The 56,974-nt window shown below is 55.2% G+C and carries 60 protein-coding genes and 1 tRNA gene (2 of these 61 cut by a window edge); 17 read left to right on the forward strand and 44 right to left on the reverse strand.

Annotation, left to right across the window (positions count from 1 at the left end; all coding sequences use genetic code 11):
* Positions 1-53: the beginning of a gamma carbonic anhydrase family protein gene (locus RMS95_RS13890; protein ID WP_310646790.1), read on the reverse strand. It extends 472 nt beyond the left edge of the window; only the first 53 of its 525 coding nucleotides appear in the window; it begins with the start codon at positions 51-53; its stop codon lies beyond the left edge, outside the window.
* 42 nt (positions 54-95) lie between these two features.
* Between RMS95_RS13890 and RMS95_RS13895 the strand changes: the two genes are divergently transcribed.
* Positions 96-896 (forward strand): ferritin-like domain-containing protein, encoded by an 801-nt coding sequence (locus RMS95_RS13895; protein WP_310646791.1) that lies wholly within the window; start codon positions 96-98, stop codon positions 894-896.
* Between the two features lie 42 nt (positions 897-938).
* Here the strand turns inward: RMS95_RS13895 and xerD are convergent, their stop codons facing one another.
* Both xerD and RMS95_RS13905 read right to left on the reverse strand, forming a co-directional pair.
* Positions 939-1,865, reverse strand: a complete 927-nt coding sequence (gene xerD, locus RMS95_RS13900) for a site-specific tyrosine recombinase XerD (RefSeq protein ID WP_310646792.1) — start codon at positions 1,863-1,865, stop codon at positions 939-941.
* Positions 1,866-1,872: 7 nt separating this feature from the next.
* Entirely contained in the window at positions 1,873-2,835 is a 963-nt protein-coding gene (locus tag RMS95_RS13905; protein ID WP_310646793.1) for a tripartite tricarboxylate transporter substrate binding protein BugE, read from the reverse strand.
* A 107-nt stretch (positions 2,836-2,942) separates the two neighbouring features.
* Here RMS95_RS13905 and RMS95_RS13910 point away from each other — a divergent pair, with 107 nt between their 5' ends.
* From RMS95_RS13910 to RMS95_RS13925, 4 genes are all read left to right on the forward strand, one after another.
* Positions 2,943-3,854: an AEC family transporter gene (locus RMS95_RS13910; protein WP_310646794.1), complete on the forward strand. Its 912-nt coding sequence runs from the start codon at positions 2,943-2,945 to the stop codon at positions 3,852-3,854.
* A 93-nt stretch (positions 3,855-3,947) separates the two neighbouring features.
* Positions 3,948-4,205: a type B 50S ribosomal protein L31 gene (locus tag RMS95_RS13915; RefSeq protein ID WP_310646795.1), complete on the forward strand. Its 258-nt coding sequence runs from the start codon at positions 3,948-3,950 to the stop codon at positions 4,203-4,205.
* Between the two features lie 99 nt (positions 4,206-4,304).
* A complete protein-coding gene (locus RMS95_RS13920) occupies positions 4,305-6,029 on the forward strand; it encodes a hypothetical protein (RefSeq protein ID WP_310646796.1) in 1,725 nt (574 codons plus the stop codon).
* 18 nt (positions 6,030-6,047) lie between these two features.
* A complete protein-coding gene (locus RMS95_RS13925) occupies positions 6,048-7,424 on the forward strand; it encodes an MATE family efflux transporter (protein ID WP_310646797.1) in 1,377 nt (458 codons plus the stop codon).
* A 4-nt stretch (positions 7,425-7,428) separates the two neighbouring features.
* Here the strand turns inward: RMS95_RS13925 and phoR are convergent, their stop codons facing one another.
* From phoR to pstS, 7 genes are all read right to left on the reverse strand, one after another.
* Positions 7,429-8,784 (reverse strand): phosphate regulon sensor histidine kinase PhoR, encoded by a 1,356-nt coding sequence (gene phoR, locus RMS95_RS13930; RefSeq protein ID WP_310646798.1) that lies wholly within the window; start codon positions 8,782-8,784, stop codon positions 7,429-7,431.
* Positions 8,785-8,794: 10 nt separating this feature from the next.
* Positions 8,795-9,493, reverse strand: a complete 699-nt coding sequence (gene phoB, locus RMS95_RS13935) for a phosphate regulon transcriptional regulator PhoB (RefSeq protein ID WP_310646799.1) — start codon at positions 9,491-9,493, stop codon at positions 8,795-8,797.
* Between the two features lie 16 nt (positions 9,494-9,509).
* A complete protein-coding gene (gene phoU / locus RMS95_RS13940; RefSeq protein WP_310646800.1) occupies positions 9,510-10,211 on the reverse strand; it encodes a phosphate signaling complex protein PhoU in 702 nt (233 codons plus the stop codon).
* A 14-nt stretch (positions 10,212-10,225) separates the two neighbouring features.
* Complete coding sequence (gene pstB / locus RMS95_RS13945; protein ID WP_310646801.1) at positions 10,226-11,002, reverse strand: phosphate ABC transporter ATP-binding protein PstB; 777 nt, start codon at positions 11,000-11,002, stop codon at positions 10,226-10,228.
* An 18-nt stretch (positions 11,003-11,020) separates the two neighbouring features.
* A complete protein-coding gene (gene pstA, locus RMS95_RS13950) occupies positions 11,021-11,875 on the reverse strand; it encodes a phosphate ABC transporter permease PstA (protein WP_310646802.1) in 855 nt (284 codons plus the stop codon).
* 12 nt (positions 11,876-11,887) lie between these two features.
* The gene (gene pstC / locus RMS95_RS13955; protein ID WP_310646848.1) at positions 11,888-12,880 is read right to left on the reverse strand and encodes a phosphate ABC transporter permease subunit PstC; all 993 of its coding nucleotides are present in this window, start codon (positions 12,878-12,880) and stop codon (positions 11,888-11,890) included.
* A 99-nt stretch (positions 12,881-12,979) separates the two neighbouring features.
* Positions 12,980-14,011 carry a phosphate ABC transporter substrate-binding protein PstS gene (pstS, locus tag RMS95_RS13960; protein ID WP_310646803.1) on the reverse strand — a complete coding sequence of 344 codons (1,032 nt, stop codon included), beginning with the start codon at positions 14,009-14,011 and terminating at the stop codon, positions 12,980-12,982.
* A 127-nt stretch (positions 14,012-14,138) separates the two neighbouring features.
* Here pstS and RMS95_RS13965 point away from each other — a divergent pair, with 127 nt between their 5' ends.
* Genes RMS95_RS13965 through arsC form a run of 5 tightly spaced genes read left to right on the forward strand, consistent with a single transcriptional unit; the run spans position 14,139 to position 17,086 of the window.
* Positions 14,139-14,477: a helix-turn-helix domain-containing protein gene (locus RMS95_RS13965; RefSeq protein ID WP_310646804.1), complete on the forward strand. Its 339-nt coding sequence runs from the start codon at positions 14,139-14,141 to the stop codon at positions 14,475-14,477.
* An 18-nt stretch (positions 14,478-14,495) separates the two neighbouring features.
* On the forward strand, positions 14,496-15,026 hold the full coding sequence (locus RMS95_RS13970) for a DUF6428 family protein (RefSeq protein ID WP_310646805.1): 531 nt from the start codon (positions 14,496-14,498) through the stop codon (positions 15,024-15,026).
* A gap of 51 nt (positions 15,027-15,077) precedes the next feature.
* Positions 15,078-15,590 (forward strand): arsenate reductase ArsC, encoded by a 513-nt coding sequence (locus RMS95_RS13975; protein ID WP_310646806.1) that lies wholly within the window; start codon positions 15,078-15,080, stop codon positions 15,588-15,590.
* The gene (gene arsB, locus RMS95_RS13980; protein ID WP_310646807.1) at positions 15,587-16,606 is read left to right on the forward strand and encodes an ACR3 family arsenite efflux transporter; all 1,020 of its coding nucleotides are present in this window, start codon (positions 15,587-15,589) and stop codon (positions 16,604-16,606) included. Before RMS95_RS13975 ends, arsB begins: the two co-directional genes overlap by 4 nt.
* Positions 16,607-16,648: 42 nt before the next feature.
* Complete coding sequence (gene arsC, locus RMS95_RS13985) at positions 16,649-17,086, forward strand: arsenate reductase (glutaredoxin) (RefSeq protein ID WP_310646808.1); 438 nt, start codon at positions 16,649-16,651, stop codon at positions 17,084-17,086.
* On the opposite strand, the gene RMS95_RS13990 is transcribed toward arsC, so the two are convergent.
* The 5 genes from RMS95_RS13990 to RMS95_RS14010 form a co-directional block, all read right to left on the reverse strand.
* Complete coding sequence (locus RMS95_RS13990) at positions 17,066-17,800, reverse strand: hypothetical protein (RefSeq protein ID WP_310646809.1); 735 nt, start codon at positions 17,798-17,800, stop codon at positions 17,066-17,068. The genes arsC and RMS95_RS13990 overlap by 21 nt on opposite strands.
* 18 nt (positions 17,801-17,818) lie before the next feature.
* Positions 17,819-19,150 (reverse strand): phosphoglucosamine mutase, encoded by a 1,332-nt coding sequence (glmM, locus tag RMS95_RS13995; RefSeq protein ID WP_310646810.1) that lies wholly within the window; start codon positions 19,148-19,150, stop codon positions 17,819-17,821.
* A 75-nt stretch (positions 19,151-19,225) separates the two neighbouring features.
* The gene (gene folP, locus RMS95_RS14000; protein WP_310646811.1) at positions 19,226-20,047 is read right to left on the reverse strand and encodes a dihydropteroate synthase; all 822 of its coding nucleotides are present in this window, start codon (positions 20,045-20,047) and stop codon (positions 19,226-19,228) included.
* 69 nt (positions 20,048-20,116) lie between these two features.
* The gene (ftsH, locus tag RMS95_RS14005) at positions 20,117-22,033 is read right to left on the reverse strand and encodes an ATP-dependent zinc metalloprotease FtsH (RefSeq protein ID WP_310646812.1); all 1,917 of its coding nucleotides are present in this window, start codon (positions 22,031-22,033) and stop codon (positions 20,117-20,119) included.
* 106 nt (positions 22,034-22,139) lie between these two features.
* Positions 22,140-22,814 carry an RlmE family RNA methyltransferase gene (locus tag RMS95_RS14010; protein WP_310646813.1) on the reverse strand — a complete coding sequence of 225 codons (675 nt, stop codon included), beginning with the start codon at positions 22,812-22,814 and terminating at the stop codon, positions 22,140-22,142.
* A gap of 34 nt (positions 22,815-22,848) precedes the next feature.
* On the opposite strand from RMS95_RS14010, the gene RMS95_RS14015 reads away from it, so the two are divergent.
* On the forward strand, positions 22,849-23,325 hold the full coding sequence (locus RMS95_RS14015) for a YhbY family RNA-binding protein (RefSeq protein WP_310646814.1): 477 nt from the start codon (positions 22,849-22,851) through the stop codon (positions 23,323-23,325).
* A 52-nt stretch (positions 23,326-23,377) separates the two neighbouring features.
* Here RMS95_RS14015 and RMS95_RS14020 read toward each other — a convergent pair whose 3' ends face one another.
* The 19 genes from RMS95_RS14020 to rpsB all read right to left on the reverse strand — a co-directional run bounded on the left by RMS95_RS14020 (position 23,378) and on the right by rpsB (position 43,111).
* Positions 23,378-23,791: a DUF4149 domain-containing protein gene (locus RMS95_RS14020; protein WP_310646815.1), complete on the reverse strand. Its 414-nt coding sequence runs from the start codon at positions 23,789-23,791 to the stop codon at positions 23,378-23,380.
* A 10-nt stretch (positions 23,792-23,801) separates the two neighbouring features.
* A complete protein-coding gene (gene greA / locus RMS95_RS14025; protein ID WP_310646816.1) occupies positions 23,802-24,278 on the reverse strand; it encodes a transcription elongation factor GreA in 477 nt (158 codons plus the stop codon).
* Between the two features lie 21 nt (positions 24,279-24,299).
* Positions 24,300-27,578 carry a carbamoyl-phosphate synthase large subunit gene (carB, locus tag RMS95_RS14030; protein WP_310646817.1) on the reverse strand — a complete coding sequence of 1,093 codons (3,279 nt, stop codon included), beginning with the start codon at positions 27,576-27,578 and terminating at the stop codon, positions 24,300-24,302.
* Between the two features lies 1 nt (position 27,579).
* Positions 27,580-28,743: a glutamine-hydrolyzing carbamoyl-phosphate synthase small subunit gene (carA, locus tag RMS95_RS14035; RefSeq protein WP_310646818.1), complete on the reverse strand. Its 1,164-nt coding sequence runs from the start codon at positions 28,741-28,743 to the stop codon at positions 27,580-27,582.
* A 168-nt stretch (positions 28,744-28,911) separates the two neighbouring features.
* Positions 28,912-29,691 (reverse strand): RNA methyltransferase, encoded by a 780-nt coding sequence (locus RMS95_RS14040; RefSeq protein WP_310646819.1) that lies wholly within the window; start codon positions 29,689-29,691, stop codon positions 28,912-28,914.
* The gene (gene rnhB, locus RMS95_RS14045) at positions 29,688-30,305 is read right to left on the reverse strand and encodes a ribonuclease HII (RefSeq protein ID WP_310646820.1); all 618 of its coding nucleotides are present in this window, start codon (positions 30,303-30,305) and stop codon (positions 29,688-29,690) included. Before rnhB ends, RMS95_RS14040 begins: the two co-directional genes overlap by 4 nt.
* Positions 30,277-31,419 carry a lipid-A-disaccharide synthase gene (gene lpxB / locus RMS95_RS14050; RefSeq protein ID WP_310646821.1) on the reverse strand — a complete coding sequence of 381 codons (1,143 nt, stop codon included), beginning with the start codon at positions 31,417-31,419 and terminating at the stop codon, positions 30,277-30,279. The genes rnhB and lpxB overlap by 29 nt, the downstream gene beginning before the upstream one ends.
* Before the next feature lie 5 nt (positions 31,420-31,424).
* Positions 31,425-32,219: an acyl-ACP--UDP-N-acetylglucosamine O-acyltransferase gene (gene lpxA, locus RMS95_RS14055; protein ID WP_310646822.1), complete on the reverse strand. Its 795-nt coding sequence runs from the start codon at positions 32,217-32,219 to the stop codon at positions 31,425-31,427.
* Positions 32,220-32,242: 23 nt separating this feature from the next.
* On the reverse strand, positions 32,243-32,680 hold the full coding sequence (gene fabZ, locus RMS95_RS14060; protein ID WP_100132276.1) for a 3-hydroxyacyl-ACP dehydratase FabZ: 438 nt from the start codon (positions 32,678-32,680) through the stop codon (positions 32,243-32,245).
* A gap of 2 nt (positions 32,681-32,682) precedes the next feature.
* Positions 32,683-33,666 carry a UDP-3-O-(3-hydroxymyristoyl)glucosamine N-acyltransferase gene (gene lpxD, locus RMS95_RS14065; protein ID WP_310646823.1) on the reverse strand — a complete coding sequence of 328 codons (984 nt, stop codon included), beginning with the start codon at positions 33,664-33,666 and terminating at the stop codon, positions 32,683-32,685.
* A gap of 6 nt (positions 33,667-33,672) precedes the next feature.
* Entirely contained in the window at positions 33,673-34,179 is a 507-nt protein-coding gene (locus RMS95_RS14070; protein ID WP_310646824.1) for an OmpH family outer membrane protein, read from the reverse strand.
* Positions 34,179-36,485: an outer membrane protein assembly factor BamA gene (gene bamA, locus RMS95_RS14075; protein ID WP_310646825.1), complete on the reverse strand. Its 2,307-nt coding sequence runs from the start codon at positions 36,483-36,485 to the stop codon at positions 34,179-34,181. Before bamA ends, RMS95_RS14070 begins: the two co-directional genes overlap by 1 nt.
* Before the next feature lie 43 nt (positions 36,486-36,528).
* Positions 36,529-37,914 carry an RIP metalloprotease RseP gene (gene rseP / locus RMS95_RS14080; protein ID WP_310646826.1) on the reverse strand — a complete coding sequence of 462 codons (1,386 nt, stop codon included), beginning with the start codon at positions 37,912-37,914 and terminating at the stop codon, positions 36,529-36,531.
* Positions 37,911-39,104 (reverse strand): 1-deoxy-D-xylulose-5-phosphate reductoisomerase, encoded by a 1,194-nt coding sequence (ispC, locus tag RMS95_RS14085; protein WP_310646827.1) that lies wholly within the window; start codon positions 39,102-39,104, stop codon positions 37,911-37,913. Before ispC ends, rseP begins: the two co-directional genes overlap by 4 nt.
* A gap of 32 nt (positions 39,105-39,136) precedes the next feature.
* A complete protein-coding gene (locus RMS95_RS14090) occupies positions 39,137-39,973 on the reverse strand; it encodes a phosphatidate cytidylyltransferase (RefSeq protein WP_310646828.1) in 837 nt (278 codons plus the stop codon).
* A 6-nt stretch (positions 39,974-39,979) separates the two neighbouring features.
* Positions 39,980-40,540 carry a ribosome recycling factor gene (gene frr / locus RMS95_RS14095; RefSeq protein ID WP_104797621.1) on the reverse strand — a complete coding sequence of 187 codons (561 nt, stop codon included), beginning with the start codon at positions 40,538-40,540 and terminating at the stop codon, positions 39,980-39,982.
* A gap of 54 nt (positions 40,541-40,594) precedes the next feature.
* On the reverse strand, positions 40,595-41,317 hold the full coding sequence (pyrH, locus tag RMS95_RS14100) for a UMP kinase (RefSeq protein WP_310646829.1): 723 nt from the start codon (positions 41,315-41,317) through the stop codon (positions 40,595-40,597).
* Positions 41,318-41,395: 78 nt separating this feature from the next.
* Entirely contained in the window at positions 41,396-42,289 is an 894-nt protein-coding gene (gene tsf / locus RMS95_RS14105; protein ID WP_310646830.1) for a translation elongation factor Ts, read from the reverse strand.
* An 81-nt stretch (positions 42,290-42,370) separates the two neighbouring features.
* The gene (rpsB, locus tag RMS95_RS14110) at positions 42,371-43,111 is read right to left on the reverse strand and encodes a 30S ribosomal protein S2 (protein WP_310646831.1); all 741 of its coding nucleotides are present in this window, start codon (positions 43,109-43,111) and stop codon (positions 42,371-42,373) included.
* A 213-nt stretch (positions 43,112-43,324) separates the two neighbouring features.
* On the opposite strand from rpsB, the gene RMS95_RS14115 reads away from it, so the two are divergent.
* Positions 43,325-44,581, forward strand: coding sequence for a D-amino acid dehydrogenase (locus RMS95_RS14115; protein WP_310646832.1), 1,257 nt, complete (start codon positions 43,325-43,327; stop codon positions 44,579-44,581).
* The gene (locus RMS95_RS14120) at positions 44,578-46,056 is read left to right on the forward strand and encodes an NAD(P)H-hydrate dehydratase (RefSeq protein WP_310646833.1); all 1,479 of its coding nucleotides are present in this window, start codon (positions 44,578-44,580) and stop codon (positions 46,054-46,056) included. The genes RMS95_RS14115 and RMS95_RS14120 overlap by 4 nt, the downstream gene beginning before the upstream one ends.
* 1 nt (position 46,057) lies before the next feature.
* Here RMS95_RS14120 and rnr read toward each other — a convergent pair whose 3' ends face one another.
* Entirely contained in the window at positions 46,058-48,322 is a 2,265-nt protein-coding gene (gene rnr / locus RMS95_RS14125) for a ribonuclease R (protein ID WP_310646849.1), read from the reverse strand.
* 22 nt (positions 48,323-48,344) lie between these two features.
* On the opposite strand from rnr, the gene RMS95_RS14130 reads away from it, so the two are divergent.
* The 4 genes from RMS95_RS14130 (at position 48,345) to RMS95_RS14145 (ending at position 50,177) form a co-directional block, all read left to right on the forward strand.
* Positions 48,345-48,429 (forward strand) — tRNA-Leu (locus tag RMS95_RS14130).
* A 127-nt stretch (positions 48,430-48,556) separates the two neighbouring features.
* On the forward strand, positions 48,557-49,534 hold the full coding sequence (locus tag RMS95_RS14135; protein WP_310646834.1) for a site-specific integrase: 978 nt from the start codon (positions 48,557-48,559) through the stop codon (positions 49,532-49,534).
* A gap of 60 nt (positions 49,535-49,594) precedes the next feature.
* Positions 49,595-49,792, forward strand: coding sequence for a hypothetical protein (locus RMS95_RS14140; protein ID WP_310646835.1), 198 nt, complete (start codon positions 49,595-49,597; stop codon positions 49,790-49,792).
* On the forward strand, positions 49,755-50,177 hold the full coding sequence (locus RMS95_RS14145) for a hypothetical protein (protein WP_310646836.1): 423 nt from the start codon (positions 49,755-49,757) through the stop codon (positions 50,175-50,177). Before RMS95_RS14140 ends, RMS95_RS14145 begins: the two co-directional genes overlap by 38 nt.
* A 111-nt stretch (positions 50,178-50,288) precedes the next feature.
* Here RMS95_RS14145 and RMS95_RS14150 read toward each other — a convergent pair whose 3' ends face one another.
* The 9 genes from RMS95_RS14150 to RMS95_RS14190 all read right to left on the reverse strand — a co-directional run.
* Positions 50,289-51,074 carry a DNA adenine methylase gene (locus RMS95_RS14150; protein WP_310646837.1) on the reverse strand — a complete coding sequence of 262 codons (786 nt, stop codon included), beginning with the start codon at positions 51,072-51,074 and terminating at the stop codon, positions 50,289-50,291.
* Between the two features lie 134 nt (positions 51,075-51,208).
* Positions 51,209-51,691: a hypothetical protein gene (locus tag RMS95_RS14155; protein WP_310646838.1), complete on the reverse strand. Its 483-nt coding sequence runs from the start codon at positions 51,689-51,691 to the stop codon at positions 51,209-51,211.
* Positions 51,688-52,215 (reverse strand): glycoside hydrolase family 19 protein, encoded by a 528-nt coding sequence (locus tag RMS95_RS14160; protein WP_310646839.1) that lies wholly within the window; start codon positions 52,213-52,215, stop codon positions 51,688-51,690. The genes RMS95_RS14155 and RMS95_RS14160 overlap by 4 nt, the downstream gene beginning before the upstream one ends.
* A gap of 4 nt (positions 52,216-52,219) precedes the next feature.
* Entirely contained in the window at positions 52,220-52,540 is a 321-nt protein-coding gene (locus RMS95_RS14165; protein ID WP_310646840.1) for a hypothetical protein, read from the reverse strand.
* Positions 52,537-52,944, reverse strand: coding sequence for a hypothetical protein (locus RMS95_RS14170; protein ID WP_310646841.1), 408 nt, complete (start codon positions 52,942-52,944; stop codon positions 52,537-52,539). The genes RMS95_RS14165 and RMS95_RS14170 overlap by 4 nt, the downstream gene beginning before the upstream one ends.
* 25 nt (positions 52,945-52,969) lie before the next feature.
* Positions 52,970-54,316 (reverse strand): radical SAM/SPASM domain-containing protein, encoded by a 1,347-nt coding sequence (locus tag RMS95_RS14175; RefSeq protein ID WP_310646842.1) that lies wholly within the window; start codon positions 54,314-54,316, stop codon positions 52,970-52,972.
* A complete protein-coding gene (locus tag RMS95_RS14180) occupies positions 54,316-55,038 on the reverse strand; it encodes a hypothetical protein (RefSeq protein ID WP_310646843.1) in 723 nt (240 codons plus the stop codon). Before RMS95_RS14180 ends, RMS95_RS14175 begins: the two co-directional genes overlap by 1 nt.
* A gap of 3 nt (positions 55,039-55,041) precedes the next feature.
* A complete protein-coding gene (locus tag RMS95_RS14185; RefSeq protein WP_310646844.1) occupies positions 55,042-55,884 on the reverse strand; it encodes a hypothetical protein in 843 nt (280 codons plus the stop codon).
* A gap of 14 nt (positions 55,885-55,898) precedes the next feature.
* Positions 55,899-56,974 carry part of the coding region annotated (locus tag RMS95_RS14190; protein ID WP_310646845.1) for a phage tail protein on the reverse strand (this coding region is incomplete at its 5' end). Its footprint extends 1,713 nt past the window's final position, so 1,076 of the 2,789 annotated nt are shown.

Raw genomic sequence — 56,974 nt, forward strand, 5'->3', positions numbered from 1 at the left:
CAAGCAGACTCAGCAATTTGAGGGGTGTGCACATCGAGTTGGTAAACGGCCATGAAAGTCTCCTGTGTGGTTTTGAAATTTTTACAATTGTAGGTATGCAGCATCGTTCCCACGCCCTCACCGCCCTTTGCATTTGCAACCCACACGACAAAGTACAAGCGGTGCAAGCACTGTGGCAACAGCACAGCACATGGACGCTATCTGTTCACACACGGCCCGAGACCCGCGCCACAGACACCTTGCCTGGTCGCCCTGAACGGCCTCGGCTGATTCCTGCACAACAGGTCCCGACCCGAAAACCGTTTACCCCCGAAGGCTTGGCGGCCTTGTTACATGCGGTGTGTCACATTGAATTCAATGCCATCAACTTGGCGCTCGACGCCGTTTGGCGTTTCAACGACATGCCCGAGCCCTATTACATCGACTGGCTAAGGGTCGCGTTTGAAGAATCACAGCACTTTGAATTGCTACACACGCATCTGCAAAGCTTGGGCTACCAATACGGCGACTTCGACGCGCATGACGGTCTGTGGCAAATGTGCGAAAAAACAGCAGACGATGTGCTCGCACGCATGGCGCTGGTGCCGCGCACGCTTGAAGCGCGTGGGCTGGATGCCACGCCCCTCATTCAAGACAAACTGCGCAAAGCAGCCAGCCCTGCCGCCATTCGGGCTGTGGAGATTTTGGACATCATCTTGCGCGACGAAGTGGGCCATGTCGCCATTGGCAACCACTGGTACCACTGGTTGTGCGAGCAACGCGATCTCGACCCCGTGACGCTGTATGGCAACTTGGTTCAGCGCTACGACGCACCCAAGCTCAAACCACCCTTCAACACGTTAGCCCGCAAAAAAGCAGGCTTTACCGACCTCGAACTGGCGTACTTACTGGGTTAAACCCACCACACACACACAAACCATGCTGAAACGGTCCACCGCTCATCCACGTGGGTGGTGTGACGCGTGCAAGGACTTCAGACGCTCACGCGCAATGTGCGTATAAATCGTAGTGGTGGAAATATCGGCATGCCCCAACAGCATTTGCACAGCCCGCAAATCGGCGCCATGGTTGAGCAAATGCGTCGCAAAGGCGTGGCGCAAGGTGTGCGGAGAAATGGACTGCTGAATACCGGCTTTGAGCGCATAGCGCTTGATCAGCTGCCAAAACATAGCGCGGGTCATGGCCTCACCGGCATGGGCCCCGCGCGAAGTGACAAACAAAGCGTCGGTTTGATGACCGGCCAGCAAAGCGGGGCGTCCTTGCGCCAAGTACCGCTGCAACCCGTCCCGCGCCACTTCACCAAACGGCACCAATCGCTCTTTGCTGCCCTTGCCCATGATGCGCAACACACCATCGTTCAAGCTGACATGCAAAGTTTTGAGCCCCACCAACTCGCTCACACGCAGGCCGCTGGCATAGAGCAGTTCCAGCATGGCACGGTCACGCTGGCCCAAAGGGCTGGTCGCATCGGGCGCAGTCAAGAGCCGCTCAACCTGCAACTCGGTCATGGTTTTGGGCGAGCGCATGGGCTGTTTGGCGGTCAAGAGTTTCAGCGTCGGGTCTGCGACCAGCAAACGCTCCCGCAAAGCCCAGCGATAGAACCGCTTGAACACCGTCAAGCGACGGTTGGCACTGGTGGCTTTGGTTTCGGCATGACGCTCAGCAAAGTACTGCTGCAAATCCAACTCTCGGGCAGCCAAGAGCGAGGTATTTTGGGTGTGAAGCCACGCCGACAGCAAATTCAAATCACGACGGTAGGCGGCCAAGGTGTTGGTCGCCAAACCGTTTTCTAGCCAAAGTGCATCGACAAAGGTATCGATGTTGGCATCAGGCGCTTGCGCCTGCGCCGTCTCAACAACTGCCAAAGAGCGCTCAATCCAAAGTCAGCTTTTGCTCAGTCACCACGCGTTTGTAGACCTCAAATTCAGCTTTGATTTGGGCTGCAAATTGCTCCGGCGTGTTGGCCACGATCAAAGAGCCCGTGTCTTCAATGCGTTTGCGCACAGCAGGATCTTCCAATGCTTTGCGCACGCCCGCATTGATTTTGTCGACGATCTCTTTAGGCATGCCCTTGGGGCCGTAAATGCCGTAATAAGCCATGCGGTTCACCGGCTCCAAGCCCACCTCTTTGAACGTGGGCACATTGGGCAACACAGCCAAACGCTGAGGCGCAGCCACCACGATAGGTACCAAACGGTTGTCTTTGATGAAAGGCAAAGCCGAAGGCAAGTTGTCAAAAATCATGGGGACTTGGCCTGCCACGGTGTCATTCAATGCGGGGCCTGCGCCACGGTAAGGAATATGGGTCACAAAGGTGTGGCTCAAGTTTTTGTACAACTCCATTTGCAAATGGCCAATGCCGCCCGTTCCAGACGAAGAGTACGAATATTTACCAGGCGAGCGTTTGACCTCCGCGATAAAGCCTTTGTAGTCCGTGGCGGGGAACGTGGGATGCACGGCAATGATGTTGGGGGTTGCCGCTACGTTGATGATGGGGGTGAAGTCGGTCAACGGGTTGTAAGGAATTTTGGCGTTGATCGCGGGGTTCGCTGCCGTGGTCGACACCGTGGCCATGCCCAAGGAGTAACCATCCGGAATGGCCTTGGCCGTTTCGTTGGCCCCCACCACGCCACCGCCGCCTGCTTTGTTGACCACCACCACGGTTTGGCCCAAGGCCTTGCCCAAAGGCTCTGCGATGACACGCGCCACGATGTCGGTGGTGCCGCCGGGGGCAAAAGGCACTTGCAACTGAATCGTTTTCGTGGGGTAAGCCTGCGCAAATGCAGCGCCTGCGCAGGCGGCGAAAGACAGAGCGACCCAATGACGATGTTGCATATGCGAACTCCTTTTTTGAAAATGAGAAATCTAAAATGACATGTTCAAGTCGCATCCTATACGCAAGAACGACGGGCAAGAATTGAACAGCGGTTATTCTCTGCTGGGTGAATTACCTAGAGTTACTTTTCCCCGATTTTTCGCTCATCCTGTGTGGCTATTTCCTATGCCGCTACACGGCGCTCGATCGCAGCGTGTGGGAGCCCGTCGAGCGCTTGGTTTATTTTTTCCTGTTTCCTGTTCTGCTGTTCCACTCTATCGTGCGTTCGCCTCTAGACATGCAAGCCGCCTCGCATCTGATCATGGCTGGGCTGGTGCTAGGGTTTTGGAACATTGGTATTTCATACGCACTGCCTCATCTGCCATGGATTGGGCGCCATATCTCCGCCCGATTGCACGCGGGCAGTGCACAAGTCGGCTTTCGCTTCAATTCATTCATTGCGCTGGCGTTGGCGGATCGCGTAGCAGGCCCGCAAGGCCTATTGTTGATTGCCGTCTTGATCGGCGTCTGTGTGCCTTTGTTCAATGTGGCAGCCGTTTGGCCCATGGCCAAGCATGCGCAAAAAGGCTTTCTCGGCGAGTTGGTACGCAATCCGTTGATCATTGCGACCTTGTCGGGCTTGATCGCCAATATTCTCGGATTTCAATTGCCCGACTGGGCAATTCCTAGCGTGCAGCGGATTGGCGGGGCTTCATTGGCCTTAGGGCTCATGTCGGCGGGGGCTGGCATGCAATTTGGCAAACTGTCTCAAGCCAAAACACTCAGTGTCGCGCTGCTTGGCGTTCGACACTTTTTAGCACCTGTGGTGGCTTTTGGTTTAGCCAAATGGTTTGAACTCGATCGCGTACAAACCACCGTTTTGATGGCGTTTTCAGCCCTCCCCACCGCATCTACCTGCTATGTGTTGGCCGCACGCATGGGCTACGACGGGGGGTATGTCGCGGGTTTGGTCACACTGTCCACACTTTTGGGCTTAATCAGCCTGCCTTTTGCGTTCAGCCTGCTGGGCTGGTCATGAGAACAGCTTAAGGTTGTGGCACAATAACACGTTTTGCGGAAAGTGCGCCGAAATAGGTCGACGTGGCTACCGCAGCTGCTAAGGAAGAAGACGATGAAAGAAGGCATTCACCCCAACTACCGTGAAATCTGTTTCATGGATATGTCCAACGGGTTCAAGTTTGTGACACGTTCGTGCGCAAACACCAAAGAAATGATCAAGATGGAAGACGGCCGCGAACTGCCGTTGTACAAGCTGGATACCACCAGCGAATCACATCCTTTCTACACAGGTACTCAAAAGTCTGTCGACAACATGGGCGGCCGCGTCGAGCGCTTCCGCAACAAGTACGGCAAGACCGTCGCCAAGTAAGCCAAGCGCTCACTTATCAAAAGGCAGCCCGACTATCGGCGCTGCCTTTTTGCATTTAAAGCCCCTTCTTTTGTTTTTGCGTTCAAGCCATCCAAGCCTGTGACTGACCCCACCCCCGCCATCGTTGCCCAAAGTGCCGTTCGCCGCCTACCGCGTTTGGCGCTATGGCTGTTTTGTGCCGCCTATGTTTTGCCAGGGTTACTTGGTCGTGAACCTTGGAAAGGCAACGAATTCACAGCATTTGCGCAAATGTTGGCCCTCTCTGAAGGCGCAAGCAGCTGGCTCAACCCCACGGTGTGGGGACAAGCGCCCGACTTAGACGCCTTGCTGCCTTATTGGCTGGGCGCTTGGGCCATTCAAATCGCTCCCGGCTGGATGTCTGCCGGCTTGGCCTCGCGCATGCCCTTTGCACTGCTGTTAGGCGTGACGCTGGCGAGCACATGGCACGGCGCCTATTATTTGGGCCTCAGCCCACAGGCGCAGCCCGTGGCTTTTGCTTTTGGAGGCGAAGCCAAGCCCAAAGACTATGCGCGCACCATCGCCGATGGCGCGGTCTTGGCATTGATGGCTTGCCTTGGGCTGTCATTGCTTTCTCACGAAGCCTCTCCCATCTTGGCGCAACTGGCTTTTGTGGGTTGTGCGTTTTATGGCGTGGCGGCCCTGCCCTATCACCCGCGCTACAGCCTGAGTGCTCTGAGCATAGGCTTACTCGGTTTGTGTCTGAGTGGTGCCCCTAGCTTTGCGGTCTTGATGGCGGTGGGCAGCGGTCTGTTGTGCTTGTTAGACCGTCAAAGCACCACGCCTCAAATCGGCCGTCAACATGCGTTGTGGTTATTGCTCATGGGGGTCGTGGTTGCAGCTTTGGCCACCGCACTTGACGTTTGGCATTGGCGCTTGATGCCTCTGCACAACGACTGGGCCGAATGGCGCAGTCTGTTGCGCTTGCTGGCATGGTTCACTTGGCCTGCTTGGCCTTTGGCCCTTTGGACACTTTGGCGGTGGCGCCGTCAATGGACCTCACTGCATTGGAGCCGCCACTTGGTACTGCCCATGTGGTTCGCCGCCCTGACCGTGAGCACCGCCATGCTGACCTTGTCTGCGGACCGCACCTTGCTGCTGGCCCTGCCCGCGCTGGCCACCTTGGCTGCATTTGCCCTGCCCACCCTGCGTCGCAGCATGGCGGCCTTCATCGACTGGTTCACCCTGCTCTTCTTCTCGGGCTGCGCCTTCATCATTTGGGTCGTGTGGATCGCCATGCAAACCGGCTGGCCCGCACAACCGGCTGCGAACGTGGCACGACTCGCACCAGGCTTTGAGCCCAGCTTTGGCTGGATCGCCTTCAGCGTGGCGGTGTTAGCCACAACAGCTTGGGCCTGGTTGGTCGTGTGGCGTGTGGGCAAGCATCGGCATGCACTCTGGAAGAGCTTGGTGTTGCCCGCAGGCGGCGCAGCCCTGTGTTGGCTCTTGCTGCTCACCCTCTGGCTGCCTTTGCTCGATTTCGCGCGTAGCTACGCGCCTTGGGTGCAGCAAATCCGAAGTGTCATGGCCAAAGAAACACCCATGAAGCCCGCTTGCTTGATGAGCTACGGTTTGGACGTGGGCCAAATGACCGCCTTCCACTACCACGGCGGGTTTGACATACAGCCCCTCGATGACGTCGAGACGCCACAACGCGCCGATTGCGAATGGCTGTTGGTCGACAACGACTTACGGCCCGGGCTTGCGCACGTCGTTCGCTTGAACGAGTGGCAGCGCGTGCGCACCATCCGACGTCCATCAGACAACGACGAAGACGTCACGCTGTACCACCGCCGTCAGCCTTGATCTGCAAAGTCACCTGCCGTGAGTACTGAACTCGCCACCATCTTGCGCCACGCCGGTACGGTGTTGGTGGGTCAACTCGCCGTCATGGCGTTTGGCATCACCGACACCTTGGTCGCAGGACATTTTGCCGACACCGCTTTGGCCGCACTGTCCGTGGCCTCGGCCACCTACATCACCATCCACATTTCACTGATGGGTTTGCTGCAGGCATTGCTGCCGGTCTGGGCCGAGCTGCACGGCGCTGGACGTCAGGCCGACGTGGGGCGCTCCTTGCGCCAAGCCTTGTACCTGTGCGCGATCACAATTTTGATTGGCATGGGAGCGCTACTGCTTCCAGGACCCTTGTTACGTTGGACACAGGTACCACTTGAACTGCAAGCACAGGTGCAAGACTACCTCACCATCGTCGCCTTTGGTGTCCCCGCCTCCCTGCTATTTCGCCTTTACAGCACGCTCAACCAAAGCCTCGGCAAGCCCAAATTGGTGACGTGGGTTCAGGTGGGCGCGTTGGCGGTCAAAGTACCGCTGTCCATCTTGTTGGTGCTGGGCATTCCCGGCTGGCTCGCGCCTATGGGTTTGGTTGGCTGCGCATGGGCCACATTGGCTGTCAACTGCCTGATGCTGGCCTTGGCCCTATGGCTGCTTCGCACGCAAGATTTTTACAAACCCTTCCAGATTTGGGCCCCCATGGAAGCGCCCAACGGCGCCGTGTTGCTGCGTTTTCTGCGCTTGGGCCTGCCCAGTGGCTTGGCCATTGGGGTTGAAGTCACCTCATTCACCTTGATGTCGTTGTTCATTGCCCGTCTAGGCGTGGTGGCATCGGCCAGCCACCAAATCGTGGCCAACATGGCAGCGGTGCTCTACATGGTGCCACTGGCGCTGTCGATTGCCAGCAGTGCACGCATCAGCTACTGGCTGGGCGCCGACCAAGTCCCCAAAGCACGTCGGGCGTTGCGAACGGGCTTTAGCTTGGTGTTGTTGATGTGCCTGAGTTTGTCGCTGTTGCTGTGGACACAACGAACGGCTTTGGCGTCCGTTTACACGCAATCACCCGCAGTGGCCACACTAGCCGCCACCTTGCTGGCATGGCTGGTGCTGTATCACTTCGCAGATGCCATTCAAGTGTTTTGTGTCTTTGCACTTCGTTGCTACGGCGTCACTTTGCTACCGCTGGTGACTTACACCGTACTGCTTTGGGGTGTGGGTTTGGCTGGCGGTTATGTCGTCGCCTATGCTTGGCCTGACGACCGAGCAGCTGTGTCATGGCTGACGCCTCAGTCGCCATTGGCATTTTGGCAAACCAGCAGCTTGGCCTTGTGCTTCACAGCGGCCCTGTTGCTGGCCGTTTTATGGCGCGTGGCCTACCGTCAGCGCGACCGAACCTCACGCCATTGACAATTTAACGCGCAGGGCTTAGCCGCCAACGCGTGCCAGGCAAAACCAAGGTGAAGGTAGAACCTTGCCCCAGCACGCTGGTGACCACCAAACTCCCCCCATGGCGTTGCATGACATGTTTCACAATCGCGAGCCCCAAGCCCGTGCCGCCCGACTCCCGCGAGCGACTGCGATCCACACGGTAAAACCGCTCCGTCAAACGAGGTAAATGCTCAGCCGCAATGCCTGCGCCTGAGTCTTTGACCGACAGTTGCAAATGGCCATCGGGTTTCAGGCAGGCATTGACTTGAATCGTGCCGTCTACAGGGGTGTAACGCACGGCATTGCTGACCAAGTTCGACAAGGCACTTTGCAACTCACGCGGCTCGCCCAGCAACACGGCCTCTGACAAACTGGGATCCACCGAGAATTCAATGGTTTGTACGCCCACACCATTGGCCATCGTCGCCGATAGCCCAAGTGCTTCCTGTTCGCAAGCCTTCATCAATTGATCCAAAGGCAATTGCGAATGCACGCTAGGGTTAGGACTGCCCTCCAAGCGCGACAAGGTCAACAAATCTTCCACCAAGGTTTGCATGCGGTGTGCTTGTGTGGACATCAACGCCAAATAACGCTGTTGATCATCGGGCGGCAAACTCAAGGTTTGCAGCGTTTCGACAAAGCCAGACAACACCGTCAAAGGCGTGCGGATTTCGTGCGACACATTCGCCACAAAATCACGACGCATCGCTTCGGCTTGCTCTAGCAAAGTCACATCGCGTGTGATCAGCATTTGCTTACCTTCGCCATAACGGTGACGCTGCAAAGACAAGCGCACAGGACGATCCATGCGGTGACCACGCCCTTCAATCACCACCGATTCATCTGGATCGCTGTCGGCCATGTAGGCCGTGAAGATGGGATCTCGCATCAAGTTACCAATGCGTTGCATTTGGTCACGTTCGACATCAATGCCCAATTGCTGGGCAGCGGTTTGGTTGCACCACTCAATTTGACTTTGGGCATCCAGCAATACCACCCCGTTAGGCGATGCTTGGATGGCGGATAAAAAATCTTTCAAGCGTTGATCGCTGGAAGCGATCACACGCTCTTGCTGACGCAATAAGCTGCGCGCACGATCCACAACATCGCCCCACAAGCCCACAAGTTGTGGCGCTTGATGAAGGTCCCCCGAACGCAGCCATGCAACGACCCGCAAGCCACGCGACGTGTCAATCACCCACCAGAGCACGCCACCCAACAACGCCCCAATGAGCAACCATATTCCGACGGTTTTTCCGCCTTGGTAAAAGCCCCAAAATGCGCCTGAAGCAGCGCCCACCAAGAGCACCACCAACCAACTGAATGTTCGCCAAAGCACGAGCAGCGCCTTAACCTTTAGGGGTGTGAGGTGCCGTCAATCGGTACCCCACGCCGCGCACAGTTTCAACCAACACCCCAGCCTCACCCAAGGCTTCACGCAAGCGTTTGACGTGCACGTCAACCGTGCGTTCTTCGATGAACACGTGGTCGCCCCAAACGCGGTCAAGAAGTTGACTACGGCTGTGAACGCGCTCGGCGTGATGCATCAAATAGTTGAGCAACTTGAATTCGGTGGGCCCCAGTTTGATCGCTTGGTCATTGAAGCTGACGCGGTGCGTGGCACCATCCAATTGCAAACCACCCACACGCACCACATCGCTGGCTTGTTCAGGTGCGCGGCGACGCAAAACCGCGCGGATGCGGGCCAAAAGCTCTTGCGTCGAAAAAGGTTTGGTGATGTAGTCATCGGCGCCTGCATCCAAGCCTGCAATCTTGTCGGGCTCATCACCGCGGGCGGTGAGCATCAAAATTGGGATGGTCTTGGTGCGCGCATCGGCACGCCAACGGCGAGCGAGTTGAATGCCCGATTGCCCCGGCAGCATCCAATCCAACAAAATGACATCAGGCAACACCTCATCTAAGTGCGCCTGTGCCGCCTCGCCGTCACCGGCCAACACGGCGAGCATGCCGTGGTGACGCAAATTAACCCCAATCAACTCGGCAATCGCCGGCTCATCTTCGACCACTAAAACGCGTGCAATCTTCATTTACAAAATTTCTCAATTAACCCATGGACGATTCAACATCGGCCAATGGGGTATGGCGCACATCTTCACCTTTGACGATGTAGATGACAAACTCAGCAATGTTTTTCGCGTGATCGCCAATGCGTTCAATCGCCTTAGCGATGAACAACAAATCCAAGCTCGCCGAAATGGTGCGTGGGTCTTCCATCATGTAGGTGATGAGCTTGCGCACAAAGCCATCGAACTCTTGGTCGATGTCGTTGTCTTCGCGCAAGATGCTCACAGCCATAGGAATGTCCAAACGCGCGAACGAGTCCAGCGCTTTGCGCAACAAGCCAGACGCCATCTCGGCTGACACACGCAAATCAGACGAGGGCAGCGAACGGGGCGCGTTGCTTTCCACAATGGACTTGACCATGCGCGCAATCTTGGCGGCCTCATCGCCCACACGCTCTAAGTTGGCCGTGGTTTTAGACATCGCCATCAACAAACGCAAGTCGCGCGCTGTGGGCTGGCGGCGGCCGATGATGGACGCGATCTCGCGGTCAATTTCGACTTCCGCGCTGTTCACTTTGTTTTCAGTCACCAGCACATCGTCTGCGACCTCAAGGCTGAACTGAGACAAAGCGTAGACGGCTTGGCGAATTTGCGACTCCACCAAACCACCCAATGCCATCACATGGGAAGAAATATTGTTGAGGTCAGCATCAAACTGTGAGGACAAATGTTTATCAGACATGGTTCGCTTTCGTTTTAGCCAAAACGGCCGGTGATGTAGTCTTCAGTCGCGGTCTTGTTGGGTTTGAAGAAGATTTGTTCGGTCTCACCAAACTCCACCAATTCGCCCAAATACATATAAGCTGTGTAGTCGCTGCAACGCGCAGCTTGTTGCATGTTGTGCGTCACGATGGCGATGGTGTAGTCGGCCTTCAACTCATGCACCAACTCTTCCACCTTGCCTGTCGAAATCGGATCAAGCGCAGAAGTCGGTTCATCCAACAACAACACCGATGGTTTCACCGCCACGCTGCGCGCGATGCACAAACGCTGCTGTTGACCGCCTGACAGCGAGAGTCCGTTTTGACCCAGCTTGTCTTTGACTTCGCTCCACAGAGCCGCCTTCGTCAGCGCCCATTCCACACGCTCATCCATCTCACTCTTGCTGAGGGTTTCGTACAAACGCACACCAAAGGCGATGTTGTCGTAAATCGTCATCGGGAACGGTGTAGGCTTTTGAAACACCATGCCGATGCGGGCGCGCAAGAGGTTCAAGTCTTGCTTGGGATCCAAAATGTTTTGACCATAGAAATTGATCTCACCTTCCGCGCGCTGACCTGGATACAGGCTGTACATGCGGTTCAACGTACGCAGCAAGGTCGACTTGCCACAGCCCGATGGGCCAATGAATGCTGTGACTTTGCGCTCTGCAATGTTCATGGTGACATTGCGTAAACCTTGAAATTTGCCGTAGAAAAAATTGAGGTCACGCACTTCAAGTGCGTTTTTGATAGCGGGTTTGGTATCCGTCATTTTGTAATCCAAATGAAATTAGGCGTTTGCTTTTTCGCGGAAGAACACGCGGGCCAAGATGTTGAGTGCCAACACCGTCAAAGTGATCAAGAGTGCACCCGCCCAAGCCAAACGCACCCAGTTCTCGTAGGGACTCATCGCAAACTGAAAAATCACAACTGGCAAATTGGCCATGGGAGCGCCCATGTTGGTGCTGAAGAATTGGTTATTCAAGGCGGTGAACAGCAAGGGGGCGGTCTCGCCACTGATGCGGGCAACGGCCAGCAACAACCCCGTCATCACACCGCTTTTTGCTGCACGCAAAGTGATGAACGTGGAGACTTTCCAGCGCGGTGCACCCAGCGCAAAAGCTGCTTCACGCAAACTGCCAGGCACCAAGCGCAGCATGTTTTCTGTGGTCCGCATGATCACAGGCACCGCGATCAGTGACAAAGCCAAGCTACCCGCAAAGCCCGAAAAGTTACCCACGGTGGCGACCGCGATGGAATAGACAAACAGTCCCAACACAATGGACGGCGCAGACAACATGATGTCTGTGACGAAGCGGGTCAGCTCGGCTGTTTTGCTTTGGTCACCAAACTCCGTGAGGTAAACGCCAGCCAAGATGCCCACGGGCGTGGCAACCAACACGGTCAAACCCACAATCATCAAGCTACCCACAATGGCATTACGCAAACCACCGCCTTCGGTACCAGGCGCTGGGGTGTCGCTGGTGAACAAATGGCCATCCAAGGCTGACAAGCCATTGGAGAACAAGACATACAAAATCCAAAGTAAGGCGGCGAGACCGACCAACATCGCGGTCATGGAAAACACCAAGCCGAGCATGCTGACCATGCGCCGCTTCATATAAAGCTGTTTATTCATGTCCATGGGAAACCTTTTTTAATTACCTTTGGCTTTTTCAGCGCGCATGATCATGACTTTGGCCATGGCCAGCACCACAAACGTGATGACAAACAACAAGAAGCCCAGCGCGAACAAGGTGGAGAAATGCAGTGCTTCGGCTTCGCCAAACTCATTGGCCAAGACAGAGGCAATGGAGGTGCCAGGAGAAAACAATGAGGTGGGCATGCGGTTGGCATTACCAATCACAAAGGTCACGGCCATGGTCTCGCCCAAAGCGCGGCCCAGCCCGAGCATGATGCCGCCAATGACGCCCTTTTGGGTATACGGCAACACCACTTTGCGCACCACTTCCCACGTTGTGCAACCCAAGCCGTAGGCTGATTCACGCAAGATGGGTGGCGTGATTTGAAACACGTCGCGCATCACAGCAGCAACAAACGGCAGCACCATGAAGGCCAACACAATGCCGGCCGCCAAGATACCCATGCCGTTGGTCGCGCCCCCAAACAAAAAGCCCACCAAAGGCATGCCGCCCAAGACTTTTTGCAAAGGCAGCTGCACGTAATCTGCAAACAACGGTGCGAACACAAACAGACCGAACATGCCGTAAATGATGGAAGGTACGGCCGCCAGCAACTCAATCGCGGTGCCCAAAGGACGACGCAACCAAACAGGACAGGTTTCTGTCAAAAAGACGGCCACGCCAAAGGCCAAGGGAACGGCCAACAGCAAGGCAATGCTTGCACTGGCGAGCGTGCCCACAATGGCAATGGCAGCGCCAAAATCTTGGTTGATGATGTCCCACTCGACATGCCACAGAAAGTTAAACCCAAAGGTCTGGAACGTGGGCCAAGCATTCACAAACAATGACACGATGATGCCCAGCAGTGCCACCAACACCAGCAACGAGAACGCCTGCGTGACGCGGTGAAAGAAAAAATCTTGTAAGCGCTGTTTTTTCGCAATCGCCACCATGTCCTGATTGACCAGTGGATTGGGCGACGCTTGCGACGCATGGTTGGAATGCATGACAGACTCTAGGCTCATGGCAACTTTCTGCTTTTCTTAAAAATCGAAATCCGTCGACGCTGCGCCCAGCGATCGACGGAAATCGCGGAGAACCCAAATTTACTTTTGGATTTGTGTCCAGACCTTGGCACGAATTTGTGTTGTCAATACGTCTGGTAATGGCACGTAATCCAAATCTTGGGCCATTTTTTTACCGTTTAAAAAGGCCCAATCAAAAAACTTGATGGCTTCAGCAGCGGCCGCTTTGTCAGCGGGTTGCTTGTACATCAAGATGAACGAGGCTGTGCTGATGGGCCAGCTGGTAGCGCCTTTGGCGTTGACCATGGACACACCCATACCAGGCACGCTGAACCAATCAGCACCTGCGGCGGCGGCGGCAAACGTCAAGTCATCGGGGCTGACGTATTTGCCATCGGCGTTTTGCAACTGCAAAAAGGTCATGTTGTTCTTTTTAACGTACGCATATTCCACGTAACCCAAGGCACCTTTGACGCGGTTCACGTTAGCAGCGACGCCTTCGTTGCCCTTACCGCCAACCGATGTAGGAGCGGGCCACTTGACCGCTGCGCCCTTGCCCACTTTTTCGGCCCAATCTTTGCTAACCACGTTCAAGTAATCCGTGAAGTTAAAGGTCGTGCCTGAACCATCGGCGCGATGCACCACGGTGATGGTTTGATCGGGCAGCTTCTTACCGGGATTCAACGCGGCGATTTTGGGGTCGTTCCAGTTGGCAATCTTGCCCAAGAACATATCTGCCAATACGGGGCCGCTCAAACGCAACTCCCCGGGCTTAAAGCCTTCCAAATTGGCGACAGGCACAGTGCCGCCAATGATGGCGGGGAATTGCACCAAACCTTCTTTGTCCAAGTCTTCACCGGACATAGGCGCGTCGGTTGCACCGAAAGTCACGGTCTTGGCTTTGATTTGGCGAATACCACCCGACGAGCCGATGGATTGGTAATTCAAACCATTGCCTGTTGCCGCCTTGTAGCCTTCAGCCCACTTGGCGTACATAGGAAATGGGAAGGTCGCCCCCGCACCCGTGATGTCTGCCGCGAAGGCGGAGCCCATCGCCAATGTCGCCATAGCAGCTGCAGCCACAGATTTGATGAAAGTTCGTTTGGAGCTCATATGATTCCTTGCGTTGGTTAAAACTAACGTTACTTTAGCGATTGATTGTGACGAAATCGTGACAAATGTGTGATTTAAAACAGGTAGCTTGAGCCGTTTATTTCAATAATTCAAGTATTATTGAAGTATGGACAAACAACTCTCTGAAACTCAAGCTGTCGAAGCACTCGGTGCGTTGGCTCAAGTGCAACGCTTGCGCGCGTTTCGCGCCTTGGTGATGGCAGGCACAGAAGGCCTCACGCCCAGCGCCTTGGCAATGCAACTTGACATAGCGCCTAGCGGTTTGTCATTTCACCTGAAAGCCCTGAACCATGCAGGTCTTGTCAGCGTGGAGTCCAGTGGTCGCAACCTGATTTATCGCGCAGCATTCACGCGCATGAACGAACTGCTCACCTACCTCACCCAAGACTGCTGCCAAGGTCAATCTTGTGCGGTGGTGCCTGAGACGGCCAAAGCCTGTTGTTAATTTTTGAAAGGAAACGCCATGAACGTCGAACAATTTTTGAGTTTGCTTGAAGCGCACCCGCATCAAAGCCTGCGCATTGTGTTGCCCAACGGAGAGGCGGTAGCGCCTCACTTTCACATCACTGAAGTAGGCCATGTGATCAAAAACTTCATGGACTGCGGCGGTACACGGCGCTCGACCGAGAGCTGTCTGCTGCAAACTTGGGTATTTGTAGACCTGCAACACCGCCTTGAAACAATCAAGCTAGCCCATGTTTTGCGCATCGCAGGCGATGTCTTGCCGTCCTTAGATTTACCCGTAGAAATCGAACACGAAGCGGGCGTGCTGTCGCAATACCCCGTGATCTCTGGCAGCAGCGATGGCCAAACCTTGACGCTGACCACCGGTCTCAAGCACACCGCATGTTTGGCCATGGACCTGTGCTGTGCGCCTGCAACAGACGCTGCAAATGCGATTGCATCAACGATCGCAGCGTCTGCAACACCCCCATCTGAAAAACCAAACATCAAAGCGGGTGCATGTTGCTCGCCCAAAAGTGGCTGCTGTTGAAGCTGCCAGACGTTTAAACCAACGCCCCTTCCACCCCATCCAACTCGCAACATGAACTCCTTAAACGTTCTCTTTTTGTGCACGCACAACTCCGCACGCAGCATCTTGGCTGAAGCCTTGCTCAATCACATGGGCCACGGCGCCAGTGGCACACATTTCCAAGCCTTTTCAGCGGGCAGCAGTCCGCGTGAAAACCAGCAACCCAACCCACTGGGCTTAGAGGTGCTGCAGTCGGCTGGCATTGCCACCGAGGGTTTGCGCAGCAAAAGTTGGGATGAGTTTGCCAAACCAGACGCCCCGCACATGGACTTGGTCATCACTGTTTGCGACAACGCCGCAGGCGAGGTCTGCCCATACTGGCCTGGTCAACCTGCCACAGCGCATTGGGGCTATGCCGATCCGTCAACGGTGGCAGGTACGGATGCGGATCGCTTAGAAGCGTTCAAGCAGACCCTGCACATGATTCGCCGTCGACTTCAAATATTGGTGGACCTGCCAGCAGACAAATTGCAAAAAACCATGCTCCAACACACAGCGCATCAACTCAGCGAGGACAACGTATGAATTTTTTTGAACGCTACCTCACCGCTTGGGTGGCTTTGTGCATCGTCGTGGGCATCGCATTGGGACAATGGATGCCTGAGGTATTTCAAGCCATTGGCCAATGGGAGGTGGCCCAAGTCAACTTACCCGTGGGCGTGCTGATTTGGGTCATGATCATTCCGATGTTGGTCAAAGTCGACTTCAAGGCATTGCATGAAGTACGCCAGCACATCAAGGGCATTGGCGTGACGTTGTTTGTCAACTGGCTGGTCAAACCCTTTTCAATGGCGGTGCTGGGTTGGTTTTTCATTCGCTATCTTTTTGCACCTTGGTTACCCGCAGATCAACTTGACAGCTATATCGCAGGCCTGATCTTGCTGGCAGCAGCGCCTTGCACCGCCATGGTGTTTGTGTGGAGCCGACTCACCAACGGTCATCCCCTGTTCACCCTCTCGCAAGTCGCGTTGAATGACGCCATCATGGTGGTCGCCTTTGCGCCACTGGTTGCATTTTTGCTGGGCTTGTCTGCAATCACCGTACCTTGGGACACCTTGCTGACCTCAGTGGGCCTCTACATCATCATCCCCGTGGTCTTGGCACAACTCTGGCGCAAAGCTTTATTGGCCCGTGGCGAAGCACAGTTTGAAAAGACCATGGCCATGATTGGGCCCTGGTCCATTACCGCCTTGTTGGCGACCTTGGTGTTGCTGTTTGCCTTTCAAGGTCAAGCCATCTTGAAGCAACCATTGGTCATTGCCTTGCTGGCCGTGCCCATCTTGATCCAAGTGTTGTTCAACTCTGGTTTGGCTTATTTGCTGAATCGTGGATTGGGTGAGTCACACAACGTCGCAGGCCCTTCAGCCTTGATCGGGGCCTCCAATTTCTTTGAATTGGCTGTGGCTGCGGCCATCAGCTTGTTTGGCTTTGAATCAGGGGCGGCCTTAGCGACTGTGGCCGGTGTGTTAATTGAAGTCCCTGTGATGCTGCTGGTGGTGCAAGTGGTCAACCGCAGCAAACAGTGGTACGAACGCGCGTGAGTCACACCCACATCTATTTATTTTTTTCTTTAAAAAGAACCCATGTCATCTATCACGATTTATCACCACCCCAAGTGCGGCACATCTCGCAACACGCTCGCATTGATCCGGAACAGCGGTGAAGAACCCAAGGTCATTCTCTACCTTGAAACGCCCCCCACGCGAGAAGAATTGAAAGCGCTGATCGCAGCGATGGGACTGCCTGTGCGCGACATGATGCGCCGCAAAGAAGCGCTCTATGGCGAGCTGGATTTGGACAACGCCAGCTTGAGCGATGAGGCACTGATTGACCAAATGCTGGCACACCCCATTTTGATCAACCGTCCCATCGTGGTGACCCCGTTGGGGACACGCTTGTGTCGTCCATCAGAAGCGGTGCTCGACATCTTGCCCCAAGCCCAACGCGCGGCCTTCAACAAAGAAGACGGCGAAGCCGTGGTCGACGCACAAGGCCAGCGCTTAAAACCGAGTGCCGACTGACACGCGCCACATGGTTTGTGGCGTGAAGTTGATGATGGGGTCGTAAGCCACGCGGGTGAAGAACTGCGGCCAGTCGTAAGTCACACTCAGGCCTGTGCGGCGTGTGAACTGATCGTTGACCAAGCCACTCTTGAACAGCACATCCAACGTCAAACGCTGCCCGTTGGACAATCCTGTTCGGTAAAGCGCATGCACATGTTGTTGATCTGGGTTTTCACGGTTGTCGCGAACCACCTGAAATGACAACGACTGAATCGAGGACCAACGGTAGCCCGCCGAAGCCATCCAAGCGTCATTGGGGTCGAAGTTGAGGTTGGTATAAGGACGCAGATTCGTGCGGCCTAAACCGACACCAGCAAACCAAGTCTCACCCGTTTCAAGCGACAGACTGCCGCCCCAAAAACCACTGGACGCGGCTTGCACAGAAGGCATCACGCGCCACGCAGCAGCTTGATAGGTGGTGTCCCAGCCAACGCGCGGTTGCGACACGTCTTGCTCAGGAGAGCGATACCAAGCCACCCATAGATCACCCTTGTCTGTGGCTCGCCGAAGATTCACATCCAAGCCATGGCTGGGCGAGCCCACACCCGTCAAGGCATACACGCCCGTGGTGAGTTTGTAACTGACCACGTCGTCTTGTGCTTGGGCAAAGAGAGGACTCAGGCTCAAACCAAAGGCAGCCAACGCCAAACGTATGCGGCCAGAACGCACCATAGAAAGGGGTGTACGTGCTTATGCGGACAAGGTGTCCGCAATACGACGTGCACAGGCATTGGCTTGCGCCTCGTCACGCGCCTCGACCATCACACGCACCAAGGGTTCGGTGCCACTCGCACGAATCAGCACACGCCCTGTATCGCCCAACTCAGCCTCGGCTTTTTGGGTTTCATCTTGCAAACGGGTGTTCGCCTTCCAGTCTTGCCCAGGGCGTAAACGCACGTTGATCAAGGTCTGGGGGAACAACGTGACATCCTTCAGCAAGTCGGCCATGGTGCGGCCGCTGCGCACGCAGGTTTGCAAAATTTGCAAGGCGCTGATCAAACCGTCGCCGGTGGTGTGTTTGTCCAAGGCCAACAGATGACCAGAACCCTCGCCCCCCAAAATCCAACCGTGTTTGGCCAACTCTTCCAACACATAGCGGTCACCAACCTTGGCACGTACGAATTGAACACCACGCTTTTTCAACGCAACTTCAACCGCCATGTTGGTCATGAGCGTACCCACCACACCTGGTACGACCTCGTCTTTGGCCAGACGGTCATCGGCCATCAAATACAGCAATTCATCGCCATTGAACAAACGGCCTTGCGCATCGACCATTTGCAAACGGTCGGCATCGCCATCCAACGCCACGCCAAAGTCCGCGTGGTTGGCCTTGACAGAGCGCACCAAGGCGTCTGGATGCGTAGCTCCCACCTCGTGGTTGATGTTGACACCATCGGGGTTACAACCAATCGCAATCACCTCGGCACCTAACTCGTGAAAGACTTTGGGTGCGATGTGATACGCCGCGCCATGCGCAGCATCCACCACGATCTTCAAGCCTTTGAGCGTCAGGTCGTTGGAAAACGTGCTTTTGCAAAACTCAATGTAGCGACCCGCAGCGTCATCCAAACGACGGGTTTTGCCCAAGTTCGCCGAATCGACCCAAACTGGCGGTTCTTCAAGTGCCGCCTCAACAGCCAGCTCCCAAGCGTCATCTAACTTCGTGCCTTTGGCACTGAAAAACTTGATGCCGTTGTCTGCAAATGGGTTGTGACTGGCGCTGATGACCACACCCAAACTTGCCCGCTGTGCACGCGTGAGGTAAGCCACCCCTGGCGTTGGCAAAGGGCCAAGCAACACCACGTTCACGCCCGCCGAGTTAAAGCCCGACTCCAGCGCGGACTCCAGCATGTAACCCGAAATGCGCGTGTCTTTGCCGATCAAGACCGTCGGATGCTCTTCGGTGCGTTTGAGCACGCGACCGACCGCATGCGCCAACCGCAACACAAAATCGGGGGTAATAGGGGGTTGCCCCACCGTTCCACGAATGCCGTCGGTGCCAAAGTATTTACGTGTCATGTCTGTTTATTCTTCGTGAATTGATGAAATATTGTCGCAAACAAATGCGCTTGTTAGCTCATGCTGCACCGTGAATTAGCCAACACACAGTCGAGCCGCTTGCCACACGTTCAACGCTTGAACCGTTTGCGCCACATCATGCACCCGAACGATACGTGCACCTCGCTCGACCGCCAGCAAAGCAGCTGCCACACTGGGCACCAAACGCTCCCCCATTTCGCAGCCCGTCACCGCACCCAGCGACGATTTTCGAGACCAGCCGACCAACAATGGGTATCCCAGCGCCATCAGCTCCGCCTGAGCCGACAACAGCTCAAAGTTTTGAGCCACCGTTTTACCGAACCCAACCCCTGGATCCAGCGCGATGCGCGTGGCTACCACGCCTTGTGACTGCAGATTGCGGGCACAGTCACTTAAAAATTGAGAGACAGCGCCAATCACCGAGCCGTTCATGGGCAAGGTTTGCATGGTCTGAGGCTCGCCATGCATGTGCATCACGCAGACACCACAACTGGGGTGCGCCGCAACAATAGCGGCAGCCCCAGGCTGACGCAAGGCCCAAATGTCGTTGACGATGTCTGCCCCCGCATCCAATACGGCCTGCATCACCTGAGGTTTGTAGGTATCGACGGACACAGGCACATTCAAGCTAACCGCTTCACGCACCACGGGCAAGACGCGAGCCAGCTCGTCTTCCAGCGAGACAGGTTGAGCACCGGGTCGCGTGGACTCACCACCAATGTCCAACATGTGGGCGCCATCTTTGAGCAACTGCTCGCAGTGCGCCAACGGTGCATAACGCCCACCATCGGAAAAAGAATCAGGCGTGACGTTGACGATGCCCATGACTTGGGGCTGGGTCAGGTCAATGCGAAAACGTGAAGTTTGCCAAAACATAGAAAAGTCCATGAAAAACGGGGCTTTCGCCCCGTCATTGTGTGTGTCCGTGTTCGCCTAATTAGCAGCTCAAGCAGCCGAAGGAGACGGTTCTGTCTGCACAGCGGGTGTGCCGCCGCTGCCATCACCCGAAGGTGGCTTGCTGCGGGGTGCCCAATCTTTGGGTGGACGTGGCTCGCGGCCCGCCATGATGTCGTCCAACTGCTCAGTGTCAATGGTTTCCCACTCCAACAAAGCTTTGGCCATGGCGTGCATCTTGTCGGCATTTTCTTCGATCAAGCGACGCGCCAAGGTGTACTGCGTGTCAATGATGCTGCGTACTTCCATGTCCACCTTTTGCATGGTGGCTTCCGACATATTGGTGGTTTTGGTCACAGAGCGTCCCAAAAACACTTCGCCTTCGTTTTCAGCATAGACCATGGGGCCTAAAGCTTGGGTCATACCGTAGCGCATCACCATGTCACGGGCGATGGAGGTCGCACGTTCGAAGTCATTGCTAGCACCGGTGGTCATTTGGTTCATGAACACTTCTTCGGCAATACGACCACCAAACAACATGCTGATTTGGTTCAACATGAATTCTTTGTCGTAGCTGTAGCGGTCTTGTGCAGGCAAGCTCATGGTCACGCCTAAGGCACGGCCACGCGGGATGATCGTCACTTTGTGGACGGGGTCGCACTTGGGCAACAGCTTGCCAATCAAAGCGTGACCCGACTCGTGATAAGCCGTATTGCGACGTTCCTCTTCGGGCATGACCATGCTCTTGCGCTCAGGGCCCATCAAGATTTTGTCTTTGGCTTTTTCGAAGTCGACCATCTCCACCACGCGCGCATTGCGGCGTGCGGCCATCAAAGCAGCTTCGTTGCACAAGTTGGCCAAATCAGCACCGCTCATGCCGGGTGTGCCACGGGCGATGATGCTGGCATTCACGTCTTGGCCAATTGGCACTTTGCGCATGTGCACGTTCAAGATTTGTTCGCGACCGCGGATGTCTGGCAAAGTCACGTAGACCTGACGGTCAAAGCGGCCGGGGCGCAACAAAGCGGCATCCAAAATGTCAGGGCGGTTGGTCGCAGCGACCACAATCACGCCGAGGTTGGTCTCAAAACCATCCATCTCAACCAGCATTTGGTTCAGTGTTTGTTCGCGTTCGTCGTTACCACCGCCCAAGCCTGCACCACGTTGACGACCCACTGCATCGATTTCATCAATGAAGATGATGCAAGGTGCATTTTTCTTGGCGTTTTCAAACATGTCGCGAACACGGGCTGCGCCCACACCCACAAACATTTCGACGAAGTCAGAACCTGAAATACTAAAGAACGGCACTTTGGCTTCGCCAGCGATGCCCTTGGCCAACAAGGTTTTACCTGTGCCGGGAGGGCCGACCAACAACAAACCACGTGGAATACGGCCACCCAGTTTTTGGAATTTTTGAGGGTCTTTCAAGAAATCAACCACTTCTTTGACTTCTTCTTTGGCCTCATCGCAACCCGCCACATCGGCAAATGTCACGGTGTTGTTGTTCTCGTCGAGCATGCGCGCTTTGCTTTTGCCAAAGCTAAACGCCCCACCTTTACCGCCGCCTTGCATTTGACGCATGAAGTACACCCACACACCAATCAAGAGCAGCATGGGGCCCCAGCTGACCAATAAGGTCATCAAGAGTGAGCCTTCTTCGCGGGGCTTGACGTCAAACTTCACGCCGTTGGCGATCAAATCACCGACCAAGCCGCGATCTAAGTAGGTGGCAGTGGTGCGCAGTTTGCGCTCGTCGTTGGTCACGGCCACGATTTCTGTGCCGCCCGCACCCTCTTGGATGGTGGCAGTTTTGATGCGCTTGGCACGAACTTCTTCTAAGAAGTCCGAGTAGCCCACATAGCCATTGCCTGCGCCAGGACGTGTTTCAAATTGCTTGAACACGGTGAACAGCACCAAGGCGATCACCAACCAAACTGCGACTTTTGAGAACCATTGATTGTTCAATGTGGGCTCCGAAATAAAAAGAGATACAAGACGTATCAGTTGGGCTAGATTTTAGGCTTTTCAAGCGCTGATAAATATTTACCTGCACGATTCAGCCCTGCAAGGCTCAAGGATTAGCAAGATTGCGGTGCTTGAGGCCCATACCAATCAAAAAGGTTTCACTCGACTTGTCACGGCTTGACTTGGGCTTGAACGGTTTGACCACTTTGAACGTGTCTTTGAAAAGCTGGGTCAATTGGCTGTAACCACTGCCATGAAAAAGCTTCACCACCAAGGCGCCGTCATCTTTGAGATGTTTTTGAGCAAATTCAACCGCCAACTCCACCAGATGGGCAATGCGCATGGCATCTGATGATTCAATGCCAGACAAATTGGGCGCCATGTCTGAGACCACCACGTCAACAATGCGACCCTTTAACGCGGCCTCAAGCTGCGCCAAGACCTCAGTCTCTCGGAAATCGCCCTGTAAAAAGGTGACATCTTCAATGGGCTCCATGTGCAGGATGTCCAAACCTATGATGGTGCCGTTGAGCGTGCCAGAGGCAGCCCCGTCAGGGGACATGCGGCGACGCAAGTACTGACTCCAAGCACCAGGGGCGCATCCCAAATCGACCACCACGTTGCCGGGCTTGATCAGACTCAGTTGCTCGTCAATTTCTTTGAGCTTGTATGCAGCACGGGCACGAAAACCCTCCTTCTGCGCCAATTTGACATAAGGGTCGTTCACATGGTCGTTTAACCACGACTTGTTGACCTTTTTGCTTTTAGTTTTAGCTTTCAATTCATACCCTTAAGCGAGCGGGGATAATACCCCCATGTCTGCAATACAACTCACACCTGCTCAACGCAAAATTCACCGTGCCGAAGCGCACCATCTCGACCCCGTCGTGATGATCGGCAACGATGGTTTAACGCCCGCTGTTATCAAAGAAGCCGAGATGGCACTCAATGCCCACGGCCTCATCAAAATTCGCGTGCTCGGCGATGACCGCCCTGCCCGCGAAGCCATGTTCCTCGCTTTGGCAGACCAACTGAATGCTGCGCCAATTCAACACATCGGCAAGCTTTTTGTCTTGTGGCGCCCCAAATCAGACAAAGTTCGCGACGACGCCGACGAAGACCGCATGGCAGGCCCGCGCGACGTGAAAGTACTGAAGTACAGCAAACGCGGCGGACAACGCCCCGAAGTCAAAACACTTCGCGTTCTGGGCAACCAACGCTTAACCTCTGGTGGCCAAGTGAAGCGTGCGAAACCTAAGAAAATATCTGTCAAAAAACGCACCTTGGGTTAACCCACTTTCGCGATCTTGACCTGCGGGGGCATCCACACGGATGCCCTCTTTTTTATGTGCCGATGATTTGTGCTTTAGACACGCTCAACTGCCACAAAACCTTTGCCGCACACGCGCATTGCGCCAAATAAAACGCAGAGCCCAAGTTATGCCACAGCATCAGATTTTCTCGCGCGACGATGTGTGGCGCCACGGCTAACTCAAGCAGCAAGGCCAACAAAATGCCACCCACAACCCAAACTGAAGGCGTGTAAGGTTCGTCTCTCGCGTCACGTCTGGCCGCTAAAAGCAACACCAGACCACACGCCACAGACAGCCAACTTTGCGCGGTGAAGAGCTTGGCGGCCATGCGTCCCGCGATGGCGGGTGTTTCCAAATGCACAAAAAGGAGCGGCACCACAAGGAAGCCGATCACCATCAAACTGCCCCACCACAGCGCTGCGAAAAAGACTTGCAAGCGCGCCACGGGTTACCGATCAGATATACGAAACCGTGACGATCTCGTAGTGCTTGACACCACCTGGCGCCTGCACTTCAGCCACATCACCCTCTTCTTTGCCAATCAAAGCTCGCGCGATAGGACTGCTGATGTTGACCAAGCCGAGTTTCAAATCGGCCTCGTCTTCACCCACGATTTGATATGTCACCTTGTCACCGGAATCTTCATCTTCCAGCGACACGGTCGCACCAAACACCACACGTCCGCCCGCATCCAGTTCGGAGGGATCAATGATCTGAGCCACCGACAGCTTGCCTTCGATTTCTTGAATGCGGCCTTCGATGAAGCCTTGGCGGTCTTTGGCTGCATCGTATTCAGCGTTCTCGCTCAAGTCACCTTGCGCACGCGCCTCGGCGATGGCATTGATCACCGCGGGACGCTCAACCGTTTTGAGTTTGTGCAACTCGTCTTTGAGCTTCTCTGAACCGCGTTTGGTAATAGGAATAGTGGCCATGGTCTTTTCTAATCTGGCAGATTAAGCCGTCAATTGAGCGTGCATTTCCTGCACAGAAATGACATCCAACTGATCCATGTACTTCATCCCCTCAACGGCCGCTTCTGCGCCGGCTATTGTTGTGAAGGTTGTCACACGGTTGAGCAATGCCGAGGTACGAATGTGACGTGAATCGGCAATCGCATTGCGACGCTCTTCCACCGTGTTGATGACCAACACCACTTCGTTGTTTTTGATCATGTCCACAATGTGTGGGCGACCTTCGGTGACCTTGTTGACCGTCGCGCAAGCCACACCGGCCGCATTGATCGCGCTGGCTGTGCCTTTGGTCGCAATCAAAGCAAACCCTTGCGCCACCAACTGGCGAGCCACTTCAATAGCACGCGGCTTGTCGTTGTTCTTCACGGAGATAAAGACCTTGCCTGATGGTGTGCCGTCAGCCTTGGTCGCACGCGGCAGCTTGGTACCGGCGCCCATTTGGCTCTTCACAAAAGCTTCGCCAAACGTCTTGCCCACACCCATGACTTCGCCGGTGGACTTCATCTCGGGGCCGAGGATGGTATCCACACCGGGGAATTTCACAAACGGGAACACCGCTTCTTTCACGCTGAAATAAGGGGGCGTGACTTCTTTGGTGATGCCTTGCGATGCCAAGGTCTGGCCCGCCATGCAGCGCGCCGCCACCTTGGCCAACTGGATGCCAGTGGCTTTAGAAACATAAGGCACGGTGCGTGAAGCGCGGGGGTTCACTTCCAACACATAGATGACGTCTTTGCCATCGATGTTCTGGATGGCGAACTGCACGTTCATCAAACCCACCACGTTCAAAGCACCCGCCATCGCAGCCGATTGGCGCTTGAGTTCAGTCACAGTGTCAGCCGACAGCGAGTAAGGCGGCAAAGAGCAAGCCGAGTCACCGCTGTGCACACCCGCTTGTTCGATGTGTTCCATCACGCCACCGATGAAGGTTTTGCCTTCGGGGTCACGCAAGCAGTCCACATCGCACTCGATGGCGTCGTTCAGGAAACGGTCCAGCAGCACGGGCGAGTCGTGCGACACCTTGACCGCTTCGCGCATGTAGCGCTCCAAGTCACGTTGTTCGTGCACGATTTCCATGGCGCGGCCACCCAGCACATAACTGGGGCGCACGACCAAGGGGTAACCCAAAGCTGCGGCTTTTTCCAAAGCTTCTGGCTCGGTGCGAGCGGTGGCGTTGGGGGGTTGGCGCAGACCGAGGTCTTGCAGCAGTTTCTGGAAACGCTCGCGGTCTTCGGCTGCGTCGATCATGTCAGGGCTGGTGCCAATGATGGGCACGCCAGCCGCTTCCAAATCGAGTGCCAACTTCAAAGGCGTTTGACCACCGTATTGAACGATGACGCCCGTTGGCTTTTCCTTGTCAACGATTTCGAGCACGTCTTCCAAAGTGACCGGCTCAAAATACAAACGGTCCGAGGTGTCGTAGTCGGTCGACACGGTCTCGGGGTTGCAGTTGACCATGATGGTTTCATAGCCGTCTTCGCGCATGGCGAGGGCGGCGTGAACGCAGCAGTAGTCGAACTCAATACCTTGGCCAATGCGGTTGGGGCCGCCACCCAAGACCATGATTTTCTTGTTGGTGGTGGGTTCGGCTTCGCATTCAGCGGCGCCCACACCGAAGGTATCGCCATGTCCTTCATAGCACGAGTACATGTAAGCGGTGTCGGTCGAGAACTCAGCCGCACAGGTGTCCACGCGTTTGTAAACAGGACGAATGTTCAAAGCATGGCGGCGCGCGCGCACCACATGCTCAGTCGTCTTGAGCAACTTGGCCAGGCGGCGATCCGAGAAGCCTTTCTTCTTGAGCGCACGCAGCTCGTCGGCGGTGATCGCCCCCAGCGTTGTGGTTTCGAGTTCCAACTCGATCTTGACGATTTCTTCGATCTGCACCAGGAACCAAGGATCGATCTTGGTCAAGGCAAACACCTCGTCCACGCTCAGGCCCATGGCGAAGGCATCGCCCACATACCAGATGCGCTCAGGACCGGGCTCACCAAGTTCTTTTTCGAGCACTTCGCGGTCCTGGGTTTTCTCGTTCATGCCGTCCACGCCGACTTCCAGACCGCGCAGGGCTTTCTGGAACGACTCCTGGAAGGTGCGGCCCATGGCCATCACCTCGCCCACCGACTTCATCTGGGTGGTCAGGCGGCTGTCGGCTGTCGGGAATTTTTCGAACGCAAAACGTGGGATCTTGGTGACCACGTAGTCGATCGAAGGCTCGAACGATGCGGGAGTGGCACCGCCCGTGATTTCGTTGCGCAACTCATCGAGTGTGTAGCCCACAGCCAACTTGGCCGCGACTTTGGCGATCGGGAACCCCGTGGCTTTGGAGGCCAATGCCGACGAACGCGACACACGTGGGTTCATCTCGATGACGACCATGCGGCCGTCTTTGGGGTTGATGGAGAACTGAACGTTCGAGCCGCCCGTGTCCACACCGATCTCGCGCAGCACCGCCAAGGAGGCATTGCGCAAGATCTGGTATTCCTTGTCGGTCAAGGTTTGTGCGGGTGCCACGGTGATCGAGTCGCCGGTGTGCACGCCCATGGGGTCTAGGTTTTCGATCGAGCAGATGATGATGCAGTTGTCCGCTTTGTCGCGCACCACTTCCATCTCGTACTCTTTCCAGCCGAGCAAAGACTCTTCAATCAACAGCTCGGTTGTAGGCGAAGCCTCCAGACCGCGTTTGCAAATGACTTCAAACTCTTCGGGGTTGTAGGCGATGCCACCACCCGTGCCACCCAGCGTGAAGCTGGGGCGGATGACTGTGGGGAAGCCCAATGTCTTTTGCACATCCCACGCCTCTTCCATGCTGTGGGCAATGCCAGAGCGCGCAGAACCCAGACCAATTTTGGTCATGGCGTCTTTGAACTTCAGGCGGTCTTCAGCTTTGTCGATGGCCTCGGGTGTCGCGCCAATCAGCTCGACCTTGTACTTTTCGAGCACACCGTTGTGCCACAGATCCAAGGCGCAGTTCAGCGCCGTCTGGCCGCCCATGGTGGGCAAAATGGCATCGGGACGCTCTTTGGCAATGATCTTCTCGACGGTTTGCCAGGTGATGGGCTCAATGTAGGTCACGTCGGCCGTGGCCGGGTCGGTCATGATCGTGGCAGGGTTGCTGTTGATCAGAATGACCTTGTAACCCTCTTCACGCAAAGCTTTGCAAGCCTGCACGCCAGAGTAATCGAACTCGCAAGCCTGACCAATGATGATCGGGCCTGCGCCAATGATGAGAATGCTTTTTAAGTCGGTGCGCTTTGGCATGTTATTTCGCCTCCATCAGGTGGATGAAGCGGTCAAAGAGGTAAGCAATATCGTGGGGGCCTGGAGAAGCTTCAGGGTGACCTTGGAAGCAAAACGCAGGCTTGTCTGTGCGGGCCAAGCCCTGCAAGGTGCCGTCAAACAGCGACACATGGGTGGCGCGCAAATTGGCAGGCAAGGTCTTTTCGTCAACTGCAAAACCGTGGTTTTGGCTGGTGATGGACACACGGCCTGTGTCGAGTTCTTTCACCGGATGGTTGGCACCGTGGTGACCAAACTTCATCTTGAACGTCTTCGCACCACTGGCCAAGGCCATAATTTGGTGCCCCAAGCAGATGCCAAATGTGGGAATGCCTGTTTCGATCAACTCTGCGGCTGCGGCAATCGCGTAATCACAAGGCTGCGGGTCCCCTGGGCCGTTGGACAAGAAAATGCCGTCGGGGTTGTGTTTGAGCACATCGGCAGCCGATGTTTTGGCAGGCACCACCGTCACTTGGCAGCCGCGCTCAGCCAACATACGCAAGATGTTTTTCTTGACGCCAAAGTCGTAGGCGACCACGTGAAATTTAGGTGCGGCCAACGTGCCGTAGCCTTGCCCCAACACCCACTCTGTTTCGGTCCAGTCGTAAGACTCAGACACCGTCACTTTTTGAGCCAAATCGAGGCCCGACATCGAAGGCGCAGCTTGTGCAGCGGCCACCGCTTGATCAATCATCGCTTGGGTCACTTGCTCACCTTGAGCCAAGCCCAAGATGGCGCCGTTTTGAGCGCCTTTGGTGCGCAGCAAGCGCGTGAGTTGACGGGTGTCAATGTTGGCAATCGACACCGTGCCGGCATCGACCAAATAGGCCGACAAGGTTTGGTGTGAGCGGAAGTTGCTTGCAACCAAAGGCAAGTCTTTGATGATCAAGCCAGCAGCATGGACTTTGTCAGCTTCGATGTCTTCCACGTTGACGCCGTAGTTACCGATGTGCGGGTACGTCAAAGTGACGATCTGCTGGCAGTAGCTGGGGTCAGTGAGGATTTCCTGATAGCCGGTGAGTGAGGTGTTGAACACCACTTCGCCGACGGTGGAGCCAGAGGCTCCAATCGAGTTGCCGATAAAGACCGTGCCGTCTGCGAGCGCCAGAATGGCGGGCGGGAAGGTTCCCTGAAGAGACAAAAGCACTGGGTTCTCCGGAATAGTTCGGGTACGCCTCAGCGCTCACAAGAGAATGGCTTCTCTTTGGCTGCTTTGTTCGAGGAATTTGCCTAGTTTTGGCTGGGGCGTACAGGTTGATGCGGGAAAGCCTCTTATTATATCCGAGGCACTGGTTTTCCCCAGTGTTTGCCCGACTTAATCCACCAAATGACAGGTTGCACTGGCGTGCAAGCAAATGGCAGCAGCGGCGGCCACATTGAGCGACTCCTCCCCGCCGGGCTGCGCAATTCGCACCGCCAACTCAGCGCGCTGCGCCAACTCAGGCGATACGCCCTGCCCTTCATGCCCCATCAGCCATGCACAAGGCATGGGCAATTGGGCTTGCGCCAACAAGGTGTGCAAAAAGGGCCCTTGGTGCGAGCTGGTTGCCACCCACGGAATATCCAAAGCCTGCAACGCGTCTGGCGATAAGCCTTCGACCAAGTGCAACCCAAAATGCGCCCCCATCCCTGCGCGTAACACTTTGGGCGACCACAACGCGGCCGTCCCCTTGATCGCCAAAATTTGGGTAAACCCAAACGCTGAGGCACTGCGCAAAATGGAACCCACATTGCCCGCGTCTTGCACACGGTCCAACACCACGGTCGCGACTTTAGGCTGCACCACTTGCGTGCTGGGCGTGGTCAAAATAAAGCCCATGCGCGCGGGTGACTCGAGGCTGCTGATTTCTGCAAACAAGGCATCTGGCAAGACGGTGTTGCGCTCGGCCGCCCGCGTCCACTCTAAAGGCGCGGTCGCCCATTGAGACTCGGCAAACACCGCATGGTCGGGTTTAACGCCACGCGTCAACGCTGCGCGACACAGATGATCACCCTCTAGCCACACACGTCCGAGCTTGCGGTAGGCCGAGCTGTCTTGCGACAAACGGCGCAACTCTTTCACCAAGGGGTTGTCGCGTGAGGTAATCAAATTCATGTCAAAACTTTGGTGACGGGCGAAAACGTGGTCCGATGCCAAGGTGTCGCACCGTGGGTTTGCAGCGCTAATAAATGTGCCGCCGTGCCATAGCCTTTGTGACTGTCAAAGCCGTAAAGCGGGTACTCGGCGTGTAGCTGCATGCACCAGCGGTCACGGTGCACTTTGGCCAAAATAGAAGCCGCAGAAATGGCAGGCACTTTGCTGTCGCCTTTGACAATTGCCTCCGCCAAAACATCCAACACGGGCAGACGATTGCCATCCACCAACACTTTGTGCGGCTTCAAACGCAACCCCTCCACCGCGCGGCGCATGGCCAGCATCGTGGCCTGCAAAATATTCAAGGTGTCGATTTCTTCCACGGTAGCTTCGGCGATGCAACAGCACAAAGCCTTGGCACGAATTTCGTCGTACAAACGCTCACGCTTCAATGGGGTCAGTTTTTTGGAGTCTGCCAAGCCGTAAATCGGATTTTGATCATCCAGAATGACCGCGGCGGCCACCACAGGGCCTGCCAAAGGACCACGCCCAGCCTCATCGACGCCAGCCACTAAGCCAGGGGCGTCCCAAATCAACGGCGCCTGTTCAGCGCGCAAGAACTTTTTCGATCGCATGTGCCGCCAGTGCGGGGGTGTCGCAACGCAGGCTGTCATGGAGCACTGCAAAGCGTTGTTGAACATGGGCCATGGCGGCGGGGTGATCGAGCCACTGCAACACCTCTTGCGCCATGGCATCGGGAGTGGCCGCGTCTTGTAGCAATTCAGGCACAACGAAATCTTGACTCAAGATATTGGGCAACCCCACCCAAGGCTGCAACTTCTTACGCTGCATGATTTGCCAACTGAGCCAGTTCATGTTGTACGCAATCACCATGGGACGCTTGAAAAGCGCCGCCTCCAGCGTGGCGGTGCCACTGGCGATCAACGTCACGTCACACGCGGCCAACGCAGCGTGAGACTGGCTGTTAAGCAGCATGAGATGCGGCACAGGTCCCACCTCTTTCAAAATGGCATCGATACGCGCGCGCAACGCGGGCATGGCGGGCAACACAAAGTGCAAGCCCGGCTGACGTTGGGCCATGCGTTGCGCAGCTTGCAAAAAGCGACGCACCAAATACTCAATTTCAGAACTGCGGCTGCCTGGCAATAAGGCCACCACTGTTGCATCTTGAGGAAGCCCTAGTGCGGTTCGAGCCGCCGCACGATCAACTTGATCGGGAATGGTTTGAGCCAAGGGATGGCCAACATACGTTGCAGCAATGCCGTGCTGGGCCAATAAGGCTTCTTCGAACGGAAAAATGCACAACACATGATCAACGCTTTGACGGATTTTTTCCACCCGATCTGCGCGCCACGCCCAGATCGAGGGGCACACAAAGTGCACGGCAGGAATGCCTGCGCCCTTGAGGTCACGTTCTAAGTCGAGATTGAAGTCTGGGGCATCCACACCGATGAACGCACTCGGTGGATTGGCCAACAAACGGTCACGTAACTGGCGACGAATGCCCACGATTTCACGGTAATGTCGCAGGACTTCGACATAGCCGCGCACCGCTAACTTCTCGTAAGGCCACCAAGCTTCAAAACCGTGGGCCTCCATGCGGGGACCACCGATGCCCGCGCTTCGCATGTCAGGCCATTTTTGGCGCATGCCCCCCAGCAGCAAACCCGCCAGCAAATCACCCGAAGCCTCGCCTGCGACCAGCGAGAAAGACAAAGCCCCAGCCATGCGTTTTAGCGAATGATGCCGCGCTGCGGCGATGTGTGATCTAAGAAATCCAGCATCATGGCCACATCGGCTGCGGCTTCTGGTTTCTCTTGGGCCAACACAGCAATGCGCTCTTTGGCTTTGTCGAGCGTCAAATCATCGCGGTACAAGGCTTTGTGCATGGCTTTCACCGCGCTGATGCGCTCGGCAGAAAAGCCACGGCGGCGCAAACCTTCAAAATTCATCGAGCGTGGCTCAGCAGGCTGACCTTGACACATGACAAAAGGCGGCACGTCCGCAAACAGCAGCGAATGCATGGCCGAAAAACTGTGTGCGCCGATGCGCACAAATTGGTGCACCACGGTAAAGCCGCCCAAAATCACCCAGTCGCCCACATGCACATGGCCCGCCAACTGCGCGCTGTTGGCGAAGATGGTGTGGTTGCCCACCACGCAGTCGTGCGCCAAGTGCACGTAAGCCATGATCCAGTTGTCGTTGCCAACTTTCGTCACGCCCGCATCACCGGGCGAACCGATGTTGAAGGTGCAAAACTCACGGATGGTGTTGCGGTCGCCAATGATCAACTCACAAGGCTCGCCCGCGTACTTTTTGTCTTGCGGAATAGCGCCCAACGAGTTGAACTGAAAAATGCGGTTGTCTTGACCAATCGTGGTGTGACCTTCAATCACACAGTGCGGGCCAACCGTTGTGCCTGCGCCAATACGCACATGCGGGCCAATGATGGTGTACGGCCCCACCTGCACCGAGCTGTCGAGTTCGGCTTTTGGGTCAACCAATGCGGTCGCGTGGATGTTGCTCATCGTTGATGTATGGGCTAATCGGATTAGGCAATCGCACGCATTGTGCACATCAGCTCAGCTTCGGTGGCAATGACATCACCCACTTTGGCGCGTGCTTTGAATTTGAAGATGCCGGCTTTCATGCGATCCAATTCGACTTCCAAAGTCAACTGATCGCCTGGCTCGACGGGGCGCTTGAACCGTGCACCATCAATGCCAGCGAAGTAATACACAGTTTTGTCATCGGGTGCGGCACCCAAGGTGTCAAACGCCAGCAAAGCAGCGGCTTGTGCCAAGGCTTCCAAAATCAACACACCGGGCATGACGGGGTGGTGTGGGAAATGGCCACTGAAAAATGGCTCGTTCATGGTCACATTTTTGAGCGCCTTGATGCTTTTGCCTTTTTCCAATTCCAACACACGGTCGACCAACAGAAATGGGTAACGGTGAGGCAATTGCTTCAAGATTTGATGGATGTCCATGCTCATTTTTTCTGACTTTCTAAAGCTGATTCAAGAGATTTGATGCGGTCGCGCAAACGGTGCAACTGACGCAAGGTCGCGGCATTTTTCTCCCATGACGCATTGTCGTCGATGGGAAACACACCACTGTATTGGCCGGGTTGACGAATAGAACGCATGACCACCGAGGCTGCAGAAATGTGCACCCCGTCGGCCAATTGCAAGTGGCCGAGCACGACGGCCCCACCACCCACGGTGCAATTGGCACCAATGCGCGCGCTGCCAGCCACACCAGCACACCCAGCCATCGCGGTGTTGGCGCCCACATGCACGTTGTGACCGATTTGCACCAAGTTATCGAGTTTGACGCCGTTTTCCAACACCGTGTCGTCCAAGGCACCACGATCGATGCAGGTGTTGGCGCCAATTTCTACATCGTCACCAATGCGAACGGCACCCAGTTGTTCAATTTTTTCCCAGCGGCCTTCAAACATAGCGAAACCAAAACCATCGGCACCAATCACCACACCAGCATGGATGATGCAGCGTTGCCCAATACGGCAATCTTCGCCCACAGTGATGCCCGATTTCAACCACGTATCAGCACCAATGCTGGCTCCCCGCTCCACCACGCACAAAGGACCAATGCGTGCCGTTGCATGCACAGTAGCACTGGGGTGAATAACGGCACTGGGGTGCACCAAAGGCGCATCGTCTTTGGGCAAATGCTGACGCCAAAGTTGCGTCAAGCGTGCGAAGTAGTGGTACGGGTTGTCGGCCACGATGCAAGCACCGCGCGCTAACGCCACCGACTCCATCACGGGAGACACCACAACGCAACCCGCCGCAGAGGTGACGAGTTGTGCTTGGTATTGGGGGTTGCTGAGAAAACTGAAAGCGTTGGGTTGCGCCGTGTCTAACGGGCTGAGCTTTTCAATCAGGTGTTCGGGGTTGCCATGTAAGCGCCCCCCGAGACGTTCAACAATTTGGCCGAGACTCAGTGCCACGGCGACTTATTTAGCAGCGTTGATGACCTTGAGCACTTTGTCGGTGATGTCGTGCTTGGGGTTGATGTAAACGGCCTCTTGCAAAACGAGGTCGAATTTCTCAGTTTCAGCCACTTGCTTGATGACGCGATTGGCACGCTCAAGCACTTGTTGGAACTCTTCGTTCTTGCGTGCATTCAACTCTTCTTGGAACTCGCGACGCTTACGCTGCAGCTCGCGGTCTTGTTCGCCCAATTGTTTTTGGCGAGACAAGCGTTGTGACTCAGACAACGTAGGTGCTTCACGTTCGAATTTTTCAGCAGACGACTTCAGGTTGTTACCGAACTCGATGAGGTCTTTGTCGCGCTTGGAGAACTCTTGCTCCAGCTTGGCTTGTGCTTGCTTGGCCGTATTGGCCTCTTTGAAGATTCTGTCCGTATTGATAAACCCAATGCGAATTTCTTCAGCTTGAACGCTGAATGCGGCCAAGCCCAAGGCGAAGGTCAAAGAAAGGTGGCGAAAAAACGTGTTCATCAGAAAGATGTCCCGATCTGGAATTGCAATCTTTGGATTCTATCGCCTGTAAAGGAACGTGCGGGACGTGCCCAGGCAAAACGCAAAGGCCCCATCGGTGAGACCCAACTCAGGCCAACGCCATAAGAGCTACGCAACTCGCTTAACTGAATTTTGTCGTATTCGCCAAAGACGTTGCCCATGTCATAGAAACCGTACAAACGCAAGCTGCGGTCATTGCCCGCGCCTGGAAATGGCAGCAAAAACTCGCTATTGAGCGTGACCTTTTTCGCACCACCGCTGACGATACCGGACGGGTCACGATGCCCCAAGGTGCCTTGCTCAAAACCACGCACCGAACCCAAACCGCCCGAGTAGTAGTTTTTAAACACGGGGAAGGGTTGACCTTGCAGGCCTTTGCCTAAGCCGAAATCGGCATTGAAAGCGAAGGTGTATTGCTTGCTCAGCGGGAAATATTGCTGGTATTGCGCCCCAAACTTGGCGTAACGGGTATCACCGGCCAAGCCTGTTTCGCTGTTCAGACGGATGAACTTGCCGCTCGTTGGATTCAAATAGCTGTCGCGACTGTCCCGCGCCCAGCCCACCGTCAAAGGCACGGTATGCGTGGTGTAACCAAACTGGTAGGCATATTTCAAATAGGAGTCAGGCAAGTTGGTGCCCGGCACAATTTGCGTTTGCTCTAACGAGGCCCCCACAAAAACACGGTCTAACTCGCTGAATGGCACACCAAAGCGAATGCCTGTGCCAGACGTGACCAGTCGGTAGTCACCGCCCTGCTCCACGTAAGGCCGGCTCGAGCGGTGGTAGTACTCAAAGGTGCGCGACACGCCATCTTCCGTGAAATACGGGTCGGTCGTGTTGATCACGTAATACTGGTTGAACTTGCTCGTGCTGACTTGGAGCCCCAAGTTCTGGCCGCTACCGAACACGTTGTCTTGCTGAATACCAAACGAGAACGTGACTTTTTCGGCACTGGAGAAACCCGCACCCAAGGTCAACATGCCGGTTGGTTTTTCAACCACGTTCACATTCAAATCCACCTGATCTTGAGAAGCCGCCACCTCTTGGGTGTCCACTTCGACGTCTTTGAAATAACCCAAGCGGTTGATACGGTCACGCGATAAACGAATGCGCTCGCCGTCGTACCACGAGGACTCCATTTGACGGAACTCGCGGCGCACGATCTGGTCGCGTGTGCGGTTATTGCCCACGATGTTGATGCGGCGCACGTAAGCGCGACGCGACGGGTCGGCCACCAACACCAACTTCACGCGGTTGGTGCTGCGGTCGATTTCGGGACGCACCTCGGTACGTGCAAACGCGAAGCCAAAATTGCCGAAATACTCGTTGAAGGCTCTGGTGGTTTTCGCCACGTCGTCAGCGTTGTAAGGCTTGCCGGGCTTGATCTCAATCAAAGACTTGAACTCGTCGTCTTTGCCCAAGTAGTAGCCATCCAAAGCCACTTCAGAGACCACAAAGCGGTCACCCTCGGTCACGTTGATGGTGATGGAAATGTCTTGCTTGTTGGGCGAAATAGCCACTTGCGTGGAGTCCACACGGAACTCTAAGTAGCCACGCGACAAGTACCAAGCACGCAAGGTCTCAAGGTCTGCATTGAGCTTGGTGCGTGAGTAACGGTCTGACTTGGTGTACCAACTCAGCCAGTTGCCCGTACCTTGGTCAAACTGATCCAACAATTTGGATTCACCAAAGGCCTGGGCACCGACGATGCGCATTTCTTTGATTTTGGCCAAATCACCCTCGACCACAGTGAACGACAGGTTCACACGGTTGCGGTCCACCGGCGTGATGGTGGTGATGATTTCAGCGCCATACAAACTACGGTTCACATACTGGCGCTTGAGTTCTTGCTCGGCACGGTCAGCCAAGGCTTTGTCAAACGGACGGCCCTCAGCCAGTCCGATATCACGCAACGCTTTGCGCAACACGTCTTTGTCAAACTCTTTGGTGCCAATGAATTCAACAGCCGCAATGTTGGGACGCTCTTCAACGATCAGCACCAATTCATCGCCATTGACTTCAATGCGCACGTCTTTGAACAAGCCCAAAGCAAACAAACTGCGAATGGCTGCTGCGCCCTTTTCATCGGTGTAATCGTCACCAACACGGAACGGAATGGACGCAAAGACGGTACCTGGTTCAATGCGCTGCAAGCCTTCGACACGGATGTCACGGACCTTGAAAGGATCAACCGCCCACGCGTTGAAGGCCAATGCAGACCCCAATACAAGTGCTGCAGCACATGACAAAGGGGAGCGACGGAATCGAGGAAGTGGATGGGTCATGAACTGAAAACTCAAGGGCCTTGGCGTTGTTGTGTAGGGGGACTTAACTCAGCCAGCCTAAGCGAACTACGTCGTTAAAAAGAGAAAAAACCATCAGTGCCATGAGCACTGCCATGCCTGCACTTTGCAGGATTTCCAGCCATCGTGGCGAGGGGGGATGCCCCGTGAAAGCCTCATAAAGATAATACAACAGGTGCCCACCATCCAAGACTGGCAACGGCAAGAGATTGAACACACCTAGGCTCACACTGAGCAAGGCCAAATAGGCCAAGTAAGGCCCTAAACCCACGCTGGCTGAACGGCCCGCATAGTCGGCCATGCTCAATGGACCGCTGAGGTTATCCAAAGATGCCCGGCCCGTGATCAAACGCCCCATCATGTCGAGCGTCAGGCGCGAGACTTCCCACGTTCGCTGCGCAGCACGAACCAAACCATCAAGCAAACCATATTGAACCCAAATTTTTTGTGGTGCTTCGCCAACTTGAGCGCCAATGCGCCCAATAAATTCAGCGCCGTCGGCCACGCGATCAGGCGTCACTGCGATGTGTAACACACCCTGCCCCGCACGTTGGACCTCCCACAGTTGCTCAGCAATCGGGTTTTGTGCGCGACCGCTGGCACGGACCGTGGCGCGCAACGCTGCGGCGTCGTCGATCACGCGGGCATCGATGCGCACAACCTCGTCGCCACGCTGCAAACCGGCTTGCCTCGCCGCGCTGTTGGGTTGCAAGTCGCCTAAAACTGCACGACTCCACGCCCCGACCAAACCCAAATCTTGCAAAGCTGTGGTGGCGCTGTTCGCCCCTTCGTCAACGGCTTTCGCCGTCACGGACACCAAGTGCGAAGTGTGGCGGCCTATGGGCTGCACTTCCAGCACAAAGTCAGACATCGCGAGATCTTGCTGCATCAGCCACCAACGCAATTGCTCCATGGAAACCACATCTTGCATAGACGCGCCATCCACGCCAACGCGTGACACCAAATCACCACTTTTCAAACCTGCCAAATCTGCAGGCGAACCCGCGATGGGGGTGGCCAACAGCGCACGGGTTTCGTATTGCCCAAGCCAAAAAGTCGCGGCATACAAAACCAGTGCCAACAACAAATTCGCAAGAGGGCCCGCCGACACAATGGCCGTACGCGCCCACAAAGGTTGACGATCCAGCGCCATCGCAGCGTCTGCAGGTGTCAATGCTTCTTCGGAAGCATCCAACATCTTGACGTAGCCACCCAAGGGAATGAGGCTGATGACGAATTCGGTGTCTTGACCTGGGTAAGAACGGCGGGATTTCCAACGCAGCAAAGGCTTGCCAAACCCAATCGAGAAGGTCAGCACTTTCACACCACAAGCCACCGCCACCCGATAGTGGCCCCACTCATGCACGGTGATGAGTAAGCCCAAACCCAGCAAAAAAGCCAGCACCGTCATGGCAAAGCCAAGCGATGTATTTCGTCTTGTGCCACGGCACGAGCTTGTGCGTCTAAATCGAGTAAGTCATCAAGGTGATGAGGGGTCGCGAAGGTCATGCGCGACAGGCAGTTCAAATTCAAGTGATGAATTTGATCAAAGCGAATTTGACGATCGAGAAACGCAGCCACAGCAATTTCGTTCGCAGCATTCAACACCGCCGTGGTGCCACGCGGCCCACGCAGCGCATGCCAAGCCAAATGGATGCCCGCAAAACGCTCGGGATGACCATGGTCGTCCAAGGCCTCAAAGGTCATGGCGGACAAGGCGTGAAAGTCCAGCGCGTCTGCGCCAGAAACCATGCGCTCGGGCCAGCTCAAACCATAGGCAATCGGCACACGCATATCGGGTGTACCAAGCTGCGCCACCACGGAGTTGTCGCGGTACTGCACCATGGAGTGAATGATGCTTTGGGGGTGAATCACAACCTCCAAGCGCTCGGGTGGTAAGCCAAACAAATAGCGCGCCTCGATCACCTCCAAGGCCTTGTTCATCATGGTCGCAGAGTCGACCGAGATTTTGCGACCCATGACCCAATTGGGATGGGCGCACGCTTGCTCGGGCGTGACGTCTTTCAGGCTCGCCAACTCACGGGTACGAAACGGCCCCCCCGAAGCAGTGAGGATGATTTTGGCCACGCGCGTATCCCATGTGGCCGGATCTTCAGGCAGCGATTGAAAGATAGCGGAGTGTTCGCTGTCGATAGGCAACAGCGTCGCGCCACCGTTTTTCACCGCGTCCAAAAAGACCTCGGCCCCCACCACCAACGCCTCTTTGTTGGCCAACAACAAGCGCTTACCGCTGCGAGCCGCATCCAAGCAAGGCGATAAACCCGCAGCCCCGACGATGGCGGCCATGACGGCATCCACTTCGGCATGCGCAGAGACCTCATCCAGCGCAGCCGCACCACTGAGTACCTGCACATTCAAGCCCTCAGCACGCACTCGGTCTTGCAGTTGTTTGGCGGCATCGGGCTGCACCATCACCGCGAAGCGAGGTTTGAATTGCGCACACTGACGCAACATCAAATCCACTTGGGTTGCCCCTGTGAGGGCAAAAACTTCAAATCGATCGGGATGACGTGCGATCACGTCCAAGGTGTTGGTGCCAATCGAACCGGTCGATCCAAGCACCGTGATGCGTTGCGGCATAGCGCCTCCGTGGTGTGAGGTCAAATGTGCGGTCAAACCGATTGCACCAGCATGAGCGCAAGTGGCAGCGTGGGCAACAAGGCATCGACGCGGTCTAGAACGCCACCGTGACCGGGCAACAACTGGCTGCTGTCTTTGAAGCCTGCACTGCGCTTGACCAAAGACTCCACCAAATCGCCCACCACGCTCATGGCCACCAAAAACAGCGTTGCCAACACCATGAAAGGCCAGCCTCGGCCATGCAATCGTGTGAACAGGCTCGGGCTGTCGAGCGCCCATTGGGTATCGGCCCAAACCCAAAAGAAGGCCATGGCTAAGACGCCAACCATGCCGCCCCACACGCCTTCCCAGCTTTTACCTGGGCTGATGGCCACCGCCAATTTGCGACGACCAAAGGCACGTCCTGAAAAATAAGCAGCAATGTCTGCCATCCAGACCAAAAGCAGCAAAGAGAGTAAAAAATTAACCCCCATCACTTTGGCTTGGTACATCGCGAGCCACGTCAGACACAGGGCAAAAATACCTGCAACCCAACGCACGATACGAGAAATGTTGGGCCAATGGGTGACGCCGCCTCGCAAAAGCCAAGCGCCCACCAATACCCAAGCAGCACCTGCTATCGGCCACATCAACCCAGGAGGCTGATAAGCCCAACGAGCAGACCATGCCAACAAGCACAAGGTGACACAAACAGCACCCATGCGCAATGCGCCGCGCATGGCCAGCCCATTCAAACGGCCCCACTCCCAAGCACCTGCTGCGATCAAAATTAAGGTCAAGCTAGCCAAAGGCTCAGCCGTTGATGCAAACAGGGCTGGCAACAAAAGCGCCAGCAACACAAGGGCGGTGATGACGCGTTGTTTCAACATGAGGTCTTAGACCGCCATGATTTCGTGCTCTTTGCTGGCGATGAGCTTGTCAATCTCAGCAATGTGACTGTCAGTGGTTTTTTGAATGTCTGCTTCTGCGCGCTTTTGGTCGTCTTCAGAAGCGAGTTTGTCTTTCACCAATTTCTTCACAGACTCGTTGGCGTCACGGCGCAAGTTACGCACGGCAATCTTGGCGTTTTCACCTTCGGTGCGAACCACTTTGGTGAGTTCTTTGCGACGCTCTTCCGACATCGGAGGCATGGGCACGCGAATCAACTCGCCCATAGATGAGGGGTTCAAACCCAAATCGCTGTCGCGAATGGCCTTTTCAATCTTGGCGCCCATCGGCTTTTCCCAAGGCTGCACGCTCAAAGTACGGGCGTCCAACAAGGACACGTTGGCCACTTGGCTGATTGGCACCATGGAGCCGTAATAGTCAACTTGCACGTTGTCGAGCAAGGCTGGGCTGGGTCGGCCTGTGCGGATTTTGGTCAAACTGTGGCTGAAAGCCGCAATCGATTGACCCATTTTGGTTTCGGTTGTTTTCTTGATGTCAGCGATAGTCATGTTGTGCTCCGGAGGCAACGCATTGAAAAGGTCAAAACGTACAGTGAATCAGAATCAGGCGTACACCAAAGTGCCTTCGTCTTCGCCCATCACCACGCGTTTGAGGGCGCCATTTTTGAAAATCGAGAACACTTTGATGGGCAATTTTTGATCGCGACACAGCGCAAATGCGGTCGCGTCCATGATGCCGAGATTTTGGCCAATCGCGTCGTCGAAACTGATTTTTTCGTAACGGGTCGCGTTGGGGTCTTTTTTAGGATCGGCAGAGTAAACACCGTCAACTTTGGTGGCTTTGAGCACCATCTCTGCACCGATCTCCGCGCCACGCAAGGCCGCGGCCGTGTCGGTGGTGAAGAAGGGATTGCCGGTGCCAGCTGCAAAAATCACAACTTTGCCCTCTTCGAGGTACTGCAAAGCTTTGGGGCGAACGTAAGGCTCAACCACTTGGTCAATGGCGATGGCAGACATCACGCGAGCCGTCAAACCCGCTTTGTTCATGGTGTCAGCCAACGCCAACGAATTCATCACCGTAGCCAACATGCCCATGTAATCGGCTGTGGCACGGTCCATACCGACCGCACCGCCCGCGACACCGCGGAAAATGTTGCCACCACCGATCACGATGGCCACTTCCACACCCAAATTGATCACCTCAGCCACTTCGCCGACGATGCGAACAATGGTGGCGCGGTTGATACCAAATGCATCGTCGCCCATCAAGGCCTCCCCTGACAGCTTGAGCAAAATACGCTTGTGGGCTGGCTGGGGTGTGGTCATGAAAAGCTCCTGGATGTATGGGGTGGAATTGATGTAGGGAATAAATAACAGAAGGGGAGCCTGCGCCCCCCTGTCTGATTAGGCTGACTGCTTGGCAGCAGCAACTTGCGCGGCCACTTCGGCAGCGAAGTCGTCGACTTTCTTCTCAATGCCCTCACCCACCACGTACAAGGTGAATGAAGAAACATTGGTGTTGGCCGCTTTGAGCATCTGCTCAACAGTTTGCTTGTCGTTCTTGACGAATGTTTGATTGAACAAAGACACCTCTTTGAGGTACTTTTGCACAGAACCTTCGACCATCTTCGTGACGATGTCAGCAGGCTTGCCAGACTCAGCAGCTTTCGCAGCAGCGACTGAGCGCTCTTTTTCGATCAACTCAGCAGGCACATCAGCGCTGGTCAACGAAACAGGCTTCATGGCAGCGACGTGCATTGCCACGTCTTTGGCGGCCACTTCGTCGCCTTCGAACTCAACAATCACGCCAATGCGTGTGCCGTGCAAGTACGCAGCCAATTTCTTAGCACCGTCGAAACGCTTGAAGCGACGGAAGCTCATGTTCTCGCCGATCTTGCCGATCAAACCTTTGCGTGCGTCTTCCAGCGTGGGGCCAAAACCTTCTTGGCTGTAAGGCAGAGCACCCATTTCTTCCACGGAAGCGGGGTTGTGCTTGACGATCAACTCAACGGCAGCTTGTGCCAAAGCCAAGAAGCTGTCGTTCTTGGTCACAAAGTCAGTTTCGCAGTTCACTTCCAACAAGGCACCAGTGTTGCCGCTGATGTAGCTGGCAACAACGCCTTCGGCCGTCACGCGGCTCGATGCTTTGCCAGCCTTGCTGCCGAGCTTGACGCGCAACAACTCTTCTGCTTTGGCCATGTCGCCTTCGGCTTCAGTCAAAGCTTTTTTGCACTCCATCATGGGAGCGTCAGTTTTAGCGCGCAATTCAGCGACCATGCTTGCGGTAATAGCAGCCATTTAAATTCTCCGTATCAGTTCAAAAATTTCAGGTGTGAAAAAGGGGCTACACAAGCCCCTTTTCGACGTTGGGCCTAGCGATTAAGCAGCGACTTCAACGAACTCGTCAGCGCCTTCGGCAACAGCCTTGACCACGTCGTTCACAGCGTTGGCACGGCCTTCGATGATCGCATCGGCAATACCGCGTGCGTACAAAGTCACAGCCTTAGAAGAGTCATCGTTACCTGGGATGATGTAGTCGATGCCTTCAGGTGAGTGGTTAGAGTCCACCACGCCGATCAATGGAATGCCCAATTTCTTGGCTTCAGCGATGGCAATCTTGTGGTAGCCAACGTCGATCACGAAGATCGCATCAGGCAACACAGCCATATCTTGAATGCCGCCGATGTCTTTTTCAAGTTTTTCCATTTCGCGCTTGAACATCAACTGTTCTTTCTTAGACAACGCATCCAAACCAGCTTCTTGCTGGATCTTCATGTCTTTGAGGCGCTTGATCGAGGTCTTGACGGTTTTGAAGTTGGTCAACATGCCGCCCAACCAACGTTGGTCAACGAAAGGCACGCCAGCGCGCTGCGCTTCGGCGGAGACGATTTCGCGGGATTGACGCTTTGTACCGACCATCAACACAGTGCCACGGTTCGCAGACAACTGCTTCACGAACTTGATGGCATCTTGGAACATCGGCAACGATTTTTCCAAGTTGATGATGTGAATTTTGTTGCGGTGGCCAAAAATGAACGGGGCCATTTTGGGGTTCCAGAAGCGAGTTTGGTGACCAAAGTGGACACCGGCTTCCAGCATTTCGCGCATTGTGACTGACATAGATTTACTCCAAAGGTTGGGTCTAAAATCCAGCCCTTCATCGCCGCAGGTCAAGAGTTTGAGACATGCGGCAACACCTTGAATGGGCTGGTTTGCGAGTGATGTTTACTCCGAACAAACCCTGAGAGGTGTTATCCGGAAAAACCCAAAGATTCTAGCACAGCCAAACATGAACAACACCCCACGACAGCCGCACACCAGCTATACAAACTCATGAAAATTGCAGTGATCGGTGCGGGCGTGATCGGTGTGACCACCGCCTACGAACTCGCACATCAAAACCACGAAGTTAGTATTTTTGAGTCCAATGGCTCAGCCGCCGAACTGTGCAGCTTTGCCAATGCGGGGGTGGTGTCACCCAGTTACACAACGCCTTGGGCCAAACCAGGCATGGCTTTGCACGTGTTGACGCATCTGTGGCAACGCCACGGCCCTGCTCGCATCGGCCATCTCGGATGGCGAGAATTACGTTGGTTGTGGCAGTGGCAACAAGCCTGCGATGGCGCAACCTTTGCACGCAATCGCGGCAACATGCTCCGCCTTGCCAGCTACAGCCAGCAGCGCTTACAAGAGCTCACGCATCGCTTGAACTTGGATTACGAACGCGCACAAGGTTTTTTGGTACTGCTGCGCGGCGAACGGGAACGCAAAATGGCGCAAGCCTCTTTGCAAGTTATGCGCGACGCTGGATTGAGCGTGAAAACACTCACACCCGAGCAAGCACGCGCCGTAGAGCCCGCCCTGAATCCAGAAACACCATTTTTGGAAGCGCTTCATTTTGCCGACGACGAGGTCAGCAACTCGCGCCAATTCACGCTGATGCTCAAACAAGAAGCCGAAGCCTTGGGTGTCAAGTTGCATTTGAATGCGCACGTTCAACCTCTCCTACGCTCGCAACCCACCACGATCCGACTCGCACCTGACGATGCGGGACGTCGTTTTGATGCCGTGGTGATGTGTGCAGGACTTGCCAGCGCATCCTTGCTCGCGCCGCTCGGATTGCGTATTCCACTGGCTGCCGTACACGGCTATTCGGTGAGTGCGGCAGTCCGCGAGCCCCTTGACGCCCCTCGCAGTGGCGTGATGGACGAACGCTACAAAGTAGCGATTTCCCGTTTGGGCCAGCGTGTGCGCGTGTCGGGCGGCGCCGAAATTGGCGGATACGCCAACAAATACCACGCAGGCAGTATCAAAACCTTGTACAAAGTGCTGGACGATTGGTTTCCAGGTGCCGCACGCACGCAGGACAACGTCCAAATTTGGAAAGGTGCGCGCCCCATGCTGCCCGATGGGCCGCCCATCGTCGGCGCCAGTGGTGTACCGAGCATCTGGCTGAATTTAGGTCACGGATCCAGCGGTTGGGCTCTTGCTTGTGGAAGCGCGCGCGTGTTAGCCGATAGCATCGACCAACGAAAACCAGAGATTGACTTAGCAGGACTGGGAATCGAACGCCTAGGACGAACCCGATGAACCACCCCAACCTTGTGCAGCGCATTGGCCACGAACAAGCACACGCCTTGTTCAGCACGCTTCAAACGCGGGCCCTCGAGCGCCAAGCACAAGGTGAATTACCGAGCCACACACTCATGCAAAGGGCGGGTTTGGCTACCGCGCAATTGGCACTGGCCTTAACGCCACATGCACAAAATATATGGATCGCCTGTGGCCCTGGTAACAACGGCGGAGATGGACTTGAAGCGGCCATTCATCTCAAACGATGGGGAAAACGCCCTGTCGTGACGTGGCTAGGCACGCCCGAATTGACGCCCGCAGATGCCCGACAAGCCTGGCAACGCGCTACAGACGCAGGTGTCACGTTTGCGGCGACGCCTCCCACGCAATTTGATCTGGCCATCGACGCCCTCCTCGGAATCGGCTGCCAGCGTATGCCCGAAGGACACATCGCACAATGGCTGGCGTTGATGCACGCGAGCGAATCTCCTATTTTGTGCGTTGATCTGCCTTCCGGTTTGATGAGCGACACCGGCCAATGGCTCAAACCCAATGGGCCAGCCATTCGCAATGCCCAACGGCACACCTTGAGCCTGCTCACGCTCAAGCCAGGACTGTTCACCGCCGATGGCCGCGATGCAGCAGGCGACGTGTGGTTCGCCAACTTAGGCATTGAAAACACCGCCCAACCCACAGCATGGCTTCAAGCTGGCACCGCAACAACAAGCCCGCGCCCACACAGCAGCCACAAAGGCAGTTTTGGCGATGTGATGGTGATCGGCGGAGCCCAAGGGATGACGGGAGCCGCCATCTTGGCAGGCCTAGCCGCACTGCATGGCGGCGCAGGTCGCGTGTTGGTCGGTTTTTTGGATGACGCAGACCACACTGCAGTGGCCGCACAACACCCCGCCTTGATGGTCCGCAAGGTCGTAGACCTCGACTGCAAGCGCGCCACCCTCGTGTGTGGATGCGGAGGGGGCGATGCCGTGCGCAGTGTCTTACCCCGCGTGCTGTCCACAGCGGCACACTTGGTCTTAGACGCAGATGCATTGAACACCATCGCGCAAGATACATCGCTTCAACAGCTGTTAAAAAATCGAGCCGCCAAAGGCCTGCCCACCGTGCTGACACCTCACCCACTAGAAGCGGCAAGAATGCTGGGCTGCTCAGCCGCACACGTACAAGCAGATCGACTGCAAGCCGCCGAAACACTGGCCCAACAAACCCAAGCCGTGGTGGTGCTCAAAGGCTCTGGCACCATCGTGGCGCAGACGGGCCACACATCGGTGATCAACCCCACAGGCAATGCGCGTTTGGCCACGGCTGGCACGGGCGACGTGCTGGCCGGTTTGATCGGCGCAAAGTTAGCGCACAGCCATGACGCGTTCTTAGCCAGTTGCGAAGCCGTATGCACACACGGTTCAGTGGCGGATAAATGGAGCACGCAAAGCCCAACGTTTGACGCGGCGTGGTTAGCCGCGTCAGTACGCTGAGTTACTTTTTAGGACGACGCGCTTGGGCACCCGCGCTTTTTTTAGCACCCGGTTTTGACTCGCCCTTGCGCGCTTTGCCACTGACCTTGGTAAAGGCTTTTTTCACAGCCGACTTGAAGTTCTGAATCGGCGAAGCAGCGCCTTCAAAACCACCACCGCTGCGCGAAGCACCGCGATCTTTAGGCGTCCGCGTGAGCGCGACGTCGTCACCTTCACGTACCAAGCGGAAGTCAATCTTTCGACCATCCAAATCGACGCGACTGACCTGCACACGAACGCGTGAACCAATGGCATAGCGAATGCCCGAACGCTCACCGCGCAGCTCTTGGCGCGCCTCGTCAAAACGGAAATATTCGCCACCCAGCTCGGTGATGTGCACCAAGCCCTCGACGTACATGGCGTCTAGCGTGACAAACAATCCAAAACTGGTCGCCGTCGTCACAACGCCACCGTATTCCTCGCCCAAATGCTCACGCATGTATTTGCACTTCAACCAAGCCTCGACGTCGCGACTGGCCTCGTCAGCACGTCGCTCGTTCGCACTGCAATGCAAGCCCGCCGCCTCCCAAGCTTGCTGGTCCACCGTGGCCTTGGGTTTTTGCTCTAACTTTTGCGAAGGCTCACGCACACGCGAAGCCAAACGACGGGCCAACTTGGCATGCGCTTCACCCGGTGTGGGCAAAGCTGGCAATTGGTAACGACGTTGCAACAAGATCGCTTTGATGACGCGATGCACCAACAAGTCAGGGTAGCGACGAATCGGACTGGTGAAGTGCGTGTAGGCCTCAAACGCCAAGCCAAAATGCCCATTGTTCATGGGCGTGTAAATGGCTTGCTGCATAGAGCGCAGCAACATGGCATGGATTTGTTGCGCATCGGGCCGCTCTTTGGTGGCATCGGCAATCGCTTGGAACTCACTCGGTTTGGGGTCATTGCCCACCGACATGTTCACACCAGACGCCTTCAGAAAGCCTCGCAAAATTTCGATTTTTTCGGGCGTAGGGCCTTCATGCACCCGGAACAAGCCTGGGTGTTTACTTTGCAAAATAAAGTCTGCGCTACAAACGTTGGCCGCCAGCATGGCTTCTTCGATCAACTTGTGCGCATCGTTACGCGTGCGAGGAATGATTTTCTCGATTCGCCCACTGTCGTCGCAAACGATTTGTGTTTCCGTGGTTTCAAAGTCGACCGCACCGCGTGCATGACGTGCTTTAAGCAACGCGCCATACACGTCGTGCAAATTCAACAAGTCTGGAATTCGCTCTTTGCGTTTCGCAGCTTCAGGACCACGCGTGTTCGACAAAATCGCGGCAACTTCGTTGTAAGTGAAACGCGCATGACTGTGCATGACAGCAGGATAAAACTGGTAGGCCTGCACATCCCCCGTCGAGGTAATCATCATGTCGCACACCATGCACAAGCGTTCGACATCGGGGTTGAGCGAGCACAAGCCGTTAGACAGCTTCTCGGGCAGCATGGGGATCACGCGACGCGGAAAGTACACACTGGTCGCGCGGTCATAGGCATCAATGTCAATGGCACTGCCGGTCTCTACGTAGTGGCTCACGTCAGCGATTGCCACCAGCAAGCGCCAGCCTTTGGTTTTACCTACTTTGGCAGGTTCGCAATAAACGGCATCATCAAAATCGCGAGCATCTTCGCCATCGATGGTGACCAACGCAATGTCCGTCAAATCAACGCGCGCCTTTTTGTCTTGCGCACGCACCTTATCTGGCAAGCCCCGCGCCAAGGCCAAACAGCCTTCGGAGAATTCATGCGGCACACCGTATTTGCGAACGGCAATTTCGATCTCCATGCCGGGGTCATCCACCTCACCCAAGACCTCTTTGATACGTCCAACAGGCTGCCCATACAAACTGGGGGGTTCAGTCAACTCGACCACAACCACTTGCCCCGAAATGGCTTTGCCTGTGGCGCCTTTATGGATCAAGACGTCTTGGCCGTAGCGCTTGTCTTCCGGCGCGACCAACCAAACACCACTCTCTTGCAGCAATCGGCCAATGATGGGTTGCTTGGAACGCTCCAATATTTCAACCACACGCCCTTCGGGTCGACCTTTGCGATCGAAACGAACCACGCGCGCCTTGACGCGATCACGGTGCAACACGGCACGCATTTCATTCGGGGGGAGGTAAATGTCTGGTGCGCCGTCATCGCGCTGCACAAAACCATGACCATCTCGGTGACCCGATACGGTTCCTTCAAACTCTTCCAGTAAAGAACTGGCGACTGCGGAATTTTTGATACAATACTCTCTTTCCTGAGATGCCCAGGTGGCGGAATTGGTAGACGCACTAGTTTCAGGTACTAGCGAGTAACATCGTGGGGGTTCGAGTCCCTTCCTGGGCACCAAAACACTTACGGGATTTAACAAACACTGTTAAATCCCGTTCAAAATGTACCACCGTTAACAGGAATTAACGGTATTTTGTGGAAAATGTGGACACCTACTCCCCATTCATTCCCCACAAAACTCCCCATGGCAAGTATCACCAAAAACTCTGGCGGCTACAGAGCGCAAGTCTACGTGCGCGGCACTAGAGACAGTAAGGTATTTCCAACCCGTCGAGAAGCCGCTCAATGGGCAGCTGAACGCGAAATTGAACTCCGAGCAAAGGCGGATACACCCGAGTCAATTTACACGCTTGGCGATGCTATGCGCAAGTTTGGGGAGGAAGTTGCGCCTACCCATAAAGGTGAAGTATGGGAACTCACCCGCCTCAAAGCCTTTGAGCGCACCCTGCCTGTCAATTCAAAAATTGGCCAAGTCACCACCAAAGACCTGACCGAGTGGCGCGATAAGCGCTTGACCAATGTGTCACCTGCCACAGTCCTGCGTGAATTCAAGCTGCTTAGCTCTATCTTTGAGCATGCAAGACGCGACTGGTGCTGGATAACGACCAATCCCGTCAAAGACGTGCGCAAACCAGCGGCCCCCGACCACCGAGACAGAGTGATTACAGGCCCCGAAATTCGCAAAGTGCTTAGAGCCACCAAGTGGACGCGTGGGCCATCCAAAAGCATCACCCACTCGCTGGCCAACTGCTTCTTGTTGGCATTGATCACGGGCATGCGCTCTGGCGAAATTACCGCCCTCACTTGGCCGCAGGTCAAAGAAAAGCACATCGTGCTCTCTACCAGCAAGACCGGCAAGGGGCGCGATGTCCCCCTGTCCAAAACGGCACGTCGCATCATCGACCTTCAGCGCGGGTTTGATGAGTCGTTGGTATTTGGCCTCACATCGTCCACCCGCGATGCGCTTTTTCGCAGGGCCAAAGCCACAGCCAAGGTGGACGGATTTACTTTTCACGATGCCCGACATACGGCGGCAACACGACTGGCCAAGAGCCGCGTTTTTGATGTGTTGACGTTGTGCAAGGTGTTTGGCTGGTCAGACCCCAAGATGGCCATGGTGTACTTCAACCCCACAGCTAAGGATTTGGCTGATTTACTTTAAAAAGACCGAATCGACTGTGTTAACCACCCAAACGGTGTTTTTTGATATAGGATTCCACCTATGAGTGAACTCCTTGCAGCCATCCCTCGCCTGTTTTCAATGAACAGGATGCATGACTATGCACATTTTGTCGAACGCGCTCGGGCAAACGAGCTGGCGACAAGAGCAACCGAATCAACTCAGCGTCAAATGATGGACGCATACCTGAGCGTAATCAATCGTGCGGAAAAAACAAACCATACCAACGCAGCAAAATAAACCTGCTGCCGCGGCTCTTCGATCGCACCAACAAACTGTTGTTCATCATCAGCAAACAGTTCAGACGATTTTCGATCCAGAGGTCTTGCTGAAGTACAAGGCCATGGTGCCAGATGCCCCAGAGCGCGTACTGGCCGTGTTTGAACAAAATTCAGCAACTGAACGACAAATGATTGAGTTAGCTTTGAAAGCTCATCGCGCCGACAACTTGCGTAGAGACTGGATGGCTTTTCTCATCATCATCGTTGGAATGGGTACTTCCGGTCTATTTGCTTATCTAGATAAGCCTTGGTTATCAGGCACCGCACTGGCTGCGATCATTGGATATGCTGTGATCGGCTTCCTTCAAAAGTCCAAGCAACCCGCGCAAAATCAGCAGCAATAACGAAAGGCATCAAAATGAAACACATACAACGTGAAGGCTGGGACGATTAATTCCCATTCAGCCAACAACCGCAAAAGCCCACCACCCCGAAGGATGGTGGGCTTTTGCAATTTAGAACAAGCCAGCAGGCTCCGCATCCACGTCCCAGCTGCTGATGATCAACTCCATGCGCTCAACACCCTGCCCACCACCCACGGTGTACTTGATGGGCACTTCAAGGATGTGGAAGCCATCGAAGCACTGACGAATGTCTGGGTGGTCGTTGATGCTCAAAATGGCCTTGCCTTTGATTTCGCGCATCATCTTGGCCATGGTCTCATACTCAGCCCATGGGAACGGCACACCGTAGCCCTCCGTCTCCCAATAGGGGGGATCAAGGTAGAAGAAGCTGTGTGGACGGTCGTACCGCTTGATGCAGTCTTTCCAATCCAGCCGCTCGATGTATGCGCTCGACAAGCGCAAGTGCGCCGCACTCAGCGACTCCTCGATGCGCAGCAAATTCACTGCCGGTGCCGTGGTGGCCGTGCCCCACGATTGCCCATCCACACGTCCACCGAACGCTTGATGCTGCAGGTAATAGAAACGGGCCGCGCGCTGAATGTCGGTCAGCGTTTCGCTGGGCGTACTCTGCGTCCACTTGAATATCTCACGGCTGCTGAGCGCCCATTTGAACTGGCGCACAAACTCTTCGAGGTGGTTTTGCACGACACGGTAAAGATTGACCACGTCGCCATTGATGTCGTTGATTACCTCCACCTCCGCAGGATTGCGTAAAAAGTAGAGCGCTGCGCCTCCTGCGAAAACCTCGACATAGCAGCTGTGCTGCGGGAAGCGAGGGATGATGTGGTCTGCTAGGCGGCGTTTGCCGCCGATCCACGGGATGATGGGTGATGCCATTGTGAGCACTTTCTTTGTTGTTAAACTTCACCCGCCCTCGAGGGTGGCGGGGTCTTGGCTGACTCACAGGCCCGTTCTGTGGATTGGCGGCTGGGTGTGGTGTTCGCGCACCCCATCCAGTCGCCTCGTCTTTTTTAGGGCGGCGCAATGCCCCCTATGCGCTGATACATCAGCGAATCTGCGGCGTGACCGTCTGCATCGAGGGCGATGCGTTCAGCGTCTTCTGTAAGTTGGTCAATGGCTTGGCCAACTGCTTCGAGTAACTTTCCGTAGGCTGCGCGGTCGACGGTGCAGGCATCTGCACTGGACGTGGGCAAATCGCGAGCGCGCTGGACGAAGGCGTCGCGCACCCGATCACGCTCAGCGTGAGTAGCAACAGCATCAGCTTGATTGCGGTTTGTTGTTTCTGTGTGTTCATCGACGGCTCCTAAAAGTGTTTCTGTTTGCCGCGCTTCGGTTGCGCGGGCCTCACGTTGCAAAGCAGCTTCAGCCGCGTGGTACTCAAGATCGCGCTGTGCATAACCATCGGTGTAGCCAGAGTGATGAGCGGCCCACGCACTCAGCGCTAAGAAAATAAGAGCACCCAATGTGGTGATGATTCGGCCTTGCAGCGTCATGCGAATACTCCTTTGGCAGCATCCAGTAGGGCCATGCGCTCTTTGTAGCCATTCAGCCCACCGTTGATTCGCCGGGTGATGTGTTCAAAGTCGCCCGCATCGGCCAGCTCATTCAGTCCGTGCTCTTTCCAATACCATGCGGCGCTGCGTGCGGCCAGCGCAGGGGCTGACAACAGACTTGGGTTTTGTAACAAGTCGAGCAAAAACGCTTGCCCCACGTGGTCATAGTTGATGCGGCCCGTGATCTGAATCAAGCCACGACCTCGGTACTTCAACCCGTCGCCTGGCTGCGTATTGCCTAAGTCCTTGCGTCCTTCGTAGCCACGCTGCGCGGGCGTTGGCCCCCACAGCTCGGTGGTGTAAACCAGCCCGCCACTTTCGTGGCCAATTTGCGCCAAGAACATACTGGTGCGAGCAGGCGTGTTGATCTCGAACTCGGCCATGGCCGCCACGATGTGTGGCATCCATGCGGCGGCGCGAGCGAGACTTGCGCCTGTGGCGCGTGATAAATCATTGGGGGTCATCGGGTCATCCTTCTTTCACGCGGGTGCGCACAATCAATACTGCAAAACCCAACAAAACTGAAGTTTCAGCAAGCGTGGGGTGGTCAAGTCGAAGCAGCGGCGTATTAGCGCTTTGCACGCCACACAGCAGCAGAACAGGCGTGGCTATTGCTCCGCCAGCACCTAATGCAAAAAGCAACCAAGCAAGGGCTTTGAGCCACTCGGTCACCCGCTCGCGAGCACCCATCCCACGCACGCAAGGGTTAGTGCGCTCTAACTTGTTCAGTGCTTCAGCCAGCACGACAAAACCAGCGACAAAATGCAGAGCCTGAAGGAGTGAATTCATTTCGCACCCCCATCTACAACGGCAGGCGCTTCGCCGAGTCTAGAGATGAGGATTTGCAACACACGCTGTGCACCGCCCCCGACACCAAACGCTGCGCTCAGCAAAAGCGAATCGGGCAAGTTGGCCATCAACAATGCCAACGGGGTGAGATAACCAGCGGTGAGGCTGCTTGCGATCGCTACAAACATTCGCTCAAGCGTCGTGGCGACAAGATGCTGCCAGGTGTCGCCCTCGCTGGGCACGCTATTGAGCAAGATAATGGCAACAAGGCCACCGAAAAATCCAGCGACCAACACATCGGCACGAAGGCCGAGTGGGACGCCGAATGCTGTGAGCATTGGCACGGATAGACCAGCGGCGGCATAGGTAACCACCGCAGCTGTTGTTGAAGTTGGCTCGGCCATGTTCTATTTCCTCTGTTTTAATAATTCAAGCCACTGCGATCGGGATGATCTTGTGCGCCACCTTGGCAGATGGCACGCCATCCACCATGCCGAAAATATCTTTGCGATCGCTGCGGAAATCTCCCTCGATGTAGACAGGCATCGCACCTGTCATGAATTCGATGGCTGCTGCAAAAAATGGAATGTTGTCTGAGTACGCGGCATCACAACCAGCATCCCAAAGGGCCCCTTCAAGAAACATGCAGGAGCCTTTGCAAAGCTGTAGCACAGGGCAGCTTGGACAATCACCGCGCTCACTCCAATGAGTCGATGTTTTTAGCTTGACTGCTTGCAGATTTGAAATATGGCCAATGTTGTGAGGCTGGTCATTTGGTGCAATCGCAGCTGCACTGACGTTTTGACAAGTGATGACGTTGCCATGCAAGTCAACGGCCAAGTTGTCGGGACGGTCCATGCCGCACTTTTGCCCCAGCGCAGAGGCAGGTCGTGCAGATTTAATTGAGCGCACAAAATCTTGAATCTTGCTGTGTGCGATTGAAAACTTAGATGCCATGCCAAGGCGCAATTCTTTGAATGCGAGGGACCGAAAACCAATGTGGTCGCGGGGAGTTTTGAACGTAGAAGCCATGCCACCATCGTCATACGGGTCGATGAAAGACCCCTCACCCACCACCACACCGTCGCCAAAGCGTTCTTGCAGCCAAGCCTGAATATGTGCACGGCTGCGATTGTCCGCATGCAACATGGCGTTGATACTCATGCGACCCTGTGGCTGAAGCCGATGCCACAGATCCATGATGGCCGCGCGCTTCTCTGGGTCGTCTAGCGGGTCTGCACCGCGTGCGTGGTAGCCAGGTCCATCGTGAGACAAACCCACGCTAAAACCAAGTCGATCTAACCAGTCGTTTTTCTCAACATCAAGCAAGCTGCCATTGGTGATGATGTTGAATCGAACCTGTGGGTACCGCTCGCGTAAGCACTCCGCCAGAGGTTTGAGAGTTTTCCAATAAACCAACGGCTCTCCTCCCCAAAACTCAATACGCTCGGGCGGCTCGATCAAAGCATCGGTCAAAGCATCCAAAAAGGAAGCGACATCACCCGGGTTGGTCTGGTCGGCACGCGGAACAAACCTTTGCGAACAGTAGCTGCATTCATAGTTGCACAGCAAGCCGAGACTGATCTTCAATGTTTTAACCGTGCCTTTACGACCCGACTGCGTTGAAGAAACCACTGTCGCGCCCTTAAATACCGCAGCCTCAACAGGAATAACAGCAGCGCCATCTGCCCATGTCAGTGCAGACGTCTGATTGTCATAGTGCAGGATTGCAGAAGTGCCATCGTCACGCAGCACATGGATATTGAACCTAGACATTACGCACCGCCTGACTTAGTTTTGTAGTACTGCTCTTGCAACGAGCGAATGTGAGCTTTGCGATCAGCAATGCCTTTAATGGCTTTGTCTGGGCCCTTGAATTGGAGTGACGAAGATTGCTCAAGCATGGCCTTGAACTGAGGCAACCAATCAGGACGTTCGTCCTCTGGCTGTTTTTCAGCCAATGAGATCACCAGCATAGAAAGCAGGTCTATTTGCTTTTCTTGCTCAGCCAACATACTCATGGGATTCACTCGCGCGATCAAATCGTTCTTTGCTATGACGGAGCGCATAAAAGGACCGTCTACAAAACCGGGAATGATCTCACCCAAGATTGAAGTACTGGACCCAAACTTATCATGAACATTGAATGGCAAATCAGTGTGCATAGGCTGCGACACAACCACAAAAAGCTCATCAGTTTCGCCACGAGCAACAGTCAAAATCGGACCCTCTTGGCAGCCTCGGTGCGACCGCATAAATGCATCACCGTCTCGGCTGTTCGCAAAATCGTCCGCCTCTAAGAATCCACCCTTTGTAAAGCTCCAATAAAAGTACTTGTATTCCCACGGTTGGATGTCATCAACAGACAAACGCAAAGCTGCGCCATCACCAGCATTGATCCTTTCAACAATCAGACTCGCATCATCTTTATGAATGATGATCAATGGAGCTTGATACCCATCTGCTTTTTCAATGAATTTTGAACGTAAGATGATCATGATTTATCCTCCGCAGGTGCAATCACAATTGCAATTGCAGTTAGAAGAGTTGCTCTCATAAATCCAGAATTGCGAGCCATTTGTGCGCGTGCACAGGCGTTTCATTCCTGGAGTATTTCCACCTTGGTCGTAGTGCGATTGACCGCCAGCAAACGTACGTAGCGCATCGTTATTAGCTGCAAATTTGTCATGCAACCACCCGTAGTTTTTGGTCCAAACTTGGCCCAAGTTGTTCTCGTACAAAGCCCAACTACCAGCGGTATCCAAGAAACCCATCAAGTCTTCGTTGTGATGCAAGTAACGCGTACGACCAGTAGAGGTGTCATTCAAATTAAGGTAGTTCGCCGCACTTGAAATCGTCAACGCAGGAACCGTCAAAGTTCCTGTCATCGTGTCGCCGGTTTTGGCAACGCGACCCGACTGGTCAACGCTTACAGCCACATTGCCCGATGCGTCAGGCCCAGCGCCATTGACTGAGCGCAAATAACTCGCCGCTGCAAAATCGCCCAGCTTGGCGGCACTGCCTGCGATGTCGATGGGCCAATTGCCCGTAGCGCCCGTGCCATCGGTTTTTGGCTTTTGTGCAAGTGACGTGGCAACGTCTGAGGCGTTGGCTTTTAAGCTACTGTCGAACAGCACATCTTCGCCACCCGCTGAGTTACGTTGAACCAGCTTCGCATCCGTGGTGCCAACTCGGACCCAGCGGCGCATGCCTGCGACCAAGTTGCCCATGCCTGCATAGTCGCCACTCCACAATCGTGCGACGTGGCCACGCACGGTTTGCCAAACTTCAGTTGAGTAGTTACTCGCACCGTCTGGTTTGTTTAAGTCATTTAAGTCTGCCATTGATCCTCCAAAAATTAGTAGCCGCCAATTTGCAACGAGCCTGCCCCACTGACACGGTTGTTGGCTGCGTCCCACGCCATGACGTACACCTTGGCGGGCGTGGTGGGTGCGGCGCTGTCATCGATGTAAACGTTCCACTTCGCGATGGGCGATGTGCCACCCAGTGTTGTAGGTGTTGGCGAAAACACCGCCGTGACCACATCGGAAAAGTTTTTGGTGGTGGTGTACGCCGTGCCATTGGCATCACTGCTAACCAGCGTGAGTGCGGCGAATTCGCTTTTTTCTTCGCTACTGACCACCACATGCACGCGTTGCAACCTCACCAAGTCATCACCCCCAACGGCGGTGACGCTGTAAGTCACGCGCACGTAGCGCACTTGAGAGACTTGCACCTCAGTCGCCCCCACAGGCCCAGCTGTCCATGTGCTGGCGTCTGCACTCCACTCGATCAACACGCTCGGCAGGACCGAGCCCACCAAGGTGACGCTTTGTACCGTCACGCCCACCTTGACGCTGGCCATCAATTTGCCAATGTCGTGTAGCTCTACATAGCTGCCCGTCAACGCAGAAGGCTCAAAAGCCAAGGGGTAGCTGGCGGCCACTTGTGCGTCGCTGCTGGTCCACCCACGTGAAGAAAAGTGGCTGTCCCATGTTTCGCCAGCGAACGCGGGCAAGTAGAGTGCACCGTCATCGACATAGGCATTGTTTTTGGTGCCTGTCCAGTTTTCATCCCACTCGGTCGACAGCACAAAGTTGACGGGCAAGGTGACGTTCACATCCAACGGTGCGGGGGTGCTGAGGTTGCCAGCCACGTCTTCAGCCACCAAATAAATACGTTTGGCCCCTGCACTTCTAAAAATCACCACATCGCTACGCGAGTCAGCGCCTGCTTTTCCATAAAGCGCACAGTCTGCAAAAGCAGCGCCCGATGTGCCGGTATAGATGCTGTAGCTTTTGATAGGCTGGCTGGTTTTGGCATCGTTCCAGCCCAGCGCCACCGTATTGACCTGCACATCTGAGCGGGCAATGACGACAGTTGAGGGGGGCGAAATAATCAGGCTGCACGTGGCAGCCGTGGCGCTGTAACTGA

It is taken from the genome of Limnohabitans sp., from assembly GCF_031539175.1.
In the GTDB taxonomy this organism is placed as follows: domain Bacteria; phylum Pseudomonadota; class Gammaproteobacteria; order Burkholderiales; family Burkholderiaceae_C; genus Limnohabitans.

Bases quoted from the DNA above. Each gene is read 5' to 3' on its own strand.
- RMS95_RS13895 (WP_310646791.1), top strand. From the start codon at position 96: ATGCAGCATCGTTCCCACGCCCTCACCGCCCTTTGCATTTGCAACCCA.
- RMS95_RS13905 (WP_310646793.1), bottom strand. From the start codon at position 2,835: ATGCAACATCGTCATTGGGTCGCTCTGTCTTTCGCCGCCTGCGCAGGC.
- RMS95_RS13915 (WP_310646795.1), top strand. From the start codon at position 3,948: ATGAAAGAAGGCATTCACCCCAACTACCGTGAAATCTGTTTCATGGAT.
- phoB (WP_310646799.1), bottom strand. From the start codon at position 9,493: ATGAAGATTGCACGCGTTTTAGTGGTCGAAGATGAGCCGGCGATTGCC.
- phoU (WP_310646800.1), bottom strand. From the start codon at position 10,211: ATGTCTGATAAACATTTGTCCTCACAGTTTGATGCTGACCTCAACAAT.
- pstB (WP_310646801.1), bottom strand. From the start codon at position 11,002: ATGACGGATACCAAACCCGCTATCAAAAACGCACTTGAAGTGCGTGAC.
- pstA (WP_310646802.1), bottom strand. From the start codon at position 11,875: ATGGACATGAATAAACAGCTTTATATGAAGCGGCGCATGGTCAGCATG.
- pstC (WP_310646848.1), bottom strand. From the start codon at position 12,880: ATGCATTCCAACCATGCGTCGCAAGCGTCGCCCAATCCACTGGTCAAT.
- pstS (WP_310646803.1), bottom strand. From the start codon at position 14,011: ATGAGCTCCAAACGAACTTTCATCAAATCTGTGGCTGCAGCTGCTATG.
- RMS95_RS13965 (WP_310646804.1), top strand. From the start codon at position 14,139: ATGGACAAACAACTCTCTGAAACTCAAGCTGTCGAAGCACTCGGTGCG.
- RMS95_RS13970 (WP_310646805.1), top strand. From the start codon at position 14,496: ATGAACGTCGAACAATTTTTGAGTTTGCTTGAAGCGCACCCGCATCAA.
- RMS95_RS13975 (WP_310646806.1), top strand. From the start codon at position 15,078: ATGAACTCCTTAAACGTTCTCTTTTTGTGCACGCACAACTCCGCACGC.
- arsB (WP_310646807.1), top strand. From the start codon at position 15,587: ATGAATTTTTTTGAACGCTACCTCACCGCTTGGGTGGCTTTGTGCATC.
- arsC (WP_310646808.1), top strand. From the start codon at position 16,649: ATGTCATCTATCACGATTTATCACCACCCCAAGTGCGGCACATCTCGC.
- RMS95_RS13990 (WP_310646809.1), bottom strand. From the start codon at position 17,800: ATGGTGCGTTCTGGCCGCATACGTTTGGCGTTGGCTGCCTTTGGTTTG.
- glmM (WP_310646810.1), bottom strand. From the start codon at position 19,150: ATGACACGTAAATACTTTGGCACCGACGGCATTCGTGGAACGGTGGGG.
- folP (WP_310646811.1), bottom strand. From the start codon at position 20,047: ATGTTTTGGCAAACTTCACGTTTTCGCATTGACCTGACCCAGCCCCAA.
- RMS95_RS14015 (WP_310646814.1), top strand. From the start codon at position 22,849: ATGTCTGCAATACAACTCACACCTGCTCAACGCAAAATTCACCGTGCC.
- greA (WP_310646816.1), bottom strand. From the start codon at position 24,278: ATGGCCACTATTCCTATTACCAAACGCGGTTCAGAGAAGCTCAAAGAC.
- carB (WP_310646817.1), bottom strand. From the start codon at position 27,578: ATGCCAAAGCGCACCGACTTAAAAAGCATTCTCATCATTGGCGCAGGC.
- RMS95_RS14040 (WP_310646819.1), bottom strand. From the start codon at position 29,691: ATGAATTTGATTACCTCACGCGACAACCCCTTGGTGAAAGAGTTGCGC.
- rnhB (WP_310646820.1), bottom strand. From the start codon at position 30,305: ATGCGATCGAAAAAGTTCTTGCGCGCTGAACAGGCGCCGTTGATTTGG.
- lpxB (WP_310646821.1), bottom strand. From the start codon at position 31,419: ATGGCTGGGGCTTTGTCTTTCTCGCTGGTCGCAGGCGAGGCTTCGGGT.
- lpxA (WP_310646822.1), bottom strand. From the start codon at position 32,219: ATGAGCAACATCCACGCGACCGCATTGGTTGACCCAAAAGCCGAACTC.
- fabZ (WP_100132276.1), bottom strand. From the start codon at position 32,680: ATGGACATCCATCAAATCTTGAAGCAATTGCCTCACCGTTACCCATTT.
- RMS95_RS14070 (WP_310646824.1), bottom strand. From the start codon at position 34,179: ATGAACACGTTTTTTCGCCACCTTTCTTTGACCTTCGCCTTGGGCTTG.
- bamA (WP_310646825.1), bottom strand. From the start codon at position 36,485: ATGACCCATCCACTTCCTCGATTCCGTCGCTCCCCTTTGTCATGTGCT.
- rseP (WP_310646826.1), bottom strand. From the start codon at position 37,914: ATGACGGTGCTGGCTTTTTTGCTGGGTTTGGGCTTACTCATCACCGTG.
- ispC (WP_310646827.1), bottom strand. From the start codon at position 39,104: ATGCCGCAACGCATCACGGTGCTTGGATCGACCGGTTCGATTGGCACC.
- RMS95_RS14090 (WP_310646828.1), bottom strand. From the start codon at position 39,973: ATGTTGAAACAACGCGTCATCACCGCCCTTGTGTTGCTGGCGCTTTTG.
- frr (WP_104797621.1), bottom strand. From the start codon at position 40,540: ATGACTATCGCTGACATCAAGAAAACAACCGAAACCAAAATGGGTCAA.
- pyrH (WP_310646829.1), bottom strand. From the start codon at position 41,317: ATGACCACACCCCAGCCAGCCCACAAGCGTATTTTGCTCAAGCTGTCA.
- tsf (WP_310646830.1), bottom strand. From the start codon at position 42,289: ATGGCTGCTATTACCGCAAGCATGGTCGCTGAATTGCGCGCTAAAACT.
- rpsB (WP_310646831.1), bottom strand. From the start codon at position 43,111: ATGTCAGTCACAATGCGCGAAATGCTGGAAGCCGGTGTCCACTTTGGT.
- RMS95_RS14115 (WP_310646832.1), top strand. From the start codon at position 43,325: ATGAAAATTGCAGTGATCGGTGCGGGCGTGATCGGTGTGACCACCGCC.
- RMS95_RS14120 (WP_310646833.1), top strand. From the start codon at position 44,578: ATGAACCACCCCAACCTTGTGCAGCGCATTGGCCACGAACAAGCACAC.
- RMS95_RS14135 (WP_310646834.1), top strand. From the start codon at position 48,557: ATGGCAAGTATCACCAAAAACTCTGGCGGCTACAGAGCGCAAGTCTAC.
- RMS95_RS14140 (WP_310646835.1), top strand. From the start codon at position 49,595: ATGAGTGAACTCCTTGCAGCCATCCCTCGCCTGTTTTCAATGAACAGG.
- RMS95_RS14150 (WP_310646837.1), bottom strand. From the start codon at position 51,074: ATGGCATCACCCATCATCCCGTGGATCGGCGGCAAACGCCGCCTAGCA.
- RMS95_RS14155 (WP_310646838.1), bottom strand. From the start codon at position 51,691: ATGACGCTGCAAGGCCGAATCATCACCACATTGGGTGCTCTTATTTTC.
- RMS95_RS14160 (WP_310646839.1), bottom strand. From the start codon at position 52,215: ATGACCCCCAATGATTTATCACGCGCCACAGGCGCAAGTCTCGCTCGC.
- RMS95_RS14165 (WP_310646840.1), bottom strand. From the start codon at position 52,540: ATGAATTCACTCCTTCAGGCTCTGCATTTTGTCGCTGGTTTTGTCGTG.
- RMS95_RS14170 (WP_310646841.1), bottom strand. From the start codon at position 52,944: ATGGCCGAGCCAACTTCAACAACAGCTGCGGTGGTTACCTATGCCGCC.
- RMS95_RS14175 (WP_310646842.1), bottom strand. From the start codon at position 54,316: ATGTCTAGGTTCAATATCCATGTGCTGCGTGACGATGGCACTTCTGCA.
- RMS95_RS14180 (WP_310646843.1), bottom strand. From the start codon at position 55,038: ATGATCATCTTACGTTCAAAATTCATTGAAAAAGCAGATGGGTATCAA.
- RMS95_RS14185 (WP_310646844.1), bottom strand. From the start codon at position 55,884: ATGGCAGACTTAAATGACTTAAACAAACCAGACGGTGCGAGTAACTAC.